Annotated in this window: 62 protein-coding genes and 2 pseudogenes; 58 read left to right on the top strand and 6 right to left on the bottom strand. The window is 59.2% G+C overall.

What is annotated here, in order from left to right:
- The first annotated feature begins 249 nt into the window (after positions 1–249).
- The 45 genes and pseudogenes from rpoB (at position 250) to rpsI (ending at position 32353) form a co-directional block, all read left to right on the top strand.
- Complete coding sequence (gene rpoB / locus VB144_06200) at positions 250–3972, top strand: DNA-directed RNA polymerase subunit beta (protein MEA4883235.1); 3723 nt, start codon at positions 250–252, stop codon at positions 3970–3972.
- Positions 3972–7601: pseudogene (gene rpoC, locus VB144_06195) on the top strand (DNA-directed RNA polymerase subunit beta'). The gene rpoB and the pseudogene rpoC overlap by 1 nt, the downstream one beginning before the upstream one ends.
- Before the next feature lie 246 nt (positions 7602–7847).
- On the top strand, positions 7848–8096 hold the full coding sequence (locus VB144_06190) for a ribosomal L7Ae/L30e/S12e/Gadd45 family protein (GenBank protein ID MEA4883234.1): 249 nt from the start codon (positions 7848–7850) through the stop codon (positions 8094–8096).
- A gap of 78 nt (positions 8097–8174) precedes the next feature.
- Positions 8175–8588, top strand: coding sequence for a 30S ribosomal protein S12 (rpsL, locus tag VB144_06185; protein ID MEA4883233.1), 414 nt, complete (start codon positions 8175–8177; stop codon positions 8586–8588).
- Positions 8589–8623: 35 nt separating this feature from the next.
- The gene (rpsG, locus tag VB144_06180) at positions 8624–9094 is read left to right on the top strand and encodes a 30S ribosomal protein S7 (protein ID MEA4883232.1); all 471 of its coding nucleotides are present in this window, start codon (positions 8624–8626) and stop codon (positions 9092–9094) included.
- Between the two features lie 49 nt (positions 9095–9143).
- Positions 9144–11228: an elongation factor G gene (fusA, locus tag VB144_06175; protein ID MEA4883231.1), complete on the top strand. Its 2085-nt coding sequence runs from the start codon at positions 9144–9146 to the stop codon at positions 11226–11228.
- 24 nt (positions 11229–11252) lie between these two features.
- Positions 11253–12455, top strand: a complete 1203-nt coding sequence (gene tuf / locus VB144_06170; GenBank protein MEA4883230.1) for an elongation factor Tu — start codon at positions 11253–11255, stop codon at positions 12453–12455.
- A gap of 188 nt (positions 12456–12643) precedes the next feature.
- Positions 12644–12952, top strand: a complete 309-nt coding sequence (gene rpsJ / locus VB144_06165; GenBank protein MEA4883229.1) for a 30S ribosomal protein S10 — start codon at positions 12644–12646, stop codon at positions 12950–12952.
- 18 nt (positions 12953–12970) lie between these two features.
- Positions 12971–13600, top strand: a complete 630-nt coding sequence (gene rplC, locus VB144_06160) for a 50S ribosomal protein L3 (GenBank protein MEA4883228.1) — start codon at positions 12971–12973, stop codon at positions 13598–13600.
- A 13-nt stretch (positions 13601–13613) separates the two neighbouring features.
- Positions 13614–14234: a 50S ribosomal protein L4 gene (gene rplD / locus VB144_06155; GenBank protein ID MEA4883227.1), complete on the top strand. Its 621-nt coding sequence runs from the start codon at positions 13614–13616 to the stop codon at positions 14232–14234.
- A complete protein-coding gene (gene rplW / locus VB144_06150) occupies positions 14234–14521 on the top strand; it encodes a 50S ribosomal protein L23 (GenBank protein ID MEA4883226.1) in 288 nt (95 codons plus the stop codon). The genes rplD and rplW overlap by 1 nt, the downstream gene beginning before the upstream one ends.
- 24 nt (positions 14522–14545) lie before the next feature.
- Complete coding sequence (gene rplB, locus VB144_06145; GenBank protein MEA4883225.1) at positions 14546–15376, top strand: 50S ribosomal protein L2; 831 nt, start codon at positions 14546–14548, stop codon at positions 15374–15376.
- A gap of 32 nt (positions 15377–15408) precedes the next feature.
- On the top strand, positions 15409–15693 hold the full coding sequence (rpsS, locus tag VB144_06140) for a 30S ribosomal protein S19 (protein ID MEA4883224.1): 285 nt from the start codon (positions 15409–15411) through the stop codon (positions 15691–15693).
- A gap of 48 nt (positions 15694–15741) precedes the next feature.
- Entirely contained in the window at positions 15742–16080 is a 339-nt protein-coding gene (rplV, locus tag VB144_06135) for a 50S ribosomal protein L22 (protein MEA4883223.1), read from the top strand.
- A 3-nt stretch (positions 16081–16083) separates the two neighbouring features.
- Complete coding sequence (rpsC, locus tag VB144_06130; GenBank protein MEA4883222.1) at positions 16084–16749, top strand: 30S ribosomal protein S3; 666 nt, start codon at positions 16084–16086, stop codon at positions 16747–16749.
- Positions 16750–17184: a 50S ribosomal protein L16 gene (rplP, locus tag VB144_06125; GenBank protein ID MEA4883221.1), complete on the top strand. Its 435-nt coding sequence runs from the start codon at positions 16750–16752 to the stop codon at positions 17182–17184.
- Complete coding sequence (gene rpmC, locus VB144_06120; protein ID MEA4883220.1) at positions 17174–17377, top strand: 50S ribosomal protein L29; 204 nt, start codon at positions 17174–17176, stop codon at positions 17375–17377. Before rplP ends, rpmC begins: the two co-directional genes overlap by 11 nt.
- A 21-nt stretch (positions 17378–17398) precedes the next feature.
- Positions 17399–17653: a 30S ribosomal protein S17 gene (rpsQ, locus tag VB144_06115; GenBank protein MEA4883219.1), complete on the top strand. Its 255-nt coding sequence runs from the start codon at positions 17399–17401 to the stop codon at positions 17651–17653.
- Positions 17654–17683: 30 nt separating this feature from the next.
- Entirely contained in the window at positions 17684–18052 is a 369-nt protein-coding gene (gene rplN / locus VB144_06110) for a 50S ribosomal protein L14 (protein ID MEA4883218.1), read from the top strand.
- Between the two features lie 48 nt (positions 18053–18100).
- Entirely contained in the window at positions 18101–18421 is a 321-nt protein-coding gene (rplX, locus tag VB144_06105) for a 50S ribosomal protein L24 (protein ID MEA4883217.1), read from the top strand.
- 33 nt (positions 18422–18454) lie between these two features.
- On the top strand, positions 18455–19006 hold the full coding sequence (gene rplE, locus VB144_06100) for a 50S ribosomal protein L5 (GenBank protein MEA4883216.1): 552 nt from the start codon (positions 18455–18457) through the stop codon (positions 19004–19006).
- Between the two features lie 12 nt (positions 19007–19018).
- Positions 19019–19204, top strand: coding sequence for a type Z 30S ribosomal protein S14 (locus VB144_06095; protein ID MEA4883215.1), 186 nt, complete (start codon positions 19019–19021; stop codon positions 19202–19204).
- Between the two features lie 34 nt (positions 19205–19238).
- Positions 19239–19637, top strand: a complete 399-nt coding sequence (rpsH, locus tag VB144_06090; GenBank protein MEA4883214.1) for a 30S ribosomal protein S8 — start codon at positions 19239–19241, stop codon at positions 19635–19637.
- 11 nt (positions 19638–19648) lie between these two features.
- Positions 19649–20197 (top strand): 50S ribosomal protein L6, encoded by a 549-nt coding sequence (gene rplF, locus VB144_06085; protein ID MEA4883213.1) that lies wholly within the window; start codon positions 19649–19651, stop codon positions 20195–20197.
- A 35-nt stretch (positions 20198–20232) separates the two neighbouring features.
- Positions 20233–20598 (top strand): 50S ribosomal protein L18, encoded by a 366-nt coding sequence (gene rplR / locus VB144_06080; GenBank protein ID MEA4883212.1) that lies wholly within the window; start codon positions 20233–20235, stop codon positions 20596–20598.
- A gap of 19 nt (positions 20599–20617) precedes the next feature.
- The gene (rpsE, locus tag VB144_06075; GenBank protein MEA4883211.1) at positions 20618–21118 is read left to right on the top strand and encodes a 30S ribosomal protein S5; all 501 of its coding nucleotides are present in this window, start codon (positions 20618–20620) and stop codon (positions 21116–21118) included.
- A 12-nt stretch (positions 21119–21130) separates the two neighbouring features.
- A complete protein-coding gene (rpmD, locus tag VB144_06070) occupies positions 21131–21316 on the top strand; it encodes a 50S ribosomal protein L30 (GenBank protein ID MEA4883210.1) in 186 nt (61 codons plus the stop codon).
- A gap of 13 nt (positions 21317–21329) precedes the next feature.
- Positions 21330–21773 carry a 50S ribosomal protein L15 gene (rplO, locus tag VB144_06065; protein ID MEA4883209.1) on the top strand — a complete coding sequence of 148 codons (444 nt, stop codon included), beginning with the start codon at positions 21330–21332 and terminating at the stop codon, positions 21771–21773.
- A complete protein-coding gene (secY, locus tag VB144_06060) occupies positions 21774–23036 on the top strand; it encodes a preprotein translocase subunit SecY (protein ID MEA4883208.1) in 1263 nt (420 codons plus the stop codon).
- Between the two features lie 28 nt (positions 23037–23064).
- Complete coding sequence (locus tag VB144_06055) at positions 23065–23718, top strand: adenylate kinase (protein MEA4883207.1); 654 nt, start codon at positions 23065–23067, stop codon at positions 23716–23718.
- A complete protein-coding gene (map, locus tag VB144_06050) occupies positions 23715–24461 on the top strand; it encodes a type I methionyl aminopeptidase (GenBank protein MEA4883206.1) in 747 nt (248 codons plus the stop codon). The genes VB144_06055 and map overlap by 4 nt, the downstream gene beginning before the upstream one ends.
- Before the next feature lie 67 nt (positions 24462–24528).
- On the top strand, positions 24529–24789 hold the full coding sequence (locus VB144_06045; protein ID MEA4883205.1) for a KOW domain-containing RNA-binding protein: 261 nt from the start codon (positions 24529–24531) through the stop codon (positions 24787–24789).
- Entirely contained in the window at positions 24782–25000 is a 219-nt protein-coding gene (infA, locus tag VB144_06040) for a translation initiation factor IF-1 (protein MEA4883204.1), read from the top strand. Before VB144_06045 ends, infA begins: the two co-directional genes overlap by 8 nt.
- An 11-nt stretch (positions 25001–25011) precedes the next feature.
- Positions 25012–25125, top strand: a complete 114-nt coding sequence (rpmJ, locus tag VB144_06035; protein ID MEA4883203.1) for a 50S ribosomal protein L36 — start codon at positions 25012–25014, stop codon at positions 25123–25125.
- A gap of 15 nt (positions 25126–25140) precedes the next feature.
- A complete protein-coding gene (gene rpsM, locus VB144_06030) occupies positions 25141–25512 on the top strand; it encodes a 30S ribosomal protein S13 (GenBank protein ID MEA4883202.1) in 372 nt (123 codons plus the stop codon).
- A 30-nt stretch (positions 25513–25542) separates the two neighbouring features.
- Entirely contained in the window at positions 25543–25932 is a 390-nt protein-coding gene (gene rpsK / locus VB144_06025; protein ID MEA4883201.1) for a 30S ribosomal protein S11, read from the top strand.
- 25 nt (positions 25933–25957) lie between these two features.
- Positions 25958–26581: a 30S ribosomal protein S4 gene (rpsD, locus tag VB144_06020; protein ID MEA4883200.1), complete on the top strand. Its 624-nt coding sequence runs from the start codon at positions 25958–25960 to the stop codon at positions 26579–26581.
- 36 nt (positions 26582–26617) lie between these two features.
- The gene (locus VB144_06015) at positions 26618–27571 is read left to right on the top strand and encodes a DNA-directed RNA polymerase subunit alpha (GenBank protein MEA4883199.1); all 954 of its coding nucleotides are present in this window, start codon (positions 26618–26620) and stop codon (positions 27569–27571) included.
- Between the two features lie 40 nt (positions 27572–27611).
- A complete protein-coding gene (gene rplQ / locus VB144_06010) occupies positions 27612–28001 on the top strand; it encodes a 50S ribosomal protein L17 (protein ID MEA4883198.1) in 390 nt (129 codons plus the stop codon).
- A gap of 6 nt (positions 28002–28007) precedes the next feature.
- Positions 28008–28868, top strand: coding sequence for an energy-coupling factor transporter ATPase (locus VB144_06005; protein ID MEA4883197.1), 861 nt, complete (start codon positions 28008–28010; stop codon positions 28866–28868).
- Positions 28865–29761 (top strand): energy-coupling factor transporter ATPase, encoded by an 897-nt coding sequence (locus VB144_06000; GenBank protein ID MEA4883196.1) that lies wholly within the window; start codon positions 28865–28867, stop codon positions 29759–29761. The genes VB144_06005 and VB144_06000 overlap by 4 nt, the downstream gene beginning before the upstream one ends.
- On the top strand, positions 29758–30552 hold the full coding sequence (locus tag VB144_05995; GenBank protein ID MEA4883195.1) for an energy-coupling factor transporter transmembrane component T: 795 nt from the start codon (positions 29758–29760) through the stop codon (positions 30550–30552). The genes VB144_06000 and VB144_05995 overlap by 4 nt, the downstream gene beginning before the upstream one ends.
- Before the next feature lies 1 nt (position 30553).
- Positions 30554–31384 (top strand): tRNA pseudouridine(38-40) synthase TruA, encoded by an 831-nt coding sequence (truA, locus tag VB144_05990; GenBank protein MEA4883194.1) that lies wholly within the window; start codon positions 30554–30556, stop codon positions 31382–31384.
- 112 nt (positions 31385–31496) lie between these two features.
- Positions 31497–31934, top strand: a complete 438-nt coding sequence (gene rplM / locus VB144_05985) for a 50S ribosomal protein L13 (GenBank protein MEA4883193.1) — start codon at positions 31497–31499, stop codon at positions 31932–31934.
- Between the two features lie 26 nt (positions 31935–31960).
- Positions 31961–32353, top strand: coding sequence for a 30S ribosomal protein S9 (gene rpsI / locus VB144_05980; protein ID MEA4883192.1), 393 nt, complete (start codon positions 31961–31963; stop codon positions 32351–32353).
- On the opposite strand, the gene VB144_05975 is transcribed toward rpsI, so the two are convergent.
- Genes VB144_05975 through VB144_05965 form a run of 3 tightly spaced genes read right to left on the bottom strand, consistent with a single transcriptional unit; the run spans position 32283 to position 36948 of the window.
- Positions 32283–35279: a phosphodiester glycosidase family protein gene (locus VB144_05975; protein ID MEA4883191.1), complete on the bottom strand. Its 2997-nt coding sequence runs from the start codon at positions 35277–35279 to the stop codon at positions 32283–32285. The two genes, rpsI and VB144_05975, sit on opposite strands and share 71 nt — an antisense overlap.
- Before the next feature lie 41 nt (positions 35280–35320).
- Positions 35321–36094 carry an enoyl-CoA hydratase-related protein gene (locus tag VB144_05970; GenBank protein MEA4883190.1) on the bottom strand — a complete coding sequence of 258 codons (774 nt, stop codon included), beginning with the start codon at positions 36092–36094 and terminating at the stop codon, positions 35321–35323.
- Positions 36095–36102: 8 nt separating this feature from the next.
- Positions 36103–36948 (bottom strand): 3-hydroxyacyl-CoA dehydrogenase NAD-binding domain-containing protein, encoded by an 846-nt coding sequence (locus VB144_05965; protein MEA4883189.1) that lies wholly within the window; start codon positions 36946–36948, stop codon positions 36103–36105.
- A 173-nt stretch (positions 36949–37121) separates the two neighbouring features.
- Here VB144_05965 and VB144_05960 point away from each other — a divergent pair, with 173 nt between their 5' ends.
- The 5 genes from VB144_05960 to VB144_05940 all read left to right on the top strand — a co-directional run bounded on the left by VB144_05960 (position 37122) and on the right by VB144_05940 (position 42542).
- On the top strand, positions 37122–38714 hold the full coding sequence (locus VB144_05960; GenBank protein MEA4883188.1) for an amidohydrolase: 1593 nt from the start codon (positions 37122–37124) through the stop codon (positions 38712–38714).
- Between the two features lie 71 nt (positions 38715–38785).
- Positions 38786–39490: a hypothetical protein gene (locus tag VB144_05955; GenBank protein MEA4883187.1), complete on the top strand. Its 705-nt coding sequence runs from the start codon at positions 38786–38788 to the stop codon at positions 39488–39490.
- A 372-nt stretch (positions 39491–39862) separates the two neighbouring features.
- Positions 39863–40891 (top strand): ATP-binding cassette domain-containing protein, encoded by a 1029-nt coding sequence (locus VB144_05950; GenBank protein MEA4883186.1) that lies wholly within the window; start codon positions 39863–39865, stop codon positions 40889–40891.
- A gap of 6 nt (positions 40892–40897) precedes the next feature.
- Positions 40898–41755 (top strand): hypothetical protein, encoded by an 858-nt coding sequence (locus VB144_05945; protein MEA4883185.1) that lies wholly within the window; start codon positions 40898–40900, stop codon positions 41753–41755.
- Positions 41739–42542, top strand: a complete 804-nt coding sequence (locus tag VB144_05940; GenBank protein MEA4883184.1) for an ABC-2 family transporter protein — start codon at positions 41739–41741, stop codon at positions 42540–42542. The genes VB144_05945 and VB144_05940 overlap by 17 nt, the downstream gene beginning before the upstream one ends.
- 38 nt (positions 42543–42580) lie before the next feature.
- Here VB144_05940 and VB144_05935 read toward each other — a convergent pair whose 3' ends face one another.
- Positions 42581–43825, bottom strand: a complete 1245-nt coding sequence (locus VB144_05935) for a DHHA1 domain-containing protein (protein ID MEA4883183.1) — start codon at positions 43823–43825, stop codon at positions 42581–42583.
- A 99-nt stretch (positions 43826–43924) separates the two neighbouring features.
- Here VB144_05935 and VB144_05930 point away from each other — a divergent pair.
- A pseudogene (locus tag VB144_05930) lies at positions 43925–44446 on the top strand (YigZ family protein).
- Here the strand turns inward: VB144_05930 and VB144_05925 are convergent.
- Both VB144_05925 and VB144_05920 read right to left on the bottom strand, forming a co-directional pair.
- Entirely contained in the window at positions 44439–47822 is a 3384-nt protein-coding gene (locus VB144_05925; protein ID MEA4883182.1) for a DNA polymerase III subunit alpha, read from the bottom strand. The pseudogene VB144_05930 and the gene VB144_05925 overlap by 8 nt on opposite strands.
- Positions 47823–48187: 365 nt before the next feature.
- The gene (locus VB144_05920; GenBank protein ID MEA4883181.1) at positions 48188–49381 is read right to left on the bottom strand and encodes a hypothetical protein; all 1194 of its coding nucleotides are present in this window, start codon (positions 49379–49381) and stop codon (positions 48188–48190) included.
- A gap of 183 nt (positions 49382–49564) precedes the next feature.
- On the opposite strand from VB144_05920, the gene VB144_05915 reads away from it, so the two are divergent.
- The 7 genes from VB144_05915 (at position 49565) to VB144_05885 (ending at position 56618) form a co-directional block, all read left to right on the top strand.
- Positions 49565–50080: a hypothetical protein gene (locus VB144_05915; GenBank protein MEA4883180.1), complete on the top strand. Its 516-nt coding sequence runs from the start codon at positions 49565–49567 to the stop codon at positions 50078–50080.
- 186 nt (positions 50081–50266) lie between these two features.
- Positions 50267–51286 carry a BMP family ABC transporter substrate-binding protein gene (locus tag VB144_05910; protein MEA4883179.1) on the top strand — a complete coding sequence of 340 codons (1020 nt, stop codon included), beginning with the start codon at positions 50267–50269 and terminating at the stop codon, positions 51284–51286.
- 135 nt (positions 51287–51421) lie between these two features.
- Positions 51422–53002, top strand: a complete 1581-nt coding sequence (locus VB144_05905) for an ABC transporter ATP-binding protein (GenBank protein MEA4883178.1) — start codon at positions 51422–51424, stop codon at positions 53000–53002.
- Entirely contained in the window at positions 52999–54081 is a 1083-nt protein-coding gene (locus VB144_05900) for an ABC transporter permease (protein ID MEA4883177.1), read from the top strand. The genes VB144_05905 and VB144_05900 overlap by 4 nt, the downstream gene beginning before the upstream one ends.
- Complete coding sequence (locus tag VB144_05895; protein MEA4883176.1) at positions 54065–54988, top strand: ABC transporter permease; 924 nt, start codon at positions 54065–54067, stop codon at positions 54986–54988. The genes VB144_05900 and VB144_05895 overlap by 17 nt, the downstream gene beginning before the upstream one ends.
- 108 nt (positions 54989–55096) lie before the next feature.
- Positions 55097–55663 carry a LemA family protein gene (locus tag VB144_05890; GenBank protein MEA4883175.1) on the top strand — a complete coding sequence of 189 codons (567 nt, stop codon included), beginning with the start codon at positions 55097–55099 and terminating at the stop codon, positions 55661–55663.
- Between the two features lie 82 nt (positions 55664–55745).
- Positions 55746–56618, top strand: coding sequence for a TPM domain-containing protein (locus VB144_05885; GenBank protein ID MEA4883174.1), 873 nt, complete (start codon positions 55746–55748; stop codon positions 56616–56618).
- The last annotated feature ends 655 nt before the right edge of the window (positions 56619–57273 follow it).

The raw sequence follows: 57273 nt of genomic DNA, 5'->3' as shown, positions 1-57273 counted from the left end.
TTCCTTGGGTCACGTTCCTGGGGTTGACCGCCGTCCCCGTTTGTGATAACATAGGTTATTGTCACAAGGGGACAGCATGTCGATCCCCTAGGATCATCAAGCATAAGGGGACAAGGAAACACGCATGCTACTTAGAGGTTTGATCTAATTCTTTCAGCGCGGATATGACTGGAGGGAGGAGCCAAAAGTCAGCAAGGTCCGCGCTATTCGTTATGCCCGGGAATCATACAAGGAAGCAGGGTGGGTAGCATGGACATTGCGGAGAGACCGGTGAGGCGGGAGAGGCACTCGTTTTCGAAGATACCGGACGTGCTTGAGGTTCCTAACCTCATTGAGATCCAGCAGAAGTCCTACCGGTGGTTTCTCGATGAGGGGCTGCTAGAGACGTTTCATGACATCTCGCCAGTCCAGGATTTCACCGGGAACCTAGTCCTTGAGTTCACCGGGTACTCGCTCGGGGAGCCTAAGTACGAAGAGGAAGAGTGCAAGCAGCGGGACGTGACGTTTGCGGCTCCTTTGAAGGTGAAGGTAAGGCTCATCAACAAGGAGACTGGAGAGGTCAAGGAACAGGAAGTGTTCATGGGCGACTTCCCCCTAATGACCGATAAGGGCACCTTCGTCATAAATGGGGCGGAGCGGGTAATAGTCAGCCAGCTTGTTAGGTCCCCTGGCGCCTACTTCGATGCTGCAAAGGACACTTCCGGGAAGACCATCTACACAGCCAGCATAATTCCCAACCGCGGCGCGTGGCTCGAGTTTGAGACTGACGCGTCGGGGGTGGCATGGGTTAAGGTGGACCGCACCAGGAGAATCCCCGTAACGGTGCTTCTGCGCGCGCTCGGATATGGCACCACCCAGAAGATCATGGACCTGTTCGGCGAGAATGAGTTCATCCTCAATACGCTCGAGCGCGACAGCTCGAACAGTGAAGATGAGGCCCTTGTGGAGATCTACAAGAGGCTGCGCCCAGGGGAGCCTCCTGCCGTGGAGAGTGCGAGATCCCTGTTTGAGTCGCTTTTCTTCGACCCCAAGAGGTACGATCTGGCAGGCGTAGGCCGCTACAAGCTGAACAAGAAACTTGAGCTGGCTGACAGGCTCATAGGGCAAACTGTCTCCCGTGCGATAGGCGATCCTGCGTCCGGCCTTTCGGTTGACACCGACACCGGGGAGATCCGCGGCGTCGGGATCGATCCAAACACCGGGGAGATCCTCGGAACGCCGACCGGAAACGTAGTCGAAGCCGAGGAGCGCGTTACCGCGCGGAAAGCGGAACTCATCCGTGACCTGGAGCACCGTATCCATTTCACTGAGGCGTACGTTGGTCCGGCTGATGGATCCCGCGATGAAGTCAAGATACTTGGAAACGGATACAGGGTTGCTGACGTCAAGGTGATCACTCCTCAGGACGTGGTCGCCGCGGTCAGCTATCTGATCAACTTGCAGCACGGCATCGGTGTCACTGACGACATCGACCACCTTGGCAACAGGAGGCTCAAGTCAGTAGGCGAGCTCCTCCAGAACCAGTTCAGGATAGGGCTTTCCCGTATGGAGCGAGTGATACGGGAGCGCATGACCATTCAGGACGTCGAGGCTGTCACTCCGCAGGCGCTGATCAACATCAGGCCGGTTGTGGCGTCGATCAAGGAGTTCTTCGGGTCAAGCCAGCTCTCGCAGTTCATGGACCAGACCAATCCCCTCGCAGAGCTCACTCACAAGCGCCGCCTCTCGGCTCTGGGGCCCGGCGGCCTTTCGCGAGAGCGGGCAGGGTTCGACGTCCGCGACGTGCACCACTCTCACTATGGACGGATGTGCCCTATCGAGACACCTGAAGGCCCCAACATCGGCCTGATCGGCTCGCTGTGCACTTACGCCAGGATAAACGAGTATGGGTTCATCGAGACCCCATATCGCAAGGTTGAGAACGGTCGAGCCACGAACGAGATCAGATATCTCACGGCCGACGTTGAAGACAGATACGTAGTAGCCCAGGCCAACGAACTCCTCGACGATGAAGGGTTCTTCGTGAATCCGAGAGCTGCGTGCCGGCTGAAAGACGACATCGTGATCGTGCCGGCAGAGCAAGTCGACTACATGGACGTGGCGCCCAAGCAGTTGGTGTCGATTGCCACCGCCCTGATCCCGTTCCTTGAGAATGATGATGCTGGACGCGCCCTTATGGGCTCGAACATGCAGCGCCAAGCGGTCCCGCTGATCAGGACCGAGGCGCCGTATGTAGGCACGGGAATGGAATACAAGGCTGCTGTCGACTCCGGAATAGTGGTCGTCGCGAAACACTCAGGTTATGTGCGTGAGGCATGTGCCGACTACGTGCGGGTTGTGACTGATGAAGGGCGTGTCGAGGAGTACAGGCTCATGAAGTTCGCCCGGTCCAACCAGGGCACATGCATGAACCAGAAGCCCGTGGTTCCATGCGGGCAGCGGGTGGAGCGCGGCGACGTGCTCGCCGATGGCCCATCCACTGATCACGGGGAGATGGCTCTAGGACGCAACGTGCTGGTGGCCTTCATGCCGTGGGAAGGCTACAACTACGAAGATGCTATCCTGATTTCGGAGAAGCTTGTGATGGGGGACGTGTTTACGTCCATCCACATAGAGGAATACGAATCAGAGGCCCGTGACACCAAGCTCGGACCTGAGGAGATCACCAGGGACATACCGAACACCGGAGAAGATGCTCTGAAGGACCTTGACGAGCGGGGCATTATCCGCGTCGGAGCCGAGGTAAGAACCGGCGACATCCTAGTGGGTAAGGTTACACCCAAGGGTGAAACGGAGCTTACTCCAGAGGAGAGGCTTCTCCGGGCGATATTCGGAGAGAAGGCCCGCGAAGTGCGGGACACATCTCTTCGGGTTCCCCACGGTGAGGCAGGCAAGGTCGTAGCAGTCCACGTGTTCTCCCGGGAGAACGGTGATGAGCTGGGCCCCGGTGTGAACAAGCTTGTTCGCGTGTATGTTGCTCAGAAACGCAAGGTATCGGAAGGCGACAAGATGGCGGGGCGCCACGGAAACAAGGGCGTCATCGCCAGGATAATGCCAGAGGAGGATATGCCGTTCCTCCCTGATGGCCGGCCAATCCAGGTGGTGCTGAACCCATTGGGCGTTCCGTCTCGAATGAACATAGGCCAGGTGCTCGAGACCCATCTTGGGTGGGCTGCGGGCGCTATGGGCGTCTACATGGCTACCCCCGTGTTCGATGGTGCACACGAGCCGGATATCACCGAGATGTTCAGGAAAGCGGGCCTTCCGGAAAGCGGGAAGACCGTGTTGTACGACGGAAGGACTGGTGAACCCTTCGACCGGGAGATCACCGTCGGCTACTCGTATCTGATGAAACTCCTGCACTTGGTGGACGACAAGATACACGCTCGGTCCACTGGCCCATACTCTCTGGTCACACAGCAGCCCCTCGGGGGCAAGGCGCAATTCGGAGGCCAGAGGTTCGGAGAGATGGAGGTCTGGGCGCTCGAGGCTTACGGTGCTGCCTACACCCTGCAGGAACTGCTCACTGTCAAGTCCGACGATATCGTCGGCCGGGTGAAAACTTACGAGGCGATAGTGAAGGGCGATAACGTGCCTGAGCCTGGCGTGCCTGAGGCCTTCAAGGTCCTCATCAAGGAACTGCAGAGCCTGTGCCTTGACGTGAAGGTATTCGGCGAGGGTGATCGAGAGATCGAGATCAGGGAGACGGATGACGACGTATCAGACGACGACATAAACAAGACAGCACGAGAGCTGGGAATAGACATCGGCAACAGGTCCGACCGGATCGAGAACCGCTCTGAGACGGCGAGGCATGAGGAGCCGGCAGCGGATGTGAAAACTTCGGAGGAGGAGTATGCCGAGGAGGAGACTGTGGAGGATGCAGATGACATCCTCGATGTCTCTCTGGAGCCGAGCACTGACTCCGCAGGCGACATCGGACCCGACGGCGATGAAGGGGGGAGAGCCTGATGCTGGACGTCAACGATTTTGACCGGATCAGGATAGGGATGGCGTCGCCGGAGCAGATCCGCGCGTGGTCGAGCGGCGAGGTGAAGAAGCCGGAAACCATCAACTATCGAACTCTCAAGCCCGAACGTGAGGGACTCTTCTGTGAGAAGATATTCGGCCCCCAGCGCGACTGGGAGTGCCACTGCGGAAAGTACAAGAGAGTCAGATACAAGGGCGTAGTGTGCGATAGGTGCGGTGTGGAGGTAACCAAGGCGAAGGTCCGCCGTGAGCGCCTGGGCCACATTGAGCTTGCTGCGCCGGTGTCGCACATCTGGTACTTCAAAGGAATACCCAGCCGCATGGGCCTTCTGCTCGATATGTCGCCAAGGGCCCTTGAGAAGGTCATATACTTCGCTTCGTACATTGTCACCGACCCTGGAGATACTCCCCTTGCGAAGAAGCAGCTGCTCACGGAGCCTGAGTACAGGGAGTACCGCGAGAAATACGGGCAGCTTTTCAGGGCCATGATGGGCGCGGAGGCGATTCAGGAACTCCTCCGCGAGATCGATCTAGTTGAGCTCGCTCAGGAGCTGAGGGATGAGACCGACAAGACCAGCGGGCAACGACGGGTGAGGGCAATCAGGCGGCTTGAAGTGGCGGAGGCCTTCAGGAAATCGCAGAACCGGCCGGAGTGGATGATCCTTGAGGTGATTCCTGTGATCCCGCCGGATCTCAGGCCCATGGTCCAGCTAGATGGCGGCAGGTTCGCCACGAGCGACCTGAACGATCTGTACAGGCGAGTCATCAACAGAAACAATAGGCTGAAGAAGCTGCTTGAGCTTCAGGCGCCTGACATCATCGTACGGAACGAGAAGCGCATGCTGCAGGAGGCAGTCGACGCCCTTATAGATAACGGACGCCGTGGCCGGCCAGTAACAGGTCCGGGCAACCGCCCGCTCAAGTCCGTCTCCGACCTACTCAAGGGGAAGCAGGGACGTTTCCGTCAGAATCTCCTTGGCAAGCGTGTTGACTACTCCGGCCGTTCCGTGATCGTGGTAGGGCCGTCTCTGAAACTGCACCAGTGCGGTCTTCCGAAAGAGATGGCGTTGGAGCTTTTCAAGCCTTTCGTGATGAAGCGCCTTGTGGACCGGGGCCATGCCCACAACATCAAGAGCGCGAAGCGGATGGTTGAGAGGGTGAGGCCTGAGGTGTGGGATGTCCTCGAAGAGGTCATCTCGGAGCATCCGGTGCTTTTGAACCGTGCTCCCACCCTTCATCGACTGGGCATACAGGCGTTCGAACCAGTGCTGGTGGAGGGCAGGGCCATACAGATACATCCGTTGGTATGCACTGCGTATAACGCGGACTTCGACGGCGACCAGATGGCCGTGCACGTGCCTCTTTCCGCGGAAGCACAGGCCGAGGCGAGGCTTCTGATGTTCTCCGTCAACAATATCCTGTCGCCTGCCCATGGCGGTCCGGTGGCAACCCCCACGCAGGACATGGTTCTCGGTTGCTACTATCTGACGTTCGAGCGGATTGGAGCCAAGGGCGAGGGCAAGGCATTCCACTCTCCTGAGGCCGCGAAGGCGGCGTACGATGCCGGGATTGTGGCCCTACAGAGCAGAATTGTGGTGCGGATCCCAAAGGAGAAACTACTCTACGGAGCTGAAGAGGCCGGCACTCGCAGGATGGTCACTACCGTGGGGAGGCTCATATTCAACGAAGTGCTTCCTGACGATTTCCCCTATGTGAACTCGGCGAAGAAGACGTTCGGCCCTGAGCTTTCCGAGGGCGACTTCCTGAAGAGGGGAGTGTCGATCACTGAGTATCTCAGGACGAGCGACAGGAAGCGCGATCCCGCTACGAAAGGCTTCCTGAACAAACTGGTCGGAGCGGTGAGGCGCAAGTATGGGAATGCACGGACCGCGGATGTGCTCGACGCAGTGAAGCGGTTGGGCTTCCACTATGCGACCGTGTCAGGCACCACTGTCGGAATTGAGGATGTGGCCATACCGCCCTCAAAGCCTGAGATCGTCGGCGAGGCAGAGAAGCGAGTGGAGCAGATCGAGAGCCAGTACAGGCGTGGCCTGCTCCTCGAGGACGAGAAGTACAATCTGATCATCGATGCTTGGACTGAGGCGCGCACTAAGGTCCAGAAGGCCATGGAAGACAACATCAACCCGGAGATCCTCATGAAGAAACTCCAGAAGGCGCAGCTGAGCAACCCGGACGCGCCTACCGAGTTCAAGGTGAGAGAGATCAACCCAGTGTACATGATGGCCACGTCAGGAGCACGAGGCAATGTGCAGCAGCTCAACCAGCTAGCTGGCATGAGGGGCCTTGTGGCGGATCCGTCGGGCCGCACCATCGACGTGCCCATAAAGGCCAACTTCCGTGAAGGGCTGAACGTTCTGGAGTACTTCATCTCCACGCACGGAACCCGCAAAGGCCTGGCAGACACGGCTCTCAGAACCGCAGACTCCGGGTACCTTACCAGAAGGCTTGTGGATGTGGCGCAGGACGTAATCGTCCGCGAAGAGGATTGCGGAACAACAGAGGGCATCGAAACCACTGACCTTATCGAGGGCGACAGCGTGATTGAATCCTTCGCGGAGCGGCTTATTGGCAGGGTGAGTATGGCCGATTGCATCGCCCCCAGCACGGGTGAGGTCATAGTCCGCGCCAATGAGATGATAGACGAGGATCAGGCTGAGGCGATCGCCTCAGCGGGGTTCAAGTCCTGGATGATCCGTTCGGTTCTCAAGTGTAAAACCCGCTATGGTGTGTGCGCGAAGTGCTATGGACGAAACTTGGCCACTGGCAACCTGGTGGAGGTGGGCGAGGCAGTTGGAACGATCGCTGCGCAGTCCATCGGCGAGCCAGGCACACAGCTTACGATGAGGACCTTCCACACCGGGGGCGTCGCAGGCGACGACATCACGAGAGGCCTTCCGCGAGTGGAGGAGCTGTTCGAGGCCAGAAAGCCCAAGGGCCTGGCGGTTGTTACAGAGCATGATGGCGTTGTTTCCATTGTGGAATCGAAAGGAAACCGAAAGACCGTGGTCACTACCGACTCAGGTGAGCACCACGACTACACGGTGCCATTCGGAGCAAGGTTGGAAGTCCGCGACGGCCAGCGAGTGGAGGCTGGGGACAAGATCACTGAGGGTTCCCTGAATCCCCACGACATTCTGCGGATTCGCGGCCCCCTAGCTGTTCAGCAGTATGTGGTCAGAGAGGTGCAGGACGTCTACCGCTCGCAGGGTGTTGAGATCAACGACAAGCATATCGAGGTAGTGGTGCGGCAGATGATGCGCAAGGTCAAGGTGGAGGATTCGGGCGGCACCGACCGGCTGCCAGGCGAGGTAGTCGACATATTCGAGCTCAACGAGGTCAATGACCTGATGAAGGCGAATGGGCTTGCGATTGCGGAGGCCAAACCAGTTCTGCTAGGAGTCACTAAGGCGTCGTTGCAGACTGATAGCTTCCTCTCTGCAGCATCGTTCCAGGAGACGACAAGAGTGCTCACTGAAGCCGCCATAAAGGGCAAGGCGGACCGGCTCATAGGACTCAAGGAGAATGTGATCATCGGGAAACTCATCCCCGCTGGCACTGGGATGGCGAAGTACCGGATGGTGAGAGTTTCCGTTGAGCCCGGCGCCAACGACGAGGCTAGCAGGCCAGTGCCCATAGCTGCCAAAGGCGACGAGGTGGAGATAATGGCGGAGATCGAGGTTCCGGCGCTTCCGCCCGGAGAGTTCGGAGCGCCCATGGCGGACCTCGCGAGCAAGCTCGCGCCGCAGCCTTGACACACTTAGCAGCTGATGGTAGAATGTAAAACTGTCTGAGCCACTGCAGTCTGTGGCATGTATCGAAAGGGGCGAAAGCCACTTATGTATGAGGACCTCGCGTCTGCGAAGAGCCGGGTCATTGGCACAAAGCAGACGGTGAGAGCCTTGGAGCGCGGGTGTGCAATGGCTGTGTACGTGGCCATGGATGCCGAAGAACGGGTTATTCGCGGCATCAAAGCACTCTGCTCAAGCAAGGGTATTCCGGTCATCGCAGTCTCGTCCATGGATGAACTTGGCAAGGTGTGCGGGATAGATGTGGGTGCGGCTTCGGCCGCCATACTGCGCGAGTAGATCGCGCCCCTTGCACCACAATGGTGGAAGGGGCGTATCGCGTCCGCAATGTCTGGCTCTAGGAAGGAGGTGGCGCGTGTGCCAACAATCAACCAGCTGGTAAAGAAGGGGCGTGCGACTGCTTCGAGCAAGTCGAAAGCGCCCGCTCTCAGATACCAGTACAACTCCCTCAATCGCAGGTCCAATTATGGCGAGGGCGCTCCACAGCGGAGGGGCGTGTGCACAGTGGTAAGAACCACTACGCCCAAGAAACCCAACTCGGCTCTTCGCAAGATCGCCAGGGTCAGGCTCACGAACGGACTAGAAGTCACAGCTTACATTCCGGGCGTGGGGCATAACCTTCAGGAGCACTCGGTCGTTCTCATCAGGGGCGGTCGTGTGAAGGACGTTCCGGGCGTGAGGTACCATATCGTTCGGGGCACCCTAGACTCCGCTGGGGTCGCGAACAGATGCCAGGGCCGGTCCAAGTACGGGGCCAAGCGCCCGAAGTAATGTAGCAAAGCAAGAGCCCGAGGGGAGGGTATGTGATGCCGAGGAGAGGCACAATTGCGAAGCGCGAGGCGGCTCCTGACCCAGTATACGGGAGCCAGATGGTGTCCGAGTTCATCAACAAGATTATGCTCTCCGGACAGAAGAGCATAGCCGAGGGAATCTTCTACGGAGCCGCTGGGATCATTGAGGCCAAGACGGGCAAGGACCCGTTGGAGACCTTTGATCACGCGCTCAAAAATGTAATGCCGTTGCTCGAAGTCAAGCCGCGACGCGTTGGCGGTGCGACCTACCAGGTGCCGGTGGAAGTAAGGCCGGAGAGACGCAAGGCGTTGGCGCTCAGGTGGATAATCGGCAACTCCAGGAGCCGGGCCGAAAAGACCATGAGCGAGCGTTTCGCAGCAGAAATAATGGACGCCGCGAGCGGAACCGGTGCGTCCGTCAAGAAGAAGGACGACATGCACAAGATGGCCGAAGCCAACAAGGCCTTCGCGCACTACAGGTGGTAGCGCATAGGCGCACTTGGGGACCATTGCACCGCGGAAGGAGTGAAGAGGAATGCTGGGCATGATTCCACTAGAGAACATCCGCAACATCGGCATTATGGCCCACATCGACGCCGGGAAGACGACGACGACTGAGCGCATCCTCTTCTACACCGGGCGCGTGCATCGTTTGGGCGAGGTGGATTCCGGAACAGCAACCATGGACTGGATGGTTCAGGAGCAGGAGCGCGGCATAACGATTACCTCCGCCGCCACCACCTGTGAGTGGCGAGGGTGTCAGATTAATATAATCGACACGCCCGGGCACGTGGACTTCACAGTAGAGGTTGAGAGATCCCTTAGAGTCCTAGACGGAGCAGTTGCGGTGTTCGATGCAGTGGAGGGGGTTCAGCCCCAGTCGGAAACGGTATGGCGGCAGGCCGACCACTACCACGTTCCCAGGATAGCGTTTGTTAACAAGATGGATCGGGTGGGCGCCGATTTCGACCTCGCGGTCGAGTCGATCCGGAAGAAACTAGGCGCCGTTGCCGTGCCGCTGCAGATTCCCATAGGCGCGGAAGATAGTTTCCGAGGCATGGTCAATCTAGTGACACAGAAGGCCATAGTCTACCAGGACGATCTGGGTGTGAACAGGCAGATCATCGAGATCCCGGCTGAACTCGTGGAGCGTGCGCGGAAGGCCAGGGAGTTCATGGTGGAGAGGGCAGCCGAAAACGATGATCAACTGATGGAGAAGTACATGGCCGGCGAGGGAATCACCGAGGAGGAACTCGTGGCCGGGCTTCGCAGGGCCACCATTGCGGCTAAGTTGACCCCGGTTCTATGTGGCACGTCGTTCAAGAACAAGGGTGTGCAATCACTGATCGACGCCATCATCGATCTGCTGCCTTCGCCAGTCGACATGCCGCCTCTCGTGGGCATCGAGCCTTCCGGACACGGACAGGTCACGCGGAAACCTGCTGATAGCGAGCCTTTCTGCGCACTTGCGTTCAAGATCGCTACCGACCCCTATGTAGGAAAGCTGGCGTACTTCCGAGTGTATTCAGGAGTCGCCAAGGCGGGCGATGTGGTGTTCAACGCGTCGAAGGGCAAACGCGAGCGCCTCGGCAGGATACTTAGGATGCACGCGAACCACCGCGAGGACCTCGACGTGATCTCCACAGGCGACATATGTGCAGCCGTCGGGCTTCGCGACACCACAACCGGCGACACCCTGTGTGATGAGAGAAATCCACTTCTTCTCGAGAGAATGGAGTTCCCCGAGCCGGTGATATCGGTCTCGGTTGAACCCAAGACCAAGAACGAAGAGGACCGTCTCACCCTATCCCTGATCAAATTGTCGGAGGAAGACCCCACATTCCGGATGCACACTGACCAGGATTCTGGCCAGACCATCATCGAGGGCATGGGAGAACTGCACCTTGAGATCATCGTCGACAGGCTTCTCCGCGAGTTCAAGGTGGCTGCGAATGTGGGAAAGCCGCAGGTTGCGTACAGGGAGTCGATTACCAAGGCCGTCAGGCGGGAGGCCAGGTTCGTCAGGCAGTCCGGAGGTCGAGGCCAGTTCGGCCACGTGATCCTAGAGGTCGCTCCTGGCGCTGCCGGGTCTGGGCTGGTCTTCGAGAACAAGATCGTCGGCGGGGCAATACCCAAGGAGTACGTGCCAGCCGTGGAGACGGGAGTGCGCGAAGCGTCTGGAAGCGGTGTTCTTGCCGGATACCCTGTGGTGGATGTGGTCGTTGCTCTCGTCGATGGATCGTATCACGAGGTAGACTCATCGGAGCTTTCTTTTAAGATCGCAGGATCGATGTGCTTCAAGGAGGCCATGCAGGCAGCGTCGCCGGTGCTCCTTGAGCCCATTATGAAGGTCGAGGTAGCAACGCCGGAGGGCTATCTCGGCGACATCCTGGCCGATGTCGGAGCCCGTAGAGGCAAGGTATCGGCGTTGGAAGCCTCGGGCCCGCACCAGTCAATCAGGATTCAGGTTCCTCTAGCCGAGATGTTCGGTTACGCGACAACCCTGCGGTCGCTGTCGCAGGGAAGGGCGAACCACACTATGCATTTTCTCAGGTACGAGCAGGTTCCGCCGCACGTAGCAGAGGAGATCATGCGGCGATACCGGGGAGTTCTCTCCTGACAACGCAAGGGAGGATTGAAGGAAATGGCCAAGCAGAAGTTTGAGCGAACCAAGCCCCACCTTAACATCGGAACGATCGGTCACGTTGACCACGGAAAAACGACCCTGACATCGGCAATGACCAATATCCTAGCGAAGCAGGGCCTTGCCCATGCGATGAAGTTCGACGAGATCGACAAGGCGCCCGAGGAGAAGGCTCGCGGAATTACCATTAACACCTCGCACGTGGAGTATGAGACGCCGAAGCGGCACTACGCCCACGTCGACTGCCCTGGCCACGCCGACTACGTGAAGAACATGATCACAGGCGCGGCCCAGATGGACGGAGCGATTCTAGTGGTATCGGCGGCCGACGGCCCGATGCCGCAGACCCGTGAGCATATCCTGCTCGCCCGTCAGGTTGGAGTTCCCTCGATCGTCGTGGCTCTGAACAAGGTCGACATGGTTGACGACCCTGAGATTCTCGAGCTGGTCGAGATGGAAGTCCGCGACCTGCTCAGCACCGCCGAGTTCCCTGGCGATGAGATCCCAGTGATCCCCGTGTCGGCTATCAAGGCCGGCGAGTGCGGGTGCGGGAAGCGTGAGTGCGAGTGGTGTGGCAAGGTATGGAAGCTAGTCGATGCGATCGACAGCTACTTCCCGGAGCCAGCCCGTGAGATCGACAAGCCTTTCCTGATGCCGATAGAGGACGTGTTCACCATCACCGGGCGTGGCACTGTTGTGACTGGCAGAATTGAGCGCGGCGTGATCAAGGTCGGCGACGAGACTTCGATCGTGGGGCTGAGCACAGAGATCAAGAAGACCGTCGTCACCGGCGTGGAGATGTTCAAGAAACTTCTCGATCAGGGCCAGGCCGGCGACAACGTGGGTTGCCTGCTCCGCGGCATCGACAAGGACGATGTGGAGCGTGGTCAGGTTCTGGCGAAGCCGGGATCGATCACCCCTCACACCAAGTTCCTGGCGCAGGTGTACGTCCTGTCACGTGAGGAGGGCGGCCGGCATACCCCGTTCTTCAACGGCTACCGTCCACAGTTCTACTTCAGGACGACCGACGTTACCGGAAACGTTGCGCTGGCTGAGGGAACCGAAATGGTCATGCCTGGCGACAACACCGTAATGACGATCTCGCTGATCACGCCGATTGCTATGGAGGTTGGTCTCCGCTTCGCCATCCGCGAGGGCGGCCACACCGTGGGCGCTGGCGCAGTCACGTCGATCATCGAGTAGTAATCGAGGAGTCGTCGGCCCAAGAGCCTTGGTGCTGTGGGGGCGGGGAGGTCCGCCCCCACCAACCTGCACACAATGGCCAAGAACGCGATGATGCGGGAGGTTGTCGCGCCCACCCCCGATGGGCGGAGTAAACTTCCGCGGAGTATGTCCGAGTAGGCAATCGGGCGACTAGGAGGGAGAAGAACATGGCGACACAGAGAATCCGGATAAAGCTGAAGGCGTTTGATCACAAGATACTCGACCAGTCCGCTGAGAGGATAGTCGAAACCGCAAAGCGGATGGGAGCCCAGGTATCAGGGCCTATACCGCTTCCCACTGAGAAGAACATCTACACCGTGCTGCGCTCGGTGAACATCGACAAGGACTCCCGAGAGCAGTTCGAGATGCGCACTCACAAGAGGCTGATTGACATTCTCGAGCCCACTCCCAAGACTATCGACGCCCTCATGCGCCTCGACCTGCCGGCGGGAGTAGACATAGAGATCAAACTATAGAGACGGGGGGTGTAACGCATGGGCAGGGCTATACTCGGCAGAAAGATTGGGATGACCCAGATCTTCGAGGAAGATGGCAGGGTGCATCCGGTTACCGTTGTGGAGGCGGGACCGTGCTACGTGGTTCAGAGAAAGCACACCGCGAGCGACGGCTATGAGGCCATCCAGGTTGGTTTCGGCGAGATGCGAGAGCGGCTTGCCAACAAGCCGATAGCTGGGCACTTCGCGAAGGCGAAGATGAAGCCGAAGAAGCATCTCAGGGAGTTCCGGGTCGAATCCGCCGACGCCTTCCAGGTCGGACAGGAGATAAAGGCCGATCAGTGGTCAGCGGGCGACGTTGTCGACGTTACCGGCGCCTCCCGTGGCCGCGGGTTCGCGGGCACAATCAAGAGGTGGAACTTCCACAGAGGGCCGATGAGCCATGGTTCGATGTATCACAGGAGAGTCGGCTCACTCGGCGCTACCGCTCCGGCGAGGGTTTTCAAGGGGCGCAAGCTGCCCGGAAGGCTCGGCGGGGAGAGGGTAACGACGCAGGGGCTTAGGGTAATCAGGGTTGACGCAGAGAGAAACCTTCTGATGATCCGGGGCGCTGTCCCTGGCGCAAACGGTGGACTGGTGATCGTCCGGGACTCTGTGAAGGCGAAGTAAGGAGGCGAAGGAGATGCCTGTAGCACCACTGTTCGATTCAAGAGGCAATAGGCTCGGTGAGATCGAGCTTCCTGATGCCGTCTTCGGAATAGAGCCCCATGAATACGCAATCCACGAGGCGGTTGTGCAGCAACTCGCTAGCAGAAGGTCGGGCACCCACGATACGAAGACCATCTCAGAAGTGAGAGGCGGCGGCAGGAAGCCGTGGCGGCAGAAGGGCACCGGAAGAGCCAGGCAGGGATCAAGGCGCTCGCCGATCTGGCGAGGAGGCGGAGTCGTGTTTGGCCCGACACCGAGAAGTTACGGCTATTCCATTCCGAGAAAAGTGCGCCGGCTGGCTTTGCGCTCGGTGCTGTCGTCGCGTGCGCAGGAGAATGCGGTGTTCGTGGTGGATGCGCTCAACCCTGAGCAGCCCAACACCAAGCAGATGGCGGCGCTGTTCCGGGCGATTGGGGCGGCTGAGCCACTGGTTGTGACGGCCGAGAACAACGAGATGGTGGAGAAGTCCACCAGGAACATCCCGGAGGCCCTCTCGGTGAGCGTGGCCGGCCTCAACGTCTACGATGTGATGAACCACGCGGCGCTCGTCATCACGCGAGACGCGGTCTCCAAGGCAGAGGAGGCGTTGGCGTGATGGCACATCCGCAGGATATCATCATAAAGCCGATCATCACCGAGAAGAGCACGGCTATGGCAGAGGCGAATCGCTATGTCTTCAAGGTGAGACGCGATGCCAACAAGATTGAGATAGCTCAGGCTATCGAGGACATCTTTAAGGTGAAGGTTGTGAGCGTCAATACCCTTATTGTGCCCGGGAAGCTGAAGAGGCAGGGTAAGTCGCAAGGCATGACGCCAGCCTGGAAGAAAGCCATGATCACCCTGAAGGACGGGGACCGCATCGCACTCTTCGAGGGCGCCTAGGAATAAGCGAAGGAGGTAAGCGGGATGACAACTAAGGCGTTTAAGCCTACATCGCCTGGGCGCAGGCAGATGACTGTCGCTACATTCGACGAAATCACTCGCTCCAAGCCTGAAAAGTCCCTCCTCGCTCCGCTTCGCAGGAGTGGTGGGCGGAATGTTAACGGCCGGATAACCTTGAGGTTTCGGGGCGGAGGGCACAAGAGGGCATACCGGATCATCGATTTCAAGCGGGATAAGGACGGAGTGCCTGGCCGGATCGCTTCGATCGAGTACGATCCCAACAGATCCGCCCGCATCGCCCTGGTGTTCTACAGAGATGGCGAGAAGCGGTATATCCTGGCGCCAAACGGTCTCAATGTGGGCGATCAGATCGTGTCTGGGCCAGGCGCCGACATCAAGACCGGGAACGCGCTTCCCTTGGCTAACATCCCGATGGGAACTGTGGTTCACGCCATTGAACTCACGGCCGGGAGGGGCGCGCAGCTCGCGCGTTCAGCCGGAGCAGGGGCTCAGATCATGGCCAAGGAAGGCGACTATGTCACCCTCCGCCTGCCGTCGACTGAGATGCGCATGGTCCGTGCGGAGTGCAGGGCCACCATCGGGCAGGTTGGCAACCTAGACCATGAGAACATCAAGATTGGCAAGGCCGGGCGCAAGAGATGGCTAGGCCGAAGGCCGCATAACCGCGGCGTGGTCATGAACCCTGTGGATCACCCGCACGGCGGCGGCGAGGGCAGAGCGCCTATCGGCCATCCTGGCCCGCTCACCCCGTGGGGCAAGCCCACGCTGGGATACCGGACTAGGAGGCCCAAGGCATCGGACCGGCTTATCGTCAGACGCCGGGGCGCGAAGTAGCAAGCTGGTTCTGAAAGGAGGCGCTCCCATCAATGAGCAGGTCGCTTAAGAAGGCGCCGTACGTCTATCCGGCATTGGCTGAGAAGATCGCGAGCATGAACTCGGTCGGCAAGAAAGAGATAGTCAAGACGTGGGCTAGGGCGTCAATGATCACCCCAGAGATGCTGGGCCACACCATCGCTGTGCACGATGGACGGAGGCATATCCCGGTTTACATCGTTGAGGACATGGTGGGACACAGGCTTGGGGAGTTCGCTCCCACTAGGACGTTCAGGGGCCACCGTCGGAATACCGACAAGCCCGCTGTCGTCAAATAGCAGGGCAGAAGCATACGGGAGAAATGGCAGGAGGGAGGTCGGGCACAAGTGGAAGCAAGGGCAATTGCGCGCTACGTGCGCATGTCCCCGCGCAAGGTCCGCCGTGTGGTGGATCTGGTCCGGGGGAAGAATGTCGACGAGGCCCTGACCATTCTGAAATTCGCGCCGCAGATTGCGACTGAGCCGGTGAGCAAGGTCATCCAGTCAGCGGCTGCTAACGCTGAGAACAATCTGAATCTCAATAGAGACACACTGTACATCGCTGAGGCTTATGTGGATCCCGGGCCCTCGCTCAAGCGGATACTCCCCCGCATGAGAGGCATGGCCGACAGGATAATGAAGCGCACGAGCCATATCACAGTCGTCGTGAGGGAAAGGGAGGGTTAGCGCGTGGGGCAGAAAGTCAACCCTATAGGCCTCAGGCTTGGAATCAACCGAACGTGGGATTCCACTTGGTACGCTGATAAGAAGTACGCCGATTTCCTCCACGAGGATCTGAAGCTCCGCAAGTACATCAAGAACCGACTGTACGCTGCGGGAGTTGCTCGGATACAGATAGAGCGAGCGGCCAACAGGATCCGTGTCACCATCCACACGGCGAGGCCGGGAATGGTGATCGGACGCGGCGGCGCCGAGGCGGATTCCCTCCGAAAGCAGCTTGAGAAGATGAGCGGCAAGCAGGTCTCGGTGAACATCATAGAGATCAAGCACCCCGAGGTCGACGCGCAGCTCATCGCCGAGAACGTTGCAGCGCAGCTTGAGAAGAGGATATCGTTTAGGCGCGCGATGAAGCAGGGCATGATGCGAGCGGAGAAGCTCGGAGCGCTAGGCATACGCATGAAGACCAGCGGGAGGCTGGGTGGAGCCGAGATCGCGAGAACCGAAGGCTACAGCCACGGGAAGCTCCCCCTGCACACCCTTAGGGCCGACATCGACTACGGATTTGCCGAGGCGAAAACTACCTACGGCAGGATCGGCGTGAAGGTGTGGGTGTACAAGGGCGACATACTCCCCAAGAGAGCCGGCAGGACCCGGTCGGAGGGAGGGGCTCAGTAAATGTTGATGCCGAAGAGGGTCAAGTATCGAAAGCAGCAGAGGGGCAAGATGAGGGGCAAAGCCTATCGGGGCATTGAGGTGTCGATGGGCGAATTTGGCCTTCAGGCCTTGGAGGCCGGGTGGGTTACTGACCGGCAGATCGAGGCGGCCCGTATTGCGATGACCCGGTACATCAAGCGCGGCGGCAACGTATGGATCAGGATCTTCCCGGATAAGCCTGTGACCAAGAAGCCCGCCGAAACGCGTATGGGAAGCGGAAAGGGCGCTCCCGAGTACTGGGTGGCGGTCGTGAGGCCTGGCCGCGTGATGTTCGAGATTGCCGGAGTCCCGGAGGACTTAGCACGGGAGGCAATGCGGCTAGCAGGGCACAAGCTGCCCATCAGGACCAAGTTCATCAAGAGACAAGAAGCGGGCGGTGAAGCTGATGAAGGGTAAAGAGTTCAAGGAGATGTCTTCCGAGGACCTCGGTAAGGAGCTGACAGGCCTCAAGGAGGAGCTCTTCAACCTCCGGTTTCAGCTGGCAACCAACCAGCTCGAGAACCCGCATAAGATCGCTGACGTGAGGCGCGACATTGCTAGGGTGAAAACGGTCATGAGGCAGCGCGAGCTCGGGATGGCGAGAGGCTAGAGAGGAGGCCAGGTCATGGAGATTGCGAGGGGCCAGCGCAAGGAGAGGCTGGGCGTCGTGGTGAGCGATGCTATGAACAAGACTCGCGTGGTAGCCTTGGAGCGAACCTTCAGAGATTCCACCTACGGAAAGACCATCAGGCGGACCACGAGAGTGAAGATCCACGACGAGAGCAACGAGAGCAAGGTCGGCGACAAGGTCCGCATAATGGAGACCCGGCCGCTTTCCCACGATAAGCGCTGGAGGCTTGTGGAGATCATCGAGAAGGCCAAGTAGCGCGCGAGCGAGCGAAGGGAGGTACACTACGTGATACAGCCCCAGTCTATGCTGAACGTTGCTGATAACACTGGCGCGAAGAAGGTCATGTGCTTCAGGCTCATGGGCGGATCGAACCGCAAGACCGCGCAGATCGGCGACATCATCGTTGCGGCTGTTAAAGAGGCTACGCCCGGAGGCGTTGTCAAGAAGGGCGAGATCGTGAAGGCGGTCATTGTCCGCACAAGGAAAGAGCTCAGACGGTCGGATGGTTCCTACATTCGATTCGACGAGAACGCGGCTGTGATCATAGACGCCCAGAACAACCCGCGCGGGACCCGCATCTTCGGGCCCGTAGCGCGCGAGCTTCGTGATAGGAACTTCATGAAGATCATCTCGCTCGCTCCGGAGGTCCTCTAGGCTTCGGGCCATCCCGACCAGTGAGGAGGTGCAACCAACGTGACGAAAGTGATCAAGAAAGTTAAGAAGGGCGACACCGTTACGGTGCTCACCGGCAAGGATGAGGGAAGGCGCGGGAAGGTCCTGCGGGTTCTCCCGAAGGACCAGAGGGTGCTCGTTGAGAACCTCAACACAGTGAAGCGGCACACCAAACCCAGCACCAACAACCCGCAGGGCGGCATCGTCGAGAAGCCGATGCCCATGCCGCTGGGCAAGGTGATGGTGGTGTGCGGAAAGTGCAACAAGCCCACCAGGGTTGGCATGAAACAGCTTGAGTCCGGCAAGTACGCACGCGTGTGCAAGAAGTGCGGCGCCGGGCTCGACAAGTAGGCGAGCCGGTAGGTGTGGGAGGGGGTCAGCATTATGGAGAAGACTCCGCGGCTCAAGGAGAAGTACAAGAACGAAGTCATGGCTGCGCTCATGCAGAAGTTCGGATACAAGAACATCATGCAGGTTCCTAAGGTTGAGAAGGTAGTTGTCAACATGGGTGTGTCCGAGGCTGTCGGCGACCCAAAGACACTCGACGCGGCCGCATCGGACATGGCGCAGATCACGGGGCAGAAGGCCCTCGTCACCCGGGCGAAGAGGTCGATTGCGGCGTTCAAACTCCGAACGGGAATGCCCATCGGGTGCAAGGTGACTCTTCGCGGCGCTCGGATGTACTACTTCCTGGATAAGTTGTTCAACGTTTCGCTCCCTAGGATCAGGGACTTCAGGGGCGTTCCGTCGGACGCCTTCGACGGCAGGGGAAACTACACGCTTGGCCTCAAGGAGCAGCTTGTATTCCCTGAGATAGTGTACGACAAGGTCGATCGTGTTCGCGGCATGGACATTACGATTGTCACCACGGCCAAGACCGACGAAGAAGGGCTCGAGCTCTTGAAGCTAATGGGCTTGCCTGTGAGAACGCAGTAGGGAGGGGTAGGGATGGCACGGAAAGCGCTGATAGAGAAGTGGCAGCGAGGCCCGAAATTCCGGGTCAGGGAGTACAGCAGGTGTTCCATCTGTGGAAGGCCTAGGGGATACATGCGTAAGTTCAAGATGTGCAGGATCTGCTTCCGAAGCCTCGCCTCAAGGGGAGAGATCCCCGGCGTGACCAAGGCGAGTTGGTAGCAGCTAGGCACGCCACGAGAGGAGGTAGTGGACGATGGTATTGACAGACCCGATCGCGGACATGCTTACGCGAATCCGGAACGCGAACATCGTCAACCACGAGGTCGTCGAGGTGCCGGCCTCCCGGATTAAGGAGCAGCTCGCTCTCATAATGAAGGCGGAGGGCTACATCCGGGACTTCGATATTGTCCACGGCGACGTTCAGAATGTGATCAAGATATCGATGCGGTACGGACCGAACAAGCAGAAGGTCATCCGCGGACTCAAACGGATAAGCAAGCCCGGCCTCCGAGTCTATGTAAGCAGGGACGAGGTTCCGAAGGTCCTGAACGGCCTGGGAGTGGCTGTGATCTCCACGTCTCGCGGGCTGATGACCGATCGCCAGGCCAGGGAAGCGGGCCTTGGCGGCGAGGTCATCTGCTACATGTGGTAGGTGGTGTAGCTATGTCGAGAATCGGTAGAAAGCCAGTGCTCGTCCCCAGCGGAGTAAAGGTTACGCTGGAAGGACATCACATCACCGTGGCAGGACCGAAGGGCACTATCTCGCGGTCGCTTCCGTCCGAGATGATAGTCGAGGTATCGGAGGGCGCAGTTAATGTGAGCCGCCCATCCGACGACAGGGTCCACAGGTCGCTGCACGGGCTAACTCGCACGTTGGTGGCCAACATGGTTGACGGCGTGACCCGGGGATTTGAGAAATCCCTCGAGATCGTCGGAACCGGCTACAAGGCGTCGAAGCAGGGCGAGACCCTTGTCCTCCAGGTGGGGTACTCTCACCCAGTGGAGATTGTGCCGGCGGAGGGCATTCACATCGATGTTCCAGCTGTGAGCAAGGTCACTGTCAGAGGAATCGACAAGGAGCTTGTCGGACAGACGGCGGCCAACATCCGGGCGGTGAGGGAGCCTGAGGTGTACCACGGCAAGGGAATTCGGTACGTTGGCGAGCGCGTAACGCTCAAGGCCGGCAAGACTGGAAAAGTTGGAGCTAAGTAGCCGCGCCTACGGCTGTATGAAAGGAGCGACTCGCAATGTACAACAGGGTTAACAGGAAAGCGGCCCTCGCCCGCCGCCACCGGCGTCTTAGGAAGAGCGTGTCGGGAACTCCCGAGCGGCCCAGGCTGGCTGTGTTCAGGAGCCTCGCCCACACGTACGTCCAGATAATCGACGATACGACAGGACGCACGCTCGTTTCCGTATCCACAGTGGAGCCGGAGTTGAAGGCTATGGGATACGGCGGGAACGCTGCAGCTGCTAAGCTAGTTGGGAAGATTGCGGCCCAGAGGGCGATCGAGAAGGGAATTCGACAGGTCGTATTCGATCGAGGCGGCAATATATACCATGGAAGAGTAGCCGCATTGGCCGAGGCTGCACGTGAGGGCGGCCTGAGCTTCTAGGCAGGGGGGAGGGCAGGACATGAAGAGGATAGACCCTGAGGGTATCGACCTTAAAGAGAAAGTGGTCAGCATCAACCCCGTGGCCAAGACGACCAAGGGCGGTCGGACGCGTAGCTTCCGCGCACTGGTAGTCGTGGGAGACGGCGCGGGCCACGTTGGCGCTGGCCTTGGCAAGGCTTACGAAGTCTCTGAGGCCATCAAGAAGGGCGTCGATGATGCCAAGAAGAACCTCACCGAGGTGCCGGTGGTGGGAACGACCATTCCCCACGAGATCACCGCGACATTCGGTGCGGGATGTGTTATGCTTAAGCCCGCGGGTCCAGGAACTGGCGTGATTGCCGGTGGGCCCGTTAGGGCAGTCCTGGAGCTTGCAGGCTACCACGACATTCTCACCAAGTCGCTGGGGTCGAATAACCCCTTGAATATGGTGAATGCAACTATGGCTGGGCTTACGTCGTTGCGCACTGTTGGCCAAGTGGCCTCTGCGCGCGGCAAGTCCGCCGAGGAGCTTGCGAGGTAGGAGGGTATGCAGATGGCAAAGAAACTCGAGATTACCTGGAAGGTCAGCGCCATCGGCGAACCAGAAGACCAGCGGGCGACGGTGCGGTCCCTGGGCCTTCGCAGACTGAACCAGACGGTCGTACAGGACGACACCCCTGTGATCAGGGGCATGGTTCATAAGGTACGCCACCTGGTCGAGGTCAAAGAGATCGACTGAGAGGGGTGCAGCGATGAAGTTGCATGAATTGCGGCCCCCGTTCGGCGCCAAGAAGGATCCGAAGAGGGTGGGCCGTGGAACTGGCTCCGGGCATGGCAAGACAGCCGGCCGCGGAAGCAAAGGACAGCTGGCCCGCTCCGGCGGAGGCAAGGGCGTCGGGTTCGAGGGCGGACAGACGATTTTCGCAAGGCGTCTTCCCAAACGGGGCTTTTTCAACAAGTTCCGAGTGGAGTACGCAGTGGTGAATGTGGGTGACCTAGAGCAGCACTTTAGCTCAGGCGACGAGGTCACCAGGGATACATTGAAGGCAAAGGGCCTTGTTCGCGGCCACGATGTGCGGGTCAAGATTCTCGGTGAGGGTGAGATCACGAAGTCCCTTGCCGTTCGCGTCGACAAGTTCAGCGAAACCGCAGTCACGAAGATCAAGGAAGCGGGAGGCTCCGCGGAGGTGGTATAGGTGCTTGCAGCTCTCGTCAACGCTTTCAGGGTGCCGGATCTGCGCAAGAAGATCCTGTACACGGCGTTCCTGCTGCTGATCTACAGGCTTGGATCGTTCGTACCGGTCCCAGGCGTGGATGCGGCAAAAGTCGTCGGGGAGTTCCATAAGGCAGCCGGCGCCTCCGGCGCGGGCCTCCTGAGCATGCTCGACATGTTCGCCGGAGGCGCTCTTTCGCGAATGACCGTGTTTGCGTGCAACGTAGGCCCCTACATCACAGCATCGATCGTTATTGAGCTGCTCGCAGTGGTGATTCCTGCCCTCGAGGCCCTGAAGAAAGAGGGCCCGGATGGTCAGAAGAAGATGGGCCAGTACACCAGGTACCTCGCTGTGGCTCTCGCGGTTATTCAGGCCTATGGCTACACCGTGATGTTCCGCGGCGCCGTGAATCCCGGCGCTATGTGGACCATCCTCATAGTCACCACGATGACCGCAGGCACAGCCTTCGTGATATGGCTCGGGGAGAAGATCTCGGAAAAGGGAATCGGAAACGGCATTTCGCTGATCATCTTCGCTGGCATCGTAACCAGGTTCCCAGCAGCAGTCGAGCAGGGCTTCAAGATGATCAAGTCAGGCGGCTTCAACCTGGTCATTGCTCTTGTGTACGCTGTCTTGAGCCTCGGACTCGTAATTGCGGTGGTCGCAACTTCCGAGGCACAGCGAAAGCTGCCAGTGCAGTATCCCAAGAGGGTTGTGGGCAGGCGAGTGTACGGCGGGCAGAGCACTCACATCCCGATGAAGCTCAACCAGGCCGGGGTCATCCCAGTGATCTTCGCTTCCTCGGTACTGGCGTTCCCGGCTACTATCGCTCAGTTCATTCCGGCTATCACTGCCGGGGTAAACAGAGTATTCTACAACCCATGGGTGTATAATGTTCTGTACGCCATACTGGTGATTGTATTCACCTACTTCTACACTGGGATCACCTTCAACCCTGTTGAAGTCGCTGATAACATGAAGAAGTACGGAGGGTTCATCCCCGGGTTTCGGCCTGGCAGGCCCACGGCTGAGTATCTCGACAGGGTCCTGACGAGGCTGACGCTAGTGGGTGCGCTCTTCCTCATGGTCATCGCACTGCTGCCGAGCATCACGTCGGCGATAACATCCAAGAGCCTGTCCTTCGGTGGAACGGGCGTCCTGATCGTCGTCGGCGTTGCTCTGGATACGATGAAACAGATAGAGGCCCAGTTGATCATGAGGCAGTATGAGGGCTTCTTGAAGTAATCACGTTCCTATTAGGGGTGTTCATAGGATGCGCGTCGTCATGATGGGTCCGCCGGGAGCAGGCAAGGGAACTCAGAGCATCCGACTTGCAGCTCAGTTCGGCGTGGTGCACGTCTCAACAGGTGACATGTTCAGGGCGGCTGTGTCGAGTGGATCGGAGATAGGCAGGCGCGCCACGAGCTTCATGGACGCAGGCAGGCTGGTTCCGGATGAGGTCACGCTGGGGATTGTCCGGGAACGCCTATCGGAACCTGATGCGAAAGCCGGGTTCATCCTGGATGGCTTTCCCCGCACTGTCGCACAGGGCGAGGGGCTGACCCAGATCCTGAAGGATCGCGGCGCTGAACTGGATGCAGTGGTCCTGATCGAAGTGGCCGACGACATCCTTATACAGCGCGCCGCTGGGCGCGTAGTTTGCAATAGGTGCGGGCGGGTGTTTCATCTTGAGTATAACCCGCCTACCGGGCCTAGTGGCGGGTGCGCGTGTGGTGGGACTGTCGCGCGCCGCGCCGACGATTCGACGGAGACCGTACGCGCCAGGCTCGCTGTTTACCGCGCTCAGACGGAACCGCTAAAGAGCTACTACGCCTCTCGTGGACTGCTCGTGGCGGTGGACGGGCGTGGCGGTGTGGACGATGTCTACGACAGAATCGTAAAGGCTTTCGGAAGGTGCATGAAATGATCATTCTAAAGACTCCGGCCGAGATAGTCCGCATGCGCGCTGCTGGCGCTCTTGTTGGGCGCGTTCTCGAAGCGCTCCGATCCAGGGTCGCTCCCGGGGTGGCCACTGGTTCTCTGGATAGGCTGGCTGAAGGCATCATACGAGATGCCGGCGGCGTTCCGTCTTTCAAAGGGTACAGGGGCTATCCCGCCTCGATCTGCGCATCCGTTAACGATGAGATAATCCACGGGATCCCCGGAGGGCGCGCTCTCAAGGAGGGCGACATTGTGGGGATAGACGTTGGGGCCATTCTCGACGGCTACCACGGTGACTCAGCGATAACGGTGCCTGTGGGCGATGTGTCGCCCGAGGCGGAGCATCTGATGGCTGCTACGAAGGGCGCCCTGGAGGCGGGCATCGCAGCGGCGCGAGCAGGGATGCGGCTTGGGGACATCGGACACGCCGTCCAGGCCCATGTTGAGGCGGAGGGCTTCTCAGTAGTGCGGGATTTCGTGGGGCATGGAATCGGACGGAGCATGCATGAGGAGCCTCAGATCCCGAACTACGGCCCTCCCGGTGTGGGGCTGAGGCTGAGGCCGGGGATGGTGCTTGCTATCGAACCCATGGTGAACGCGGGCGGGTATGAAGTCGAGATATTGGACGACAACTGGACCGCGCGAACACGGGACGGATCACTGTCAGCTCACTTCGAGCACACGGTGGCCGTGACCCTCGATGGCCCCGAGGTTCTGACTCTCCCGTAACATGTGAGGAAGGTGCAGGCCTGTGTCTCCCGATGGTCCATCACTGGGACAGTTTGCAGTATCGAAAATGGGAAGAGACAGGGGAAGGCTGTTCGTTGTGGTAGGCATCGGCGACGACCGGCGAGTGCTGGTGGCCGACGGAGTCGTGCACAAGGCGGCCCGCCCGAAGCGGAAGAACGTGAGCCACGTCATTCTTCTGAGACAGATCGATGATGGAATCGCGGCTAGGCTCCGCGCCGGGCTGGCTGTCAGTGATCCCGAGCTTGTTACGGCATTGAGAGTATATCGACCCGAGGACGAAAGGAGGGGCGATCCGGTTCATGTCTAAGGAAGACTGTGTTGAGGTTGAGGGGACTGTGATCGAGCCGCTGCCGAACGCCATGTTCAGGGTGGAGCTTGAAAACGGCTACAAGGTCTTGGCTCACATTTCCGGCAAGATGCGGATGAGGTTCATCAGGATTCTTCCCGGCGATAGGGTCACAATCGAGTTGTCGCCGTATGACCTCACCCGTGGCAGGATCGTGTGGAGATACAAGTAGGAGGGCTTGGCATGAAGGTAAGACCGTCCGTGAAGAAGATGTGCGACAAGTGCAAGATAGTCAAGAGGAAAGGCCGCGTAAGAGTCATATGCGAGAACCCAACTCATAAGCAGCGTCAGGGCTAGGAGGTGTAGCACAGGATGGCGCGAATTTCAGGCGTTGACCTTCCCAGAGACAAGCGAGTAGAGATCTCACTTACGTATATATACGGCCTCGGGCTGACCGCCTCCCAGAAGATCCTCAAGGAAACGGGGATCAACCCGGACACTAGGGTCAAGGATCTCACTGAGGATGAGGTGGCTAAGCTCCGCGAAGTCATCGACCGCGACTACAAGGTCGAGGGCGATCTCCACCGCGAGGAGGCCCAGAACGTCAAGAGGCTCATTGAGATCGGGACCTACAGGGGGATTCGGCACCGACGTTCGCTTCCGGTTAGGGGTCAGAGAACGAGGACAAATGCCAGGACCCGAAAGGGACCTAAGAAGACGGTCGGAGTCAGGAAGGCCAAGTAACACAGGGCACTGCAGAAAGGAGGAGCGTTGATGGCTAAAAGGCAGGCTAAGCCGAAGCGACGTGAACGGAAGAATGTCGATTCGGGCATTGCCCATATAAAGTCGAGCTTCAATAACACCATGGTGACCATCACTGACACAAACGGAAATGTCATTTCCTGGTCATCCTCTGGCGCGCAGGGGTTCAAGGGCTCTCGCAAGGGCACTCCGTTTGCGGCTCAGCAGGCGGCGGACATCGCGGCTCGCATTGCAATGGATCATGGGATGCGCACCATCGAGGTGCTGGTCAAAGGGCCGGGAGGAGGCCGAGAGGCTGCAGTCAGATCGCTGCAGGCTGCCGGGCTCGAGGTCAGCATGATAAAGGACGTCACTCCGATACCACACAACGGTTGCAGGCCTCCCAAGAGGCGGCGCGTGTAGCCCGGAGTGAACAGGAGGTGCGATAATGGCAAGATATACAGGCCCTGTTTGCCGGCTTTGCCGCCGCGAGGGGACTAAGCTCTATCTCAAGGGAGATCGGTGCTACACCGAGAAATGCGGCGTCGCTCGGAGGGCATTCCCTCCGGGGCAGCACGGACAGGGGCGCAAGAAGACCTCGGAATACGGCACCCAGCTGCGGGAGAAGCAGAAGCTTCGAAGGATCTACGGCGTGTTGGAAGCACAGTTCGCGAGGTATTTCGACATCGCCGAGCGCAAGCGGGGCGTCACCGGTGAGAACCTCCTCTCGTTGCTGGAGACCAGGCTCGACAATGTCGTCTTCAGGCTTGGCATTGCGGAATCAAGGGCACAGGCCAGGCAGATGGTTCGGCATGGGCATTTCGCGGTGAACGGCAAGAAGGTATCTATTCCTTCGGCTCAGGTTCGCCCGGGCGACGAGATCTCCGTAAGGCCTAACAGCAGGAGTCTCTTCAACTTCAAGGCAGCAGCCGAGGCGGCGCCTCCGAACGTGCCAGCCTGGCTTATCCTTGGCGAGGATCATCTGAGCGCGAAGGTCATATCTGCCCCGACGAGAGAGCAGATTGATCTGGATATCCAGGAGCACTTGATCGTCGAGCTGTACTCGAAGTAATGCCGTCTACAGAAGAAGGAGGGTGCTGAGCGCGTCATGATCGAATCTCCAAGGCCTAGGATCGACTGCCAGGAGGATGGCGACAGGTACGGCAAGTTCGTCGTAGAGCCCCTCGAGAGAGGATATGGCATCACTCTGGGCAACTCCTTGCGCAGGATCCTTCTGTCCTCCCTTACTGGGGCGGCGGCTACCTCGGTCAAGATCGACGGTGTGCTGCACGAGTTCTCGACGATCCCCGGGGTTTTCGAGGACGTCACTGACGTGATCCTGAACCTCAAGAGCCTTCTCGTGAGGCTTCATACCGACGAGCCCAAGATCATCTACCTTCGCGCCCAGGGCGAGGGGGACGTCACAGGGGCTGACTTCGCTCCCGACGCTGACGTGGACATTCTCAACCCTGAGCTCCACATTGCCACGCTTGGCAAGGTGGGGGGCAAAGATGGCGAGCTCTCGATGGAGGTCACGCTCGAGAAGGGCAGGGGTTACCTGCCCGCGGAGAAGAACAAGAAGCCTGATCAGCCCATTGGTGTAATACCAATGGACTCCATATTCACCCCTGTGGATAGAGTGAACTACACGGTGGAGAATGCGAGAGTCGGCGGAGTGACCGACTATGACAGGCTGGTGCTTGAGGTCTGGACGCACGGCACCGTCAGGCCGAAAGAGGCTGTTGGCAAGGCGGCTTCGATGATGAGCGACCATCTGAGGCTGTTCATTAACCTTTCGGAACCCCCGGCTGAGGAGCCTGTTGAGCCTGAGAAGGGCGAGGACGAGAAGGTCCGCGTGCTTGAGAAGAGCATAGAGGATCTCGACCTCTCGGTGCGCTCCTACAACTGCCTCAAGAGGGCAGGCATCAACACTGTTGAGGAACTGACCAGAAAGACCGAGGACGACATGATGAAGGTCAGGAACCTCGGAAGGAAGTCCCTTGAGGAGGTCAAGCAGAAGCTTGAGTCTCTGGGGCTCTCACTGAAGCAGCCCGAGGAGTAGGGCGGGCCAAGACGGAGTAGGACAAAGGAGGAGACCGCAAGTGAGGCAAGGGAAGCTAGGCCGCACTGCGCAGGCACGGCGTGCGCTCTTCCGCAGCTCGGTGACGTCCCTGTTCACCCATGACAGAATAGTGACCACCGAGTCGAAGGCGAAAGAGATGCGCCCCATAGCAGAGCGGCTGATAACATGGGCCAAGGCAGGCGACCTCCACCATAGGCGCCTTGCTGCTGAGTATGTTCTCGAGCCTGAGGCGCTGAAGCGGCTGTTCGATAAGATCGGCCCTGCATTTGCCGAGAGGCCAGGCGGGTACACCCGCATAATCAAGCTGGGGTCGAGGCGCGGCGACGCAGCGCCCCTGGCCCTGATTGAACTCGTTGGGACGACACCCAAGGCCGCGGCGGCCGAAGCAAAGGAAAAGGCCAAGAAGTAGCCTCAGATGGAACCTGTGATACGCGTCGAGAATGTGAGCTACACATATGACGACGGCCGTCCGGGCGAGGTGGAAGCTCTTCTCGGCGTCGATCTGGAGGTTCGGGGCGGGGAGTTCGTCGCGATAATCGGACACAACGGATCCGGAAAGTCGACCCTGGCGAAGCATCTCAACGCGATCCTGATCCCCACAACAGGCAATGTGTATGTCGAGGGAATCAACACTCGCGATGAATCCCGGCTGTGGGATATACGTCAGGTCGTGGGCATGGTGTTCCAGAATCCCGATAATCAGATAGTGGCCACTACGGTCGAGGAAGACGTGGCGTTTGGGCCAGAGAACCTCGGAGTTGCTCCGGCGGAGATTCGCCGGAGGGTCGACGAGGCGCTGGCACTGGTGGACATGGCTGGGCACGAGAAATCCGCGCCTCACATGCTGTCCGGAGGTCAGAAACAGCGGGTGGCGATTGCGGGCGTGATTGCGATGAGGCCTGGGTGCATTGTCCTTGACGAGCCAACCGCGATGTTGGACCCGGTGGGCAGACGCGAGGTCCTCAGGACAGTTCGCACTCTTGCCTCGGTGGAAGGCATCGCAGTCGTTCACATCACCCATTTCATGAGCGAGGCCGTTCAGGCCGATAGGGTAATCGTGATGGAGGATGGACGAATCGCGCTCGCCGGGACGCCCCGGGAGGTTTTCTCCCAGCCAGCCACGCTGCGCTCCCTCGACCTCGACGTGCCCCAGGTTACGGAATTGGCTGACGAGCTTCGTCGGGCGGGAGTGTCCATGCCGCGGTGCCCGCTCACCGTCGAGGAGATGGTGGACGACATCAAGGCCCTCTTGGATGGGGGGGCAGTGCGCAGTTGACAGAAGCGATCATAGAGGTGCGAGATCTTAGCTACACCTATATGAAGGGCACGCCCCTCGCCCATTCGGCATTGGAGAATGTGAGCCTCGCAATAGCCGAAGGCGAGCTTGCGGCCATTATTGGAAGGACGGGATCAGGCAAGTCCACTCTCATTCAGCACTTCAACGGGCTTCTGAGGCCCAACTCAGGGCAGGTGCTGGTCGGTGGGGTGGACATATGGGGAAGAGGCGTGGTGCTCCGCGACATCAGGCGCAAGGTCGGGCTGGTATTCCAATACCCTGAGCATCAGCTTTTCGAAGAGACCGTCTACGCCGACGTGGCTTTTGCACCGAGAAACGCGGGGCTCTCAGAGGCTCTCGTGGATGACGCAGTGCGTGAGGCGATGCGCATCGTCAGCCTTGACTTCGAATCCATGGGTTCGAGATCCCCGTTCGAGCTTTCAGGTGGGCAGAAGAGGCGAGTGGCCATCGCCGGCGTGCTCGCGATGCGCCCCAAGGTTCTCGTTCTGGATGAGCCCACGGCTGGGATGGATCCGCGTGGCCGCGAGGAAGTGCTCGATGAGATAAGGCGTCTTCACGAGGAGCACGGCTACACCATCGTGCTGGTGTCTCACAGTATGGAAGACGTTGCCCGCTTCGCTGAGAGGCTCATAGTGATGGACGACCGCAGAATCTCCATGGAGGGAACGCCGAGAGAGGTGTTCCGTGCCCGCGAGGAGCTGGTGCGGATCGGCCTGGGAGTGCCTCAGGTGACTGACGTTATGGCGGAGTTGGCCGAGTGCGGATATGATTTCGGAACCAGCGCCATCACCGTGGACGAGGCGGTTCAGGCTCTTCTTCCTCGGCTGAAGGCAGCGGAGTCGACCAGGGCCAGAGAGGGGATGCAACGGTGAGCATACCCTTTTCCACGGTGGGGCAATACATACCCGGCGAATCCATCGTGCACAGGTTGGACCCGCGCACGAAAATTCTGCTTTCGCTGGTGGTTGTGGCAGCCCTGTTTGTGGCCAGGCGTCCGGGGGCGTATCTGATGCTGGCCGGTCTGATAATCGGCGCCATCCTCATATCCCGAGTGCATCTTGGATACGTGCTCAGGGGACTGCGGCCTTTGCTGTTTGTGATCGTGGCGACCTTCGGTCTGCACTTGTTCATGGATCCCGGAGAGCCCATCTTCCGGATCTGGAAGCTGACAGCCACTGATAGAGGACTTCGCGAAGGCCTGATCACCGTCGTAAGGCTGGTTCTGCTCATCATGACGACCTCGAGTGTGACGCTCACGACCTCTCCGATCGCGTTCACCGACGGCCTGGAGAGCCTTCTCCGTCCGTTCGCTGTGGTAGGCTTGCCAGCTCACGAACTCGCCATGATGATGACCATAGCGCTTCGCTTCATTCCCACTCTTCTTGAAGAGACGGACAAGATAATGAAGGCGCAGATGGCGCGGGGCGCTGACTTCGAATCCGGAAATATCGCACGGCGCGCCAAGGCCATGATACCGGTGCTTGTTCCTCTGTTCGTGTCTGCCTTCCGGCGTGCAGACGAACTGGCCATGGCGATGGAGTCCAGGTGTTACCGGGGCGGCAAGGGCAGGACGAGGATGCGACAACTGAAGATGACGGTTTCGGACTATGCAGTGATCGCCGGGACAGTCGCGTACGCCGTTGTCGCAGTAGTGGCCTTCTGACATGCGCAACATTGGGCTGGTGGTTGAGTATGTGGGCGCTGGGTATCGGGGATTCCAGATCCAGACCTCTGGTGGGCAGTGCGGCGCGGGGGCGCCGCCACGGACCATCCAGGGCGAACTGGAGCAGGCAATTGCGTGCGTGACGGGAGAGCGCGCCAGGATCACTGGGGCGGGGAGGACCGACGCAGGGGTCCATGCGCTGGGGCAGGTTGCGAACTTCCACACAGAATCGCGAATACCGGCGGACAGGTACGCCCCAGCTCTCAACACGGCGTTGCCGAAAGACATACGGATCTTGAGGTCATTTGAGTCGCCGCCAGGCTTTAGCGCGAGGTACGATGCGATCTCCAAGGTATACAGGTACCTCATAGTCCCTGGCGGAGGCGAGAGCCCAGCGGCTCGACGTGGGGCGGCGGTCCTTTCGGGCAGGGCCCTGGCGACCCGAGGCAGCCTATCGGCTGATGCCATGGCCATGGCAGGGGCTGTTCTGGTTGGCAGGCACGACTTCGCGGCATTCTCAGCCACTGGGTCGTCCGCTAAGACCACCGTCCGGACGGTGAACCGCCTGGAAGTGCGCACGGAGGAGCTAGGCGCACTAGACCTCGGACTCATAGTAGTTGAGGCAGAGGCGGATGGGTTTCTTTACAAAATGGTGCGGATAATCGTCGGGGCGCTGCTCGATGTGGGCAGCGGACGGACGGACATGGAGGCGCCAGCGCGGCTTCTTGCTTCGCGCGATAGGTCGCTAGGCCCCGCAACTGCTCCGCCAGATGGTTTGTATCTGGTTCGGGTGGCGTATCCCGAACCCCTTGCGGACCTTGCCCGTCCTTGACAGTGTATTGCTGCTATATTAGAATTGCCTCGTGAGTTTTGTACCAGTGGCGCCTTAACCCCGGACCCACTGACCATACTCAGACGAGCAGTTGAAGCTGGGAGGGAACTGGATGTCGGCCACATTCACTCCGAGTCCGGAGGATATAACCCGCAAGTGGTTTGTGGTGGATGCTGCCGGGAAGCCTCTGGGCAGGCTCGCAAGTGAGGTAGCCCAGGTCTTGAAGGGCAAGCACAAAGCGATGTACACGCCATTCATCGATGTTGGAGACCACGTGATAGTCATCAACGCCGAGCAGATAGTGCTCACAGGGAACAAGCTGGAGAAGAAGATCCACTACTGGCACACTGGCTATCCAGGCGGAATTCGACAGATTACCTATGAGAAGTTCCTTGCGACCAAGCCAGAGCGAGTGATCGAGAAAGCCGTGAAGGGGATGCTTCCCCACACCAGGCTAGGTCGTAAGATGGGCATGAAGCTGAAGGTGTACGCTGGGTCAGAGCATCCGCACGCGGCGCAGAAACCTGAGCCGCTCGAAATAACGGTTTGATCCGGGCGAGGAAAGGGGATAATTCTGTGGCGCAGTTGCAGTACATGGCAACGGGCAGGCGGAAGTGCTCGGTCGCCCGTGTGAGAATCCTGCCGGGGAGCGGCAGCATTCTGGTCAATGAAAAGCCGATCGACGCGTATTTCGGCCGACGCACTCTTGAGCTGGTTGTGAATGGCCCGTTCGCAGTGACTGAGACCGTCGGAAAGTACGACGTCATCGCCGATGTGGAGGGCGGAGGAGTCGCAGGGCAGGCCGGCGCTGTGCGCCATGGCATAGCCAGGGCGCTCATCGAGGCCGATCCGGATCTGCGATCGGCGCTGAAGAAGGCTGGCTTCCTCACACGTGACCCTAGGATGAAAGAGCGCAGGAAGTACGGGCTGAAGAAGGCCCGCAAGGCGCCTCAGTTCTCCAAGAGGTAACGAGAGGCTGAACCTGCTGACTAGGGGACGGCTGCGCGGCGGCGCGCGGGCCGTTCCCTGTTGCATTTGGGCGGGCCAGGAACACGACTGTCACACCATCAACCGATATCCAGCTGTCGCCAGAGGCTATCGGGGCAGTCTGGACGAGGGTGACCTGGGTGGATCCATCCGCACAGGCTGATAGCGATCGCAGGAGCAATTCTGCTTCGAGAGGATCCTTGAACGATCCTCCAGGCGTCCGGGTAGCTGGATCGACTGCGAATCCGCCTTGGAGGACCACTGTGAGCTGCACATCATCTGACGATCTGAACGACTCGAGCTCTGCGATGAGCTCGCGCCATGGAAGCGGAGACCGCGAGACATCCACCTCGATTGCCCGATGACCTCCGGAGGACTTTGCCGAAAGCGGCGCGCCAACCTCAGTTGGCGCTGCTGTGAGTGTGAGCGCCGCGGCGGCCTCGATCGTTGCCGCTAGATCGGCGCCGACTGGCCACGGACCCGCTGAAGCAACCATCAGCTGAATATCGTCGATGTAGATCACCCCTGCTCCAACAAGCTCCGGCCTGAACTCCACGAGATACACTTGCTCAAGGGTGACTGGCTGCGCCAGGGCTGCCGGAATAGTCGCCTCAACATACCTCCACCCGTTCCAGCTTATCCTCGGGAAGTCTATCGGCATCCTTTGGCCTGTACTGTCAGCGAGTGTTGCTCGAAGCCAGTGCTCTCCTGAGTCTCCGTAGACCCACAGGCCCAGCGCGACACTGCCTGCGGGCAGTCTCACTTGCGCTGGGGGCCTCAGATAGGCGGCGCGAGTGCCTTCTGGAGATGTGAAATCGTAGGCCAGGGCGGCGGCTTGCCCGAATGGCTTTCCGACTGGGACAGCAGTGTAGGATGATGAGGGCGCCGATGGAGGCAGCGCCGCGTAAGTCGTATCCGGAGGAGTGGATGTCCATGCGCGAGAGGCCATCGCCGAAGGGGAGCCAGCCCCCCACCATCCATTGCCCGTCTCGAACGTTTCCATCAATATCCGCTTCACAGACCCTGCCGATCCCGTGCCGTTCGATGATAGAGGCAGTGTTGGCGCGTCATCGCGACGCTGCGCTCTCACTGCAAACAGCACTCTGTTGAGCCCAGCGCCGGTGGCCTTCACTTCATATCGACCTTCGCGGGGTGGCGCCAGAATGGCAGTCAGGGTGTCGGAAGACACCGAGAGCAGGCTCGCGGCCTCGGCGCCCTGCGGCGTGCCTTTGGGAGGAGTGACTGACCACTCCACTGGGACCGTGCCTAAAGAATCAGGCGACACCACTCGCGCCGAGGAGTCGAGCAGCTCGGCTGCGAGCAAGGCCTGCCCGCCCACGGGGATGGTCACCTCTGGCGCTACGAAGGCTGAGGCGCCCCCATTCACCGCGGCTGCAAGAGATGGGAACGTGCCGAGCGGCCTGCCGGAGGAGGCATACGACTGTGTGTCGTACACTGATACCCACACGAATACCGCAATTGAACCCCTGGAATCGACGGCATTCACCGCGACGCCCTCCGCTGTCTGCACTCCAACTGCATAGGGCACTGGCCTTTCCGCTCCTCCGGATGGACGGCTTGCCAGGGACACCGTGTTCTGAGTGGGGTTTCGGACTGCTGCAGCGGTTGAACCTCCTCCATCGAGATTCAGAGCGTCCTGCGCACCGAGTGAGACCATGATCCTCGCCAGTTCGGGTAGTGTCACACCCCTTGATCCCTGGACCCTGCCATCTACTGCCACCAGTATCAGGACCCTTCCATCGCACGACAGACCCGCAGCTGTTCGAGGCGCCGGCTGTCCGCCCTGAATGCCCGTGTGTCGGTCGAGGTTCGGCTGGACAAGCCCACTTCGCACCAGTACCGGCTTTCCGGAGAATGCCGAACTGAGGTCCGGAAGGTCCGGCAGGAACCGCCCTTCGATCATCACTGAATCTCCTATAGAGAATGGTTTGGAGGCATCGTTCGCGGCGCCGCGCATTACTATGTCCACCGCAGGTTCCCACTCCTGCGCAGGCGCCCTCGTGAAGGTCTCCTGTTCAGGTTGGGGCACAGGGGGATATGATTCTGGAGCGATAACGGGATCGGGCGCTGCTTTCGGCGGCGGCGGAGTGTCTGGGGGCGGCCAGCCGGTCCCGCGGGATTCGATGACCCCGTGTCTGATTCGGATGTAGGATATGTCATTCCTGACCGGGCGTTGGTTCTGAGCCCATCGGTGATCGTAGAGTATGGCGCCGTTGGCGGGCACGGATACCTCGTTCATCCCGGAGAGGGCCATCGACGCATTGCTTGGCGTTGCGAGAGCGACCGTCCCTGTGGAGGAATCCGCAGTACAGTCTGCCGGCGCCTCTAGATTGGGATCCGAGGCGGTGCTGCCCTGAGCGTCGATCCGCACAAGCGAACCCTGCCATCGCCACTCGCCGAGAATCCCTGTGCCAGAGCTGAGTACTGCGATAGAGGCGAAGTCCGGGTCGACTCGGGGGGATCGGATCATGTCGCCGCCAGCGGCCGCAAATGAGAGAGGCGCTCCGGTCGCGCCCATGTCGAAGAAATCCCCATTTACGGCGGCTGCCAGGCCCCAGCTGGAGGCGATCGACGTTACTCTGGCGGGAGATGTAAGCACATTGCCTGCCAGAAATGGGGCGACCGTGACGTAGGGGGACGACAGGTCCGCCATGATAATGGACATCTGCAGCCAGCCCGCAGCCGTGAGTGAATTCCGGCGTTCCAGGGTAACCCCAGGGCCCAATGGGATGATCGTGGATTTCGATATAAGAACATCGCCCACATCACCCCCGGTTTGAGCGCATGCGAGCGCTGCGAATACTAGTAGCATTGCTGTTGTGAAGGCGGCGAGTTTGCGGCCAGCGACTGCAGGTCGCCGCTCTCGGATCTGGAGAGACACTTGCATGTGTGGAAACCTCATCTCAACTGCTGGCCGAAGATCCGACCCTACCTTGAGAATTCAGGCCTTCGACGCTCCAGAAATGCGGACATTCCCTCTCGTGGCTGATCTGTCTCGAAGCACTTCCCGAACTCCTCGGCCTCACGCTCGAATAGCTCCGCGCTCGCAGCCAGGCATCGCTTCGCGTGGGCAATGGCTGTCGGGCTCTTCGCCGCGGCGTCCCGCGCTATCTCGAGTGCCCTGGCGAGCAGGGCATCCTGTGCTACTACCTCCGACACGAGCCCCGCCGACAATGCCTCATCGGCATTCAGCTTCCTGCCCGTTAGTATCATCTGGGCTGCTCTTGACCGTCCCACGGCGAGCGGCAGCCTAACTGTGGCGCCGAAGCCCGGGATTATGCCCAGACCAGTCTCAGGCTGGGCGAACTGAGCATTTGACGATGCTATCCGGATATCGCATGCCAGTGCAAGCTCGCACCCTCCGCCCAGGGCGTACCCGTTCACGGCCGCGATGGATAGCATAGGCAACTCCTCGATTGCCGCGAACACCGCCTGTCCGCGTCGGGAGAAAGCGACGGCGCCCTCTGGAGTGAGATCCCTCATCTCTGCGATGTCGGCGCCTGCCACAAAGGCTCGACTGCCGGCGCCGGTGATGATGAGGGCGCGAATCGCCCTGTTGATTCGAACCTGCGCGAGGGCTTGGCCGAGTTCCGCCAGGACCGTGCTGCCCAGGGCGTTCAGCGATGCCGGCCCGGATATCGTGATGACCGCAATCTCCTGATCTACATGGAGGATAACGGTTTCATCCGCCAAATCGCTCACCTCCGCCATTAGGAGTACGCGTAGAAGCCGCGCCCAGACTTCCTTCCAAGGTGACCAGCTGCAACCATCCTTCTCAGGAGTGGACATGGCCGGTACTTCGGGTCGCCAGTCTCAGCCACCATGACTTCCAGGATTGAAAGAACTGTGTCGAGGCCGATCAGATCCGCGAGGGCGAGCGGCCCCATGGGATGGTTGAGCCCCAGTTTGGTGCAGGCATCAATGCCCGCTGCGTCCGATACCCCTTCCATCAAGCAGTACACTGCCTCATTGATCATGGGTATGGCTATCCTGTTCACCACGAACGCGGCGGAATCGCGAACGACCACAGGCTCCTTGCCCATCCTGCGCGCCAGGTCCACGATGGTCCGGCACACCTCGTCGGACGTCTCGAGCCCACGAACGACCTCCACGAGCTGCATGACTGGAACGGGGTTCATGAAGTGCATTCCGATGAAGCGATCTGGACGTCCCGAATCCCGGCCCAAGGATGTAATTGATATGGACGATGTGTTCGATGCGAAGATGGCCTCAGGGGCGCAGATCATCGCGAGCCTGCGGAACAGCTCAGCCTTGGCTTTCGGATCCTCGACCACTGCTTCGATCACCAGGTCTGCATCTTTCGCTTCGCCCAGATCGAGAGCCGTAGTCACCCTTCTGCGAATGGCATCGCTTTCGTCGGCGCTGATGCGCGCCTTCTCAACAAGCTTGGCCAGATTCTTGGCGATTCGCTCGATACCGCGCTTGACGCACTCGACCGACACATCGAGGAGGACTACCTCCATGCCGGCGGAAGCCGCCACCTGAGCTATGCCGGAGCCCATCTGCCCAGCACCGATAACGGCAACTCTCCCGATGGACGACACAGCGCCACCATCCCTTCGCCTGCAGCCGAGCCGCAACCTATTGGTTCTCCTACATGGATACTTCGATGACGGCTGTTCGACTCCTTCAATGGTCACATTAGGCAGGAAAAGAGGGCGGGTTGCTGAAATAGACAAAGATGAGCAGGATGCTGGGAGGGACCATTTTGGGAAGATACTTGTTCACTGGCGGGAAGGTGTACACTGCGTCTGGGCGGCGTCCGTTCTGCCAAGCGTTAGCCTGCGTGGGGAAGCGAGTCATCGCGTGTGGCACTGATTCGGAAGCCGCGTCAGCGGTGGATGATAGTTTCGAACGAATTGACCTGGGCGGGAAGGTTCTTGTTCCCGCGTTCACCGACTCCCACATTCATTTCAAGCTATTCTCCATCGGGCTGGACAGCATCGACGTGGAGAAGGCTAAAGCCCCAGAAGAGGCTGCGTCTGCAGTCGAGAAGGCAGTGGAACATGTAAAGCCTGGCGCATGGATCGTTGGACGAGGATGGAACAAGAACATCTGGCCCGGCGCCGGACTCCCCGACAGATCATATCTGGATTCCGTGGCGCCGCGCAACCCAGTCGCACTGTATAGCAAGGATCTGCACGCGATGTGGGTGAATACCGCAGCGCTTCGCCTTGCGGGCGTCGGAATCGATACTCCAAATCCAGAGGGTGGGGAGATAGTCCGCGACGACGAATCGAGGCAGGCCTCTGGAATCCTTCGTGAGACCGCCTCGCAACTAGTGGAGAGGGTAATACCAGATCCGGGGTGCGAGGCCTCTGCCGATGCTATGGAGAGGGCACAGGCAGGGCTTCACCGGATGGGGATCGCGGGGATCCATAACATGGAAGGAGCCGGGGCCTTCGAGGCTCTGCAGTTGCTGCGAACTACCGGGCGCCTGAAGCTTCGGGTTGTCCACGGGATTGCCAAGGACAACCTGGATGACGCTATCGACATGGGCCTGTCATCTGGCTTCGGCGACGAATGGCTCAAGATCGGCTCCCTCAAGCTGTTCGCCGACGGGGCCTTGGGGTCTCAGACGGCGCGTCTCCTCAGGCCATATGAGGGCAACCCGAGGAACACCGGAATTGAGGTGACGTCCAAAGAGGAGATCGCTGAGCTTGTGGGCAGGGCCGTCCTGGCTGGAATATCCTGCGCCGTGCACGCCATCGGGGATAGAGCGAATCGGGACGTCCTGGACATCCTGGAGACCGTGAAGGAGGAGAGCGCCCGAAGGCGCCTGCGTCATAGGATCGAGCATGCACAGTTGCTTCATCCGGAGGACGTGCGCCGGTTCGCGGATCTGGGGGTCGTAGCTTCCATGCAGCCGATCCATGTGGTGAGCGATATTCCAGTCGCCGACAGGAACTGGGGGAAGAGAAGCAGGTGGGCGTATGCATTCCGCTCGCTTGCGAAGAGCGGTGCGACTCTGGCTTTCGGTTCCGATGCCCCAGTGGAGACTCCAGATCCCATTCGCGGGATCTACGGGGCGGTCGTGAGAAGGCAACTCGATGGCACGCCAGAGGCTGGGTGGTATCTGGAGGAACGGCTCACAGTGGAGGAGGCCGTGAGGGCGTACACAGCAGGAGCGGCGATGGCCTCCGGGGATGAACTCACCAGAGGCGCACTATCCCGCGGTGCACTTGCGGATCTCGCCATACTCTCCCGCGACATCTTCTCCATACCTGCTGCGGAGATACTGGAGGCTAGAGTCGTGGCCACTATGGTGGGCGGGGAGTTCGTGTATCGCGAGGGGATATGACGCGCTCATGGCAGTTACCCTGGGGACTGTGCGCGTTCACGAGCTGAGTGTGCTAGAGAGGTGGTTCTAGGTTGCCGAGGAAAATCGCATGCGGTATCGTTCTGTTGATCCTGGTCTGTATGGCAGGCGGGGTTTGGGTTGCGCGTGCGGGCGCATCAGGGCCCGGCCCGGCACAGGCGCCCGGCAGATACGAATACGAGGTTATGACTACTGAGCTTCCGATGCACTCTGGCATGTACATGTCGTTCAGGCGCACCATTGAGCATGCTGTGACCGACTACACCTGGCAGGTTACCGTGCATGACGCGAAATACCCTGATTGGGCCGATATCGGCTGGGTGTGGTCGCTTGCAGACGGTTCGCTTGGGCCTGCAGGAACGCGCAGGCTCAAGAGCCTCTCCAGAGGGCGTACGTTCGGACCCAACTTCGGACAGAGAGACCCTAAGGAGACGGATTGGACTGCCCCGTGGGTGTCGAAAGAGGTTCTGCACGAATTGCGAACCGGCGGCGTGGCGTACAACTTCCGCGTGGGCAACCTGAGCCTTACAGGGGTTTTCGCAGGTGATCTGAGGGTGGAAGAGGAGATTCTCTTTCCCGTCGAGGTGAATGGCAAGCGCGTGTACCTTCCCGCCTACAGGTGCATGAGAGGGCAGCTGACGATCTGGAACAACTCCCAGAACCCGCTGGTCCTCGAGTACCAACCAATTGGCATTCCGCTTATCACTGGGGTATTCGGTTGGAAGGTGGAGTCCATATCCATCGGCGGCGCGGTGTAGCCTTGGCGGCGCGGCGCCTGGCCTCTCAATCAGCCGGCGCCCGGGCGAAACGCCCGGGCGCCGATGCAGCCATCAGTATTCCTCGTTCGAGACATCGACTACCGTGGATTGGTCCGTGCAGTTGTCAAACCCGCAGTTTGGGCAGACCATGCATCCTGATGAACCGGCATCCTGCGGCTCTGATGCCTCTGGTGTGGGATAAGTAATTCCGCAGCGACTGCACTTGAAGCTTCTCGACGTATTCGAAGCAGAGGGAGTGAGCTTCCCTCCTTTGGGCGTCTCCCGGCGTCTCAAAGGACATACCTCCTTGCCATGGCGGCGTTCATGTGCCTTCCCGCGATAGTATGCGCCCAATGGAGGCGGACGATGTCAATGAACGATAGATGCAGCGGGGCTCAGGCCATAGTTGTCAACTCACTGAGCAAAGCCTTCGATGTGCACCAGAAGCCGCCTGGCCTTTCCGGGAGCTTCAGAGCGATGGTGCGGCCCTCGGTCAGAAGGGTTGAGGCTGTCCGGAACGTGACCTTCTCAGTGGACGAAGGAGAGATCCTGGCCTTCATCGGCCCAAACGGGGCCGGGAAGTCCACCACCATCAAGATGCTCACAGGGATACTGCACCCCACTTCCGGGAGGGCGTCTGTTCTTGGCGTTGCCCCATGGGATGAAAGGCAGAAGCTGGCGAGGCAGATCGGCAGCGTATTCGGCCAGAAGTCTCAACTCTGGTACCACTTGCCTCCGCGCGATACCTTCGACCTTCTCAAACGGATCTATGACATTCCGACCGGACAGTACCGGAGTAGGCTCCAGACCCTGTCCGACCTGTTCGAGCTGGGCGAGTTCATGTCCACACCTGTGCGAAAGCTCTCCCTGGGTCAGAGGATGAGATGCGAGATAGCATCATCACTGCTTCATTCGCCTCGCTTGTTGTTCCTGGATGAGCCTACAATTGGCCTGGATGTTGTGGCGAAGCGGAGGATCCGCGAGCTCATCCGAGAGATGAACCAGGCAGAGGGGCTCACGGTCTTTCTGACTTCTCATGATGTGGGGGATATCGAGGAGCTGTGCCGGCGGGTGATGATAATCAACAACGGCGAACTGATCCTTGATGAATCGGTTTCGGCGCTTCGCCGCGATTATCTGAGGTTCAAGATCGTCCGCGCAAGGCTTTCTGAGCCGATGGACCTGCCGTGCATTCCCGGGGTGACTCTCTTGAAACACAAGAGCGCCAATCTGAAGCTCTCGGTTGATGTGAGGCTGACATCGATAGATGAGGTCCTGACCGAGCTCATGCGCCACGGCCGCATTGAGGATATCACGATTTCCGATCCTCCCACAGAGCAGGTGATAGCAGGCATATATGAGCGGGAGGGCCTGAACGGAACGAACGGAACGAAGGAGTGACCGGGGTTGAGAGCGGTGCGGAGAGCGCAGGGGGCGGCGAACGCTCTCCTGGAGCCAGCGCAGAGAGCATCGTGGTCTGGGTCCAAGTACATGTACGTAGCTCTGGTGAGCTTTCGGAACAAGACCGCGTACATCCTTGATGTCCTTGGCGCATCCGTGTTCTACGCGCTGATCCTTTTCATCTTCGTGCAGCTGTGGACTGTCCTGATTGGCTCAGGCAAGCTTCGCGTCGAGGGATTCGGTGTGCGCGAGATGGTTTGGTACATGGTCGTTAGCGAGGGGATCATGATAGGCCGCGCGCGAATCGAGAGCGAGACTGATGAGGAGGTCAAGAACGGTTCGATTGCGTACGCGCTTAACAAACCGTACCACTACGTGTGGTTCAAGTTTGCGGCCTACTGGGGCGAGACTGGACTCAAACTCCTGCTGAATACGGCTATAGGAAGCGTGGTCGCTCTTCTACTGGTGGGTCCTGTGGCCGTTCAAGGCCTGAACCTGGCAGGCGTGATCCTGCTGATCGGCCTGGGGCTTGTCCTCGATTTCTTCATCAAAATGAGCATATGTATGCTGGCGTTCTGGGTAGAGGATACCCTGCCGTTCTTTTGGATCTACGGCAAGCTCCTGTTCATCTTCGGTGGGTTGTTCGCGCCGATTGAGATATACTCTGCTAGGCTCGCCGGCATTGCCAGGGCAACGCCGTTCAACCATGTGATCTATGGGCCCGCGAGGCTGTTCATACGGTTTGAGATAGGCCTGTTCTGGAGGGTGCTGGCGGGCCAGGCGGTGTGGATCGTTGTGGCTGCATCCATTGCATTTGGCCTCTATGGGCTGGGGGTGAAACGGCTCAATGTCAACGGAGGGTAGCGGTCGAGGGACGGCCCGGTTCATATGGGAGCACGTGAAGTTCAACGTGGCATCAGCGATGGAGTACAGGCAGAGTTTCATCTCCCAGGTGCTGTTCATGATGGCCAATGACTTCATGCTTCTATTCTTCTGGTGGGTCATATACGGTCGAGTGGAGGACATCTCGGGATGGGAGTTCCGGGACATCATCACTTTGTACGCGGTGTTCGCGACTGCCTTTGGACTCTCCGCATCGGTGTTCGGAAACGCCCGCCGGCTTGCCCGTGTAATATCCGAGGGCCAGCTCGACTACTACCTGCTGCTTCCCAGAGATCCCCTGCTGCATGTGATAGTCAGCCGGTCGGACATATCGGGCATTGGCGATGTGGCCTTCGGGGTGGCGGTGTTCGCACTGTTCACTCGCGTGACCTTAGGCCGAGTGATTCTGTTCGCGGTGGTGTGCCTCGCATCGTGCGCCATCTACACGGCTTTCGAGGCCATAGTGGGCAGCCTTGCGTTCTTCATTGGAAACGCCCAGGCTTTGAGCTCTGAACTCACCGAGGCCCTCACTGTGTTTTCTGGGTACCCTGGTTCCATGTTCAGAGGCGCGGCCCGGGCGGTTCTATACACACTTCTGCCGGCTGGCTTCGCTGCCTTCATCCCAGTTGAGCTGCTGCGGCGGTTCAGCCTGCCGCTATTCGCGGGGCTTGTTGCCTTCTCCATCGGAATTGCCTGCCTCGCGGCCTGGGTATTCCGCGTCGGCCTCACTCGTTATGAATCCGGCAACTTGCTATCGGCCAGGATGTGAGCGTCCCGGCTGAATGCGGCCCATGGAGTGAGCTTCGATCACGGGTGGAGCCCGGCTTCTTCGAGGAAACGGGAGGCTAGAGCTGCAGCGCTCGACAGTGCCTCCGGCAGTGCGGCTGGGTTCCTGCCGCCTCCCTGAGCGATGAGCTGGGTTCCACCACCCTTGCCGTCCACTGTGGGCAGAACTTGGCGAAGCAGGTTCGACACGTCCACAGGCACATCGTGAGACTTCTCGAACACCAGGTGCGCAGATGCCCCGCTTGATGAGCCCAAGAGCGCCACTGCGAGCGGACGTTCACACAGCCTGTGGGCCAAGGCTTTTAGGTGATCTATCCCTTCGCCATCGTAGGCGCGGACGATCAGCTTGATCCCCAGCGAGCCGATGGGTTCCGCGCTATCATACATCTGAGATGCCTGCACGTCTCGGAGGAGGTCTGCCGCGGTCTCGGCCTCCTTGCGTGCCTCGCGGAGTCCGGTTTGGAGACGGTCTATGGCATCGGCAAGCTCGCGGCCATGGACCGACAGCAGCGAGGAAGACACATGCACCACATCGTTCTTCCAGCGATAGTCGGCCAGGGCGCGCCTGCCGCACACGAACTCCACCCTGGTTGTGCCGCGTATCCGTTCGGTCCGTGTGATCTTGATGAGTCCGACCTCGCCTGTCGCCCTAGTGTGGGTTCCTCCGCACGGGCTGAGGTCGAATCCAGTTATGTCGACTAGGCGAATGTTCTCTGTTCTCGTCGGCATTTTTCTCAATCGCGATGTGTCGATTGCTTCACGGCCCCAGAAAGCCGCGTTGATCGGCCGGTTCTGGAAGATGACCTCACACGCAAGCCGCTCTGCCGCAGCGGTTTGATCGTAGCTTACATCAGGAGCATTCAGATCTATGGTTACGGTCTCATCCCCAAGATGGAAGCCGACTGTGTCAAGCCCGAACAGGCTTGAGAATGCGCCTGACAGGATATGCTGGCCTGTGTGCTGCTGCATATGATCGAAGCGACGCTCGATGTCGACTCTCCCCGTGGCCGGGCCTGGAGGGACCGACGCTACTGTGAGGTGAATGATCTCATCGCCTCGCTCGATGACATCTACTACATCTGCTCCGCCCAGAGTTCCCCTGTCGGACGGCTGCCCTCCCGAGTTCGGGTAGAAGGCAGTCACATCGGTGATGACCTCGTTGAGAGGGGTCGGGGAGGAGTTCCTGGCAGCCGGGTTGCATTGGAGAACCTGGCAAGTGAAGTCTCTCAGATAAGGTTCAGCGTAGTAAAGTCGCTCTGTAGGCACGTTTTGAACTCGCCTCCTTGGGTGCTGATCGAGTCTCACAACACCTGATTAGTTCGACTGCGGGATTGGATTCCCTCTTAGTATTCGGGGGTGGTGCACATGGCCAAAGCATATCTGACCCTCCGCGGAGAGGGCCGCGCGGAGCTTGTCGTAAAGAAGAGCAAATTCATCGCATCTGCGTTTCCAGCCTTCACGGAAGACCAGGCTCAGCAGGCCATTGAGCGGGTCCGCAAGGGATTTTGGAACGCTTCCCACAACGTGTATGCGTTCGTTGTGGGCGAGAATGACGATATCGTTCGCTCAAGTGATGACGGAGAACCATCTGGAACCGCTGGCCGTCCTGTGCTCGAGGTGATCCGCCGTGAGGGGGTCCGCTGCTGTTCGGTGGTGGTGACCCGCTACTTCGGCGGGGTTCTCCTCGGCGCGGCAGGCCTGGTGAGGGCCTACAGCGCCGCTGCCCGCGATGGCCTCCATGCGGCTGGAATAGGATTGATGCGGCCGATGCTGAGCGTTCGGTTCTCCATCGACTACCCGGCTCTGGGGAAGGTTCAGAACTTCCTCACAGGCGAGGGATTCTCCGTGCAGGATATCGGGTACGCGGAGCGGGTGACGATCACGGTGATGCTGCCGTCTGATGACATTGGCCGTTTTGAGGCTCGAATGCGCGACCTTCTTCACGGGGCGTTCGAGCCTGAGATCGGCAAAGAGACGATGGTGTTCGCTCCGGCTGGGTCCTAGAAGCATCAGGGCGCGGCATGGAGTTCTTCGACAGGGGCTGCACCTGCCTTGCGGTTACAGATACCCCGTTGCCGCGTCGAGATACGATCCCGGCTACGAGAAGTGCGGGGCTCCCGAATATCGCGCTGCCGTACTTCTGATAAACGTTCTCAAATATAGTAACGTCGGAGAGGCCGAATTCGTCTTCGAGGGAGAGAAAAACTATGATCTTCCCACTTTTCGTTGGTGGTCGGTGTGGGCGGACTACTAGGCCTGCTAGCTGAACCGCCTGGCCGTCCTGGGCCCCGGCGAGATCCTGCGAGGTGATTACTCCCGCGCGGGACAGGGCAGGGCGGAAAAAATCCATTGCGTGGTGCGCAACGCAGAATCCGAGAATAGATGTCTCGTATTTGAACTTCTCCACTGGCGTGAAGTCAGCAAATCCCTCGGGAAGCCCTTCCAGATCCATGCCGTCTGCTTGTTCATCTGGGCTTGTGCCGATTCCAACTCCACAATCCAGCCCGAGCAGTCTCTCTTGCCCGGCCATCCCATCGGAGGCGGAGATCGTCTTATAGGAAGATGCGGTCGCGATTATCCTGGAAAGGCGCCACAGAATGGCCCTCCTATTTGGCGCTATGGAATCGAACGCCCCGGTGAGCGCCAGGTTTTGAAGTGCAGGGCGCGGAGGATCCACACGGCATACAAAATCGAACGGACTCCGGAAAGGCCCGCCTTCATCGCGGACGGAGATTATCCTGTGGATCACATCTTTCGGCGCCCCGCCTACTTGCATAAGCCCTACTCTGATGGCGCCGGTTTCCGAGCCCGGCTTGTTTTCCACCGTGTACCTTTCATGGCTCAGGTTTATGTCGAGCGGCATCACCTTCACGCCGCGCCTTCCCACCTCCACTAGGAGAGTGCGGGGAGGATAGAACCCCATGGGCTGAGCGCTCAGGACTGCTGCGTAGAAGTGCGCGGGGAAATGGCGGATCATGTATGCGGTTTTGTAAGAGGTGTCGGCAAATGCTGCCGCATGGGCCTCGCAGAACCCGTATCCGGCGTAGCCCACTATGTAGGAGAACACAGCCTCAGCTGTTTTCTGTTCGACGCCATGAGCTACGGCTTTGGCCACAAAGTCGCGGCCAATCTCCTCCATCTCCCGAACGGAGCGAAAGTGAGTCATCACCTTGCGCAGCCTATCCGATTCACCTGGCGTGAATCCGGCGATGGCCGTCGCGATCTCTATGACCTGCTCCTGGTAGAGGACTACCCCGTAGGTTTTGTCGAGTATATGGGCGAGCCGAGGGTCGATGTATGTGACTTTTTCCTTTCCTGTTCTGCGGGCGATGAACGGCTCGACCATTTGACCCTGGATTGGCCCTGGGCGGATAAGCGCTACACTCGCCACGATATCTTCGATGCAATCGGCGCCTAGCCGCGTCTGCAGGCCGTGCTGCGCAGGGCTTTCAAGCTGAAACGCGCCCACAGTTTCACCGCGATTCAGCATCTGATATGTGGCGAGATCATCCTGGGGGATGGAATCGTAGCTGAATCCCGGGCTTGCCTCGCGCACTGTAGTGACTGCCTGCTCCACAGCGGAGAGGGTTCGGAGTGAGAGGAGGTCGAGTTTGATGAGGCCGAGATCCTCGATGCAATCTTTGTCGAATTGGATGATCTCCACCCCTTTCGCTGCCATTTGGAGCGGGGTTGCGCAGGTGAGGGGTTTGCTCGATATTACGACGCCGCCTAGGTGTGTGCCGATATGCCGTGGAAATCCCGCCACAGACTCTCCAAGCGTGAGCAGAAGCTCGAATTTCCACGCAGGTATTCCTGAATCGCGCATCTCCGGATATCGGGAAAAGGCAGCGCGGATGCCATCGGCGGGGACGTGGGGGAGGAGTTTCGCGAACCTGTCGATATCCTCATTTGGAAAGCCGAGTGCCTTTCCAAAGTCGCGAACAGCGGACCTTCCTCTGAAGGCACTGAAGGTGCATACGGTTGCAACATGACCTTTTCCGTATCGTTCATACACGTAATTTGCTACATCATCGCGCTTGCGTGCATCGAAGTCGATGTCGATATCTGGCTTCTGAGCGCGTTCAATGCTCATGAACCTTTCGAACAGAAGGCCGCGGGCGATGGAATCCACATTCGTAAGGCGCAGGCAATAGGCGACTGCAGAATCGGCTGCGGAACCGCGGCCCGCATAACGTATGCCGCGGGAGCGCGCCCATAACGCAACATCCCACACTGCAAGAAAATAGTCCTCGAAGCCCAGGGCTGTTATGATGTTCAGTTCGTGCTCGAGCCTGGATTGGATCTTCGGGGTGATAGCGCCGTATCGATCAAGTGCGCCTTCCATGGCAAGGCGCCTCAGACATTGGGCCGATGGCTCTCCGTGCGTGGCTTGGAACTTCGGAAACAGCTGGAGCGATAGATCTAGACCGGGGGAACATCTCTCTGCGATCTCCGTGGAACTCGCTATGGCCTCAGGGAAGCCGGCGAAGATATCTGCCATTTCCGCAGGCGCCTTGAGATAGTTCTCCGCGTTAATGTGTCGCTCTGGGTGGATATCATCGAGGGTTGTGAGTGTGCGAACACATGTGAGAGCATCATGTACCTGGAAACGTTCCTTATTAGCATAATGAACGTTGTTCGTGGCGACTATGCCAACGCCTAAGCGCTGCGCGAGCTCTGCCAGGGTTGAGTTTGCAGCGGACGCGCCTGGGGTGAGGGTGTTCTGCAGTTCGATGTAGAGGTTGCTGCGCCCGAATATGCGGACAAGCTCCCTGGCGACTGCGAGCGCATCATCAAACCTGCGCGCGGCTACGAGGGATGGTATCGCCCCTCTCTTACACCCGGAAAGTGCGATGAGGCCGTGAGAGTAGTTTTCGAGCATCTCCAGGGTAGCTTCTGCGGCGTGGCGCTCCGAAGACAGGTGGGCTTCTGTTATAATTCGGCACAAGTTCGAGTAGCCCTCATGGCCTTGGGCGAGGAGGGTTAGGTGAGAAGGAGCGGAGCGCGCGGAGGCCTTGTAGGCGTGCGGATCGGGAAGCCTAGGATGAGAGGCTATGTCTAGCTCCACTCCGTGGATCGGCCTTATGCCGAATTCCGCCGCTGCCCTAGACAGCTCCACCGCGGCACTCACGTTGTTGTGGTCTGTTATGGCGATTGCGCCCATTCCGAGGGCGGCGGCACGTGAGACGAGGGAGGTTGCGGTATCCGCTCCATCGAGGAATGAGTATTGGGAGTGCACATGCAGGTGGACGAAGCGCCCCAATTCGCTAGGCCCCTCCACTCGCCTACACTGACCAGTCATATGGCACTGCCGCCTTTCTGCGATATTCCCGATAGCCCTCACGCCTCAATCAATTACCCGCGATAGCATCCACTCGCCTGGCGATTCCCGACATAGCTCGTAACATCCGCCTTGCGTGGAGGCTATGAGATAGTAATCCCTTTCTGCATCGCCATCCCACCACTCTCCGCATTCGCGCCACCGGTCGACGATACAAGCTACTTGGCGCCATCTATTCGCCCAGTAGAAGCCTGATGGGGCGCCGGTTGAGCCTTCTACGACCCGTACGTGTGCACATACGCGACGGCTGATTGGAGATCACCTCCCGGGCCAAAGAAATTCATCAGTTATAGCAGTGACTCTGCGATCATCCGATCACGCCTCGAACGCACAAGCGCGTTCGCTGTGATCAGGCTGTGCATTCCGAAGCGCTTTCGCACATACTTCAGCGCCTCTTCGAGACTATCCGAACCGATGCCGGCTGATGCTGGATCGAACATGGAAAGCTGTACTCCGGAAGGGGAGACCAGGCTACCTGCGCGTAATCGAATACCTGCAATCGGCGATGACGACCTATTCTGTGCCATTGTAGCGATGTGAACCAATGCCCGAGAGATCTGCGTGGTGGAGCTTGACGGAGTGTGAAATGAATGCCTTCTAACGATGCAGGCGGTACATACAGCCGCGGAGCCTCCGGTAGGTTCCAAGGATGCCTCAATCCATGAGGCCGCACGGGCAGATGAACGGAGTTTCGAACCGATTTCGGCTGCACATGCCTCCAAGCATTGGAGGATATCCGACCATTCACCCACGGGCGCCTCGAATGATACTGAACACTCTATAGACTCAGGAGGGTATCCTGCCCGAACAGGCGATCTGTCGATTCCCATGGACAGAAGGTGGGCCTCGAGGCCTGCTTCACCCAGTTGAGATGTGAGCTCGCCTGTTGGAATGGCGGCAAGCTGGGCAATTGTTCTAACCCCGAGCTTTTCGAGCCTATCAAGCACTTGCAGGGAAAGTGGCCATATGGAGCGTACTGGCATTCTGGCGAGGAATTGCGCCTCCGCGCCTGGAGTTATGATCGCGCATTCCTTGGTGGGGACGGCCATTTTCGCGATGAGGCGTGATCCTGCGAGCCCCACCCCGATATCAAGCCCGGCGCCTTCGCTTGCGCGGCTGAGTATGGCCTGGCATATGGCTTCAGGATCTCCGCACCCTGTGAGATCGGCAAAAGCGCTCAGCATGGAATCTGGATCCACCAAAGGGGTGTAATCGGCGCATATATCCAAGATGGCATTTGAGAACTCGGCGTAAAGCTCTGGGGAGTATTCGACGATGACCGCATCCGGACAGGACTGTCGCACGTGCCGGCGAGTGCATCCAGGAGCTGCGCTGGGTGCGACTGCCGCAAGCTCCGGCGACACTCCAACCACCGTATTCTTGTTAACGACAGCAAGTGGCCGGCCGGCAATGCCAGGATCGAGTTTTGCATGAACGGCGGCGTAAAGGAACGGGATGTGTATATAAGCGATTGCGCGCATTGGCGTTCGCCTCCATACTCGAACATATGTTCGGTAGAGCCATTATAGCGCGGGCAGGATGGGAAGTCAAGGAAGCAGATGGCCGGGCATGTTCCCTTCAGGCTCTCTATGGTCTATAATTGCCACTAAGAAGCGGGGCTTTGGCATTCCGACACCATTTGAGGCTGAGGGGAGATGATTTCGATGCCTTCGCAGGTCCACGGCAGAATAGGCGGAGTTATCGACGGCTTCGATGTTTCTGCGACTATTGATCAAGGTCGTGTCTATGGTCGCATAGGCGGGCTGATCAGTGGTGGAGATCTCAACCTCATAATCGACGAGGTTTCGGGCACAATCAGCGGGCGTATCGGCGGCGCCATGATCGGAAAATCGGTGGACATGGAATACGGACCCGACTATGTCCACGGCAGAGTAGGCGGCGCGATCGACGGGATCGACCTGAATCTCAATGGCGTTGACTCCATCACAGGCAGGTGCGGAGGGGGCGTGATCGGGTTCGACGCCGATCTCGCCGTCGATCGTGGCATGATTGCCGGCCGTTTGGGCGGCAGGATTATAGGCAACTCCGTCTCGGTGAACCTTGCAGAGGATCTCCCTCCGGTGGTGACGGCGCTAATCGCCGTGCTGACTCATTACTATCACAAGGAGATGGAGGAGCGTGCATCATCCGGCAGTCACGGTGGGTCGCACAACTCATGATGGCGATATGCGCCTAACGATGCGCCAGGCATATGCGGTTAGGCAACAGGAGTTGGCTAGCTCGTGACGAATAAGACCATGGTGAGCCAGTTTCGGCTGGGAGGCAAACTTACCGGCCTGCTCAGAAGGCCGCGATTCTGAAAGGCAATCCTGGTTCCACATATCACTATGGAGGGTCGTAAGCCGATGAGGAAACGTCTGATAGCTATGGTTCTAGTCTCTCTCATGCTGTTGCCCTTGTTCGCTTCCGGTATCGCTGCCGCGGCGCCGGCGCCGCTCAAGGTCGCTTACATCATCAATGGCGCACTGGGCGACCAATCTTTCTATGATTCGGGGCAGTCTGGCATCGATAGGATCAAGAAGGAGTTCGGGGCGAAAACAACCACAATAGAGTGCAACTTCGACACGGCCAAGTATCCTCAGGCACTTCAATCTGCGGTCCAGTGGAATGCCGACGTCATCTTCGTTATCTCCTACGGCTACGAGGACCTGCTTCAGCAGTACGCCGACAACTATCCAACCAAGAAGTGGGTCAACATCGACACCGTGGTGACAAACAGCAAGAAGACCATCACCAGCGTGGACTTTGTGGAGGAGGAAGGGGCTTTCATGGCCGGCGTCGCGGCTGCCCTGGCTACCACCGACACATCGATTCCCGGGATCAACGCAGATAAGATCATCGGCGCTGTAGGCGGCGAGGATGACCCTGTGATCCGGGCGTTCATCTACGGTTACGAGCAGGGCGCGCACTATATCGACAAGAGCATCGTAGTGAAATCGGTGTTCGCGGGCACTTGGGATGATCCTGTCCGCGGCAAGCAAGCCGCGAAACAGCTCTACTCCCAGAAGGCCGATGTGGTGTTCCAAATCGCAGCGCTTACAGGCTCTGGTGTGCTTGAAGCCGCTAAAGAAGAGGGCAAATACGCCATAGGCGTCGACTCCAACCAGAATGGACTGCAGCCGGGGCATGTGATCACGTCGGATCTGAAAGACGTCGGCCAGGCCATCTACGATGTGTACAGCAGCATTCTCGACGGCAAGTACAAGCCGGGCGAGGTGCTTGAGTATGGTCTGAAAACCGGTGGGGTGGGCCTTGCCATCGATGAGTACACGAAGGGAATACTGCCGGCCAAGACCATTCAGAGGATCCTCGATATCGAGCAGAAGGTTAAGGCAGGTCAGATACTGGTGAAGAAGTACCAGTAGGCTGTCGCGCCGGACTATGTAACTTGTTTGCAGCATCCGCTATTTCGCGGCTGTGTCCGCTCGGGAGGGTGGTTTCGCGGGGGCGCCGCGCCGCCCTCCCGGTTTGCTTGTATCATCATGGAGGTGCGATGGCCGTTGGAAGACTCCGGCATCATGGTGCGCATGGTCTCGCTGATCAAGGTGTATCCTCCGGATACGCTTGCCCTGGATCGGGCCGACATATCCATCGTTGAAGGCGAGATTCACTCGGTAATCGGTGAGAACGGCGCGGGCAAGTCAACGCTGATGAAGGTGTTCTATGGGATGACCCCGTTTGACAGCGGAGACATCTACTTCAGAGGGAAGCGGATCAAGTTCTCCACTCCACGCGACGCGGCAGCAGCTGGGATAGGCATGGTCCACCAGGAGTTCATGCTCATCCCCTCCTACACGGTGTACGAGAACGTGATACTCGGCGCCGAACCGGTCGGCAGGTTCGGAGCACTTGCGAACTCCGAGGCCCGGGCTAAGGTTGAGTCCCTGGTGGATAGATACGGGCTGAACCTCTCAATCGACGACCGGGCCGGCGCCCTCTCCGTAGGGGCGCAGCAGAAGGTTGAGATTCTCAAACTCCTCTACAGAGATGTGGATGTGCTGATCATGGACGAGCCCACGGCAGTCCTCACTCCTCAGGAGACTGGCGAGCTTTTCAAACGTCTTCGGAAGCTCAACGAGGCAGGCAAGACCATCGTCTTCATAAGCCACAAGCTCGATGAGGTGATCGAGCTGTCACATCGGATCACGGTGATGCGCAAGGGCAAACGCATTACTACTGTGGACAACCGCGGGATCCAGAAGGCAGACCTCGCCAGAGCCATGATCGGGAGGGAGGTCGTGTTCGGAGTGGAGAAACCTCCCGCCGTCACCGGGGACGAGGTGCTCTCAGTGCGCGACCTGAGCTTCGTGGATCGGAACGGGAAGCGGCGATTGGATCGGGTCTCCTTCGCAGTTCGCCGCGGGGAGATTGTGGGCGTGGCCGGCGTGGAGGGGAATGGCCAATTCGAGCTGGTACAGCTCATAACGGGTCTGATACGCGCGGAATCGGGAGTGGTGGCGATTGGCGGACGCGACGTGACAGCCGAGGATGTGATGGCCCGACGCAAGCTCATGTGTCATGTCCCACAGAACAGAAAAACATCCGGAAGCGCCCAGGGCATGAGCCTTGTGGACAACTCCATCATGACCCATCACCGGCTGAACCCGAGCTTAGGAAGGCGTTCAGGCGCAGGCCATGGTGAGGCAGCGCTAACCCCGTTTCTGAGCCCTCCCAGGTGTCGAGCCTTCACGTCCGGCCTGATAAAGGAGTTCGGAGTGATTGCGCCGGGGGCGGATGCGCCTATGTCGTCGCTTTCAGGAGGCAACCAACAGAAGATGATTGTGGGCAGGGAGTTCGCCCACAACACGGGCTTGATCCTGCTGGATCAGCCCACTCGCGGGCTCGACGTGGGGTCTATAGAGTTCATACAGAGCGAGATCGTGCGAAGGCGCGACGCAGGCGCTGGTTGCCTGCTTATCTCGGCTGATCTCGATGAACTCCAGAGCCTGTCCGATAGGATACTCGTGATGCGCGATGGCAGGATCGTAGCTGATCTGGCGCAGGGCGATGCCACGCGCGAGGAGATCGGTGAGTACATGCTCGGGGCAAGGATGGGAACAGGGGAGGAGGCGGCTGAATGAGAAGGCAGGCCATCACGGCAATCATCGGAGTCGCAGTATCGCTCATCGCCGGGCTGCTCATCCTGTGGATTCAGGGCTACCCCGCATTGGAGAGCTACTCAGCGCTGTTCTCATACAGCCTCCTCTCGAAGTTCGCCATCGTGTCCACCCTGTCGAAGGCCACTCCGTTGATTCTTACTGGACTCTCCGCGGCTGTGGCCTTCGGAAGCAACTCAGTGAACTTGGGGCAGCCTGGGCAATTCCTGATTGGCGCGATGGCTGTGGCTGCGTTCGGCATTCACGTGAACTTGCCTGCCGCGGCCATGATTCCGCTCTCGATTGCGGCAGCGATGGCGGCAGGCGCGCTATGCGCGGGAATCGCTGCAGGTCTGCGGCGCAAGTTCAACATGGATGAGTTCATCACCACTTTGATGCTGAACTTCATCGCGGACTACTTCACACTCTACCTCATATCCGGCCCGATGTGGGATAGGACCACGTATTCCCCGATGACGAAGATGACTAATCCATCTGCATGGCTTCCCATGTGGGGGGGACTGAGTTCCGCGCTTTTCGTGGCCCTGACTGCATTCGCCGTCACTCTTGTTCTGTGGAACAGATCGAAACTGGGATACGAGTGGCGAGTCATGGGGCGGAATCCGGTGTTCTCGAGGGTGGGCGGATGCAGAAATGATGCGAATTTCGTAATGGCCATGCTGCTCAGTGGAGCCCTAGCAGGCCTCGCGGGCGGGCTCTTGGTCATGGGTGGGATGCAGCACCGATTCGTGAAGGGCATGGGCGCCGGATATGCCTGGGACGGGGTGATGATCGCGATAGTGGCGAATAGCGACATGCTTCCCACTGGCCTCTACGCCCTGTTCTTTGCGGCGATTCAAACTGGCGCTATGGGAATGGAGATGGAGACGCGCGTTCCATCCGAATTCACCCTGGTTCTGCAGGCGATCACAGTGCTGTTTGTCGTGGCAAGCAGGGAATCGGCTGGAGTGATCATGAATCGTCTGGCCGGGGCGGTGAGGGCGCGGAGGGCGGAACGCATCACCATAGCATCGGAGGATGGACGAAATGCACCTGGCAATTGAGATGCTGAGATCGAGTGTGCTCGCGGCCACTCCGGTGCTTCTTGCGGGGCTCGGAGGCACATACACCTACTATGCCAACGTGTTCAATATAGCCATGGAAGGCATGATGCTGATCGGCGCATTCATGGCGGTCGCAGGGAGCTATCTGTGTGGATCGTGGCTTGTAGGCATGGTTTCCGGTATGGTCGGCGGACTGTTGGCGGCAGTGGTGTTCGCGATTTTCTCGGTCGGGCTCAAGACTGACGAGTTCGTGACCGGCACTGCCCTGAACATGTTGGCCCTTGGGGGAACCACCTACTCTCTCAGGCAGTTGTTCCACGTGAAGGGCGCCTTCATGTCGCCTCGGATCGTCGCTATTCCGCGGTGGCGCATTCCGCTGCTCGATTCTGTTCCTGTTCTCGGCCCTATCGTGAGTGGGCATCCGTTCATCGTCTATGTCGCGCTGGCCATGGCGGTATTCACTGAGTGGCACATATTCCGAACAAGGTTCGGGCTGCGGCTTCGTGCGGCGGGTGAGGACTCCAGGGCTGTTGATTCGGTAGGGGTGAGTTCTGATCGGATCAAGGCCCAGGCCATACTGGCGTCTGGCGTCCTGTGCGGACTGGCAGGGGCATACCTTTCCCTCGGCTATGTGACCTTATTTGCCGAGAACATGTCGAACGGCAGGGGGTGGATCGCGCTTGCGGTGATAATACTCACCCGTGGGCGGCCACTGGAGCTTCTCCTGATGTCGCTCATGTTCGGGTTCTTCGATGGCCTCGGCCTGAGCCTGCAGGGGACGGCGATTCCTCCCCAGTTCACGCAGATGGTCCCGTACATCGCCACCATCATCGCGCTGTACGTCTACTCGAGGGAGAAGAGACCTGGAAATGCGTCCTCGAAGAAGATTCCGGCGAAGGCAGAGTAGGCAGTGGGAGATGGGTATTGCGATCTATGTGCTATGATGTTATAGTATGCGCGTCCAGCTGCACGGCAGCACAACCTGGGGATGCACATTTGAGGGGAGGCATTGGCGTTGAAGAGGTCTGGTCTTTTCGCACTGATCGTCGTCCTGGTGGTAATCGTTCTACTCGGTGCGAGCTATGTGAGCATTTCCAACTCCATGGTCACGTCGGAGGAGAACGTGAACGGCGCGTGGGCCGAAGTGCAGAACCAGCTGCAGCGGAGATATGACCTAATTCCGAACCTTGTGGAAACTGTGAAGGGATATGCCGCTCACGAGGAGGGCGTGTTCTCGGCAATAGCTGAAGCCCGCGCCAAGATGGGCGGGGCGCGCACCGTCGAGGAGACGAACGAGGCCGTGGGCCAGATGGAAGGCGCACTGTCCCGACTCCTAATGGTGGTTGAGAACTACCCGCAGCTGAAGGCTGATGCAGCGTTCAAGGATCTCATGTACGAACTCGCTGGAACCGAGAATCGCATAGCGGTCGCACGGCAGAGGTATAATGGAGCGGTGCAATCCTTCAACGTCAAGATACGCACATTCCCGAACTCAATCGTGGCCGGGATGAAGGGCCTCACTCCCAAGACTATGTTCGAGGCGCAGCCCGGAGCGACGACTGCACCACAGGTGAAGTTCTAGATAGGGCCAAGCGCGCGGCAATGATGGCATACATCAGTGATCCGCTGGGCCGCGGGATACCATGAGGATGGGGGGCGAAGAAATGCTTGTTCCCAGAACGCGAACATCACGCCAGGTTAGAGTGGCAGGTGCTCAGATGGCCCGCAGGGCGTTGATGGCAATCGCCGTGATAGCCATGGCGGCTGCAATAGCGGGGGTTCTGCTCCAGGCGGCGCCGGTTGCGGGCGCTCCCCGATATCCGGCGAAACCTGTTCCCCCGCGCCTCATGAATGACACGGCGAGTATGCTCACATCCTCCGAACGGGAGAGCATAGAGAGCAGGCTGCTTGCCCTGAATCAGGCCACCGGCGCGCAGTTCACGGTGGTGACCGTGCCGTCCCTTGGAGGAGTGTCGGCAGACGAGTTCGCCGTTACGCTCTTCGAGAAATGGGGAATCGGGGAGTCGGGGAAGGACAACGGTCTTCTCCTGCTTATCGCCGAGGAAGAGCATGAACTGAAGTTCGAGACAGGCTACGGCCTTGAAGGGGATCTGCCGGATTCCTACTTAGGGCGAGTGGTTGATGAAGCGCTGGTTCCGAATTTCCGCGATGGAAACCCGGCGAATGGCATCCTCGAGGCGGCCGACAGGATCACCGCGAGGCTTTCCGGGGCGGAACAGCTCTCTGCATCCGACTCCAAGAGCACACCCATCCACAAGTCGACGATGTCGCCTGATGAGGCCGCTGGGATGGTATTCGCGGTGATAATACTCGGCCTGATCGTGCTGAGCTCCATCTTCCGCGGTCCGCGCGGCCCCCGCGGGACGAGACGTGGTCCGTTCATTCCTCCCCCACCGGGTGGGTTCGGAGGATTCGGCGGAGGTCTTCCCAAGGGATTCAGCGGCAAGTCGTCCGGTGGATTTGGCGGGTTCGGCGGAGGGAAGTCCGGAGGGGGCGGAGCCGGCGGGAAGTGGTAGGTCGCTGTTTGCCATAGTGTCTAGTGAGCGAGCGGGCTGCTGTCCGCTCGCTTCCCATGTCCTCGACCGGCCCAACCCGGTATCCGGCGCCTTGGTGGAGGGCGGCATCCTCGATGAGCGCTTCGCATCCGCCCAGGCTCAGCCTGCCGGCATGGCAGGATGCTCAAGAGGGCTTGCCGCCCCATAACTTGGATCACAGGAGCAGTGCAAGCAGCTATGCAGGATCAGCTGCGTCGCGCGCCCCCACTCGCGTGCTGGCACAATACGCCATCTCAGGCTGGATCCCTGCTCTCGGGTGCGCCGCCCGGGCTAGGGCTGATCTGCGGCATTGCGGATCTCGACGCTACGCTCAAGGAGCATGGGCGCTGATGGCACGGGTTGATTCGACGCAGTTGGCCGCGCAGGTTAGGCGAGAATGGGGTGTGGGTGAAACACAGTCTCTCGATATCTTCAGCGTTCTCTGGTCATGGGAGGGCATCTCAGTCGTACGAACTCCATTCGGGGAGTCTTCCAGCCCATGTTCAGCACCCTTGGGCGTTCAATCGCTCGGTTTTCGCTGCAGCCCTGAGCTCGTTAGGTACTTTGTACTGGGGCATTGCCTTGGCATCGCGGAAGGCAACGTCTCGCATGCCGTTTACAGCCGCTGATGCGGCGC

Source organism: Clostridia bacterium (assembly GCA_034926675.1).
Taxonomy (GTDB): domain Bacteria; phylum Bacillota; class DTU025; order DTU025; family DTU025; genus JAYFQW01.
This window is presented reverse-complemented; position numbering and strand designations above follow the sequence as displayed.

Coding starts and splice junctions, on each gene's coding strand:
- rpoB (MEA4883235.1), top strand. CDS start 250: ATGGACATTGCGGAGAGACCGGTGAGGCGGGAGAGGCACTCGTTTTCG.
- VB144_06190 (MEA4883234.1), top strand. CDS start 7,848: ATGTATGAGGACCTCGCGTCTGCGAAGAGCCGGGTCATTGGCACAAAG.
- rpsG (MEA4883232.1), top strand. CDS start 8,624: ATGCCGAGGAGAGGCACAATTGCGAAGCGCGAGGCGGCTCCTGACCCA.
- fusA (MEA4883231.1), top strand. CDS start 9,144: ATGCTGGGCATGATTCCACTAGAGAACATCCGCAACATCGGCATTATG.
- tuf (MEA4883230.1), top strand. CDS start 11,253: ATGGCCAAGCAGAAGTTTGAGCGAACCAAGCCCCACCTTAACATCGGA.
- rpsJ (MEA4883229.1), top strand. CDS start 12,644: ATGGCGACACAGAGAATCCGGATAAAGCTGAAGGCGTTTGATCACAAG.
- rplC (MEA4883228.1), top strand. CDS start 12,971: ATGGGCAGGGCTATACTCGGCAGAAAGATTGGGATGACCCAGATCTTC.
- rplD (MEA4883227.1), top strand. CDS start 13,614: ATGCCTGTAGCACCACTGTTCGATTCAAGAGGCAATAGGCTCGGTGAG.
- rplW (MEA4883226.1), top strand. CDS start 14,234: ATGGCACATCCGCAGGATATCATCATAAAGCCGATCATCACCGAGAAG.
- rplB (MEA4883225.1), top strand. CDS start 14,546: ATGACAACTAAGGCGTTTAAGCCTACATCGCCTGGGCGCAGGCAGATG.
- rpsS (MEA4883224.1), top strand. CDS start 15,409: ATGAGCAGGTCGCTTAAGAAGGCGCCGTACGTCTATCCGGCATTGGCT.
- rplP (MEA4883221.1), top strand. CDS start 16,750: ATGTTGATGCCGAAGAGGGTCAAGTATCGAAAGCAGCAGAGGGGCAAG.
- rpmC (MEA4883220.1), top strand. CDS start 17,174: ATGAAGGGTAAAGAGTTCAAGGAGATGTCTTCCGAGGACCTCGGTAAG.
- rplE (MEA4883216.1), top strand. CDS start 18,455: ATGGAGAAGACTCCGCGGCTCAAGGAGAAGTACAAGAACGAAGTCATG.
- VB144_06095 (MEA4883215.1), top strand. CDS start 19,019: ATGGCACGGAAAGCGCTGATAGAGAAGTGGCAGCGAGGCCCGAAATTC.
- rpsH (MEA4883214.1), top strand. CDS start 19,239: ATGGTATTGACAGACCCGATCGCGGACATGCTTACGCGAATCCGGAAC.
- rplF (MEA4883213.1), top strand. CDS start 19,649: ATGTCGAGAATCGGTAGAAAGCCAGTGCTCGTCCCCAGCGGAGTAAAG.
- rplR (MEA4883212.1), top strand. CDS start 20,233: ATGTACAACAGGGTTAACAGGAAAGCGGCCCTCGCCCGCCGCCACCGG.
- rpsE (MEA4883211.1), top strand. CDS start 20,618: ATGAAGAGGATAGACCCTGAGGGTATCGACCTTAAAGAGAAAGTGGTC.
- rpmD (MEA4883210.1), top strand. CDS start 21,131: ATGGCAAAGAAACTCGAGATTACCTGGAAGGTCAGCGCCATCGGCGAA.
- rplO (MEA4883209.1), top strand. CDS start 21,330: ATGAAGTTGCATGAATTGCGGCCCCCGTTCGGCGCCAAGAAGGATCCG.
- VB144_06055 (MEA4883207.1), top strand. CDS start 23,065: ATGCGCGTCGTCATGATGGGTCCGCCGGGAGCAGGCAAGGGAACTCAG.
- map (MEA4883206.1), top strand. CDS start 23,715: ATGATCATTCTAAAGACTCCGGCCGAGATAGTCCGCATGCGCGCTGCT.
- VB144_06045 (MEA4883205.1), top strand. CDS start 24,529: ATGGGAAGAGACAGGGGAAGGCTGTTCGTTGTGGTAGGCATCGGCGAC.
- infA (MEA4883204.1), top strand. CDS start 24,782: ATGTCTAAGGAAGACTGTGTTGAGGTTGAGGGGACTGTGATCGAGCCG.
- rpmJ (MEA4883203.1), top strand. CDS start 25,012: ATGAAGGTAAGACCGTCCGTGAAGAAGATGTGCGACAAGTGCAAGATA.
- rpsM (MEA4883202.1), top strand. CDS start 25,141: ATGGCGCGAATTTCAGGCGTTGACCTTCCCAGAGACAAGCGAGTAGAG.
- rpsK (MEA4883201.1), top strand. CDS start 25,543: ATGGCTAAAAGGCAGGCTAAGCCGAAGCGACGTGAACGGAAGAATGTC.
- rpsD (MEA4883200.1), top strand. CDS start 25,958: ATGGCAAGATATACAGGCCCTGTTTGCCGGCTTTGCCGCCGCGAGGGG.
- VB144_06015 (MEA4883199.1), top strand. CDS start 26,618: ATGATCGAATCTCCAAGGCCTAGGATCGACTGCCAGGAGGATGGCGAC.
- VB144_06005 (MEA4883197.1), top strand. CDS start 28,008: ATGGAACCTGTGATACGCGTCGAGAATGTGAGCTACACATATGACGAC.
- truA (MEA4883194.1), top strand. CDS start 30,554: ATGCGCAACATTGGGCTGGTGGTTGAGTATGTGGGCGCTGGGTATCGG.
- rplM (MEA4883193.1), top strand. CDS start 31,497: ATGTCGGCCACATTCACTCCGAGTCCGGAGGATATAACCCGCAAGTGG.
- VB144_05975 (MEA4883191.1), bottom strand. CDS start 35,279: ATGCAAGTGTCTCTCCAGATCCGAGAGCGGCGACCTGCAGTCGCTGGC.
- VB144_05950 (MEA4883186.1), top strand. CDS start 39,863: ATGAACGATAGATGCAGCGGGGCTCAGGCCATAGTTGTCAACTCACTG.
- VB144_05940 (MEA4883184.1), top strand. CDS start 41,739: ATGTCAACGGAGGGTAGCGGTCGAGGGACGGCCCGGTTCATATGGGAG.
- VB144_05920 (MEA4883181.1), bottom strand. CDS start 49,381: ATGCGCGCAATCGCTTATATACACATCCCGTTCCTTTACGCCGCCGTT.
- VB144_05915 (MEA4883180.1), top strand. CDS start 49,565: ATGCCTTCGCAGGTCCACGGCAGAATAGGCGGAGTTATCGACGGCTTC.
- VB144_05910 (MEA4883179.1), top strand. CDS start 50,267: ATGAGGAAACGTCTGATAGCTATGGTTCTAGTCTCTCTCATGCTGTTG.
- VB144_05900 (MEA4883177.1), top strand. CDS start 52,999: ATGAGAAGGCAGGCCATCACGGCAATCATCGGAGTCGCAGTATCGCTC.
- VB144_05895 (MEA4883176.1), top strand. CDS start 54,065: ATGCACCTGGCAATTGAGATGCTGAGATCGAGTGTGCTCGCGGCCACT.
- VB144_05885 (MEA4883174.1), top strand. CDS start 55,746: ATGCTTGTTCCCAGAACGCGAACATCACGCCAGGTTAGAGTGGCAGGT.